Origin of the sequence: Arthrobacter sp. M2012083 (genome assembly GCF_000281065.1) — a bacterium.
In the GTDB taxonomy this organism is placed as follows: Bacteria; Actinomycetota; Actinomycetes; order Actinomycetales; family Micrococcaceae; genus Arthrobacter.
Genome location: NZ_AKKK01000015.1, coordinates 1 through 57,671 on the forward strand (window position 1 = coordinate 1; position 57,671 = coordinate 57,671).

The window sequence follows — 57,671 nt, forward strand, 5'->3', positions numbered from 1 at the left end:
GGGCCCGGCCCCGGAACTTGTGGTTCCGGGGCCGGGCCCCTTCGTGAGTCAACCGTTCTTGTTGCGAGAGCGGTGGACCGGATCCTGCGCCTAGTCGGCGTAAGGGTCCGCGATACCTACGTACTGGGTGTAGAGGTACTCTTCGATGCCTTCGGAACCGCCCTCGCGGCCCAGGCCGGACTGCTTGACGCCACCAAACGGGGCAGCAGCGTTGGAGATGACACCTGCGTTGAGGCCAAGCATGCCGGTCTCAAGACGCTCGCTGATGCGAAGCCCGCGGTTGAGGTCCTTGGTGAAGACGTAGGCAACCAGGCCGTACTCGGTGTTGTTGGCCAGGCGAACGGCGTCGTCTTCGGTGGAGAAGGTGATGATCGGCGCAACGGGCCCGAAGATCTCTTCCCGCAGGATGCGGGCATCCGCTGCAACGTTCTTCAGCACGGTGGGCTGGTAGAAGTAGCCGGGACCGTCGACGGCGGCACCACCGGTGACGGCTGTGGCACCTCCCGCTACGGCTTCGGAAACCAGTGCGTGCACGCCATCGCGGGCCTTGCCATCGATCAGCGGGCCAACCTTGGACTCCGGCTCGGTGCCACGGGCAGTGGTCAGTGCACCGATCTTGGCGGCGAACTTCTCCGCGAAGGAATCAGCGATGGACTCGTGCACAATGAAGCGGTTCGCTGCGGTGCAGGCCTCGCCCATGTTGCGCATCTTGGCGGCGATGGCACCTTCAACAGCCTTGTCCAGGTCGGCGTCTTCGAAGACCACGAACGGGGCGTTGCCACCCAGTTCCATGGAGGTGCGCAGGACCTTGTCCGCGGCTTCGCGGATCAGCGCCTGGCCCACCGGGGTGGAGCCGGTGAAGGAGATCTTGCGGAGACGGTCGTCCTTGATCAGCGGGCCGGTGACGGCGCCCGCAGTGGAGGTCTGGATGACGTTGAGGACACCGGCAGGCAGGCCGGCTTCCTGCATGACCTGGGCGAACAGGAGGCTGGTCAGCGGGGTCAGGTTTGCGGGCTTGAGCACCATGGTGCAACCAGCGGCGACGGCGGGGGCTACCTTACGGGTGGCCATGGCCAGCGGGAAGTTCCACGGGGTGATCAGCAGGCAGGGACCCACCGGCTTCTTCTGCACGAGGAGGCGGTTCTTGCCATCCGGTGCTGCGGAATAGCGGCCGGACACGCGGACGGCTTCCTCGGAGAACCAGCGCAGGAACTCGGCACCGTAGGTGACTTCACCGCGGGCTTCGGCCAGGGGCTTGCCCATTTCCAGGGTCATCAGCAGTGCGAAGTCTTCGGCACGCTCGGTGACAAGTTCGAACGCACGGCGCAGGATTTCGCCGCGTTCGCGCGGTGCGGTGCGGGCCCAATCAGCCTGGGCGGCAGCGGCGGCGTCGAGCGCGGCAGCGCCGTCCTCAGCACCGGCGTCGGAGATGCTGAGCAGGACCTTGCCCGTTGCCGGGTCCTCAACATCAAAGGTTTTTCCGGATCCGGCCGGGCGCCACTGACCGTTGATCAGCAGGCCGGTAGGGACGGAAGCCAGCAGTTCGCTTTCGCGTTCAACCGTGACAGTCATGGCGACTCCTTCGTCTTGGGTGCTTTGGAGAATTGCACCACTGGGGTTCGTTGCCGGAAGTGGCTTGAATTACTGCCACGGTACTGCCCCGCGAGAAGCAGTGTCTACGCCTTCACGCACTGCCACATACACGCTGTTTTGTGCAGCTGCACAGCTCCGTCAGCGCGCCGCGAGGACCGCCGAATAGAGCTCCCGCTTGCTGACCCGGGCATCATCGGCCACGGCGGCCACAGCTTCCTTCAAGCGAATGCCTTGGGAAATGAGTTCGTTCACGGCGGCGACGTGGTCCTCGGGCTTGCCGGGTTCCTGCTCAGGCGCACCGCCCACCACCACGGCGATTTCGCCGCGGACCTCGTTGTTTTCCGCCCACTCCAGCAGTTCACGCAAGGTGCCGCGGATGACTTCCTCATAGGTCTTGGTCAGTTCGCGGCACACAGCAACACGGCGATCGGCCCCGAATCGCTCGTGCAGTGCGCGCAACATGACCTCAAGCCTGTGCGGGGCCTCAAAGAAGACCATGGTGCGGCGTTCGTTTGCGAGGTCGGCCAGGCGTGAGTTCCGATCCCCGGACTTCCGGGGAAGAAATCCTTCAAAGCAGAAGCGGTCGGTGGGCAAACCGGACAGCGCCAAGGCCGTCAGTACCGCAGAAGGGCCGGGAACGGCTGTGACCGTAAGTCCGGCGGCAACTGCGCCCTCCACCAGGCGGAAACCCGGGTCGGAGACCGCCGGCATTCCAGCGTCGCTGACCATCAGGATGGTTTTGCCGGCGCGCACGTAGTCCAGGAGTTCACCAGTCTTGGCCACTTCATTGTGCTCGTGGTAGCTGATGACGCGTCCGGTGACCTCGACGCCCAACGCAGTTACCAGCCGGTGCAAACGCCGGGTGTCTTCTGCAGCCACAATGTCTGAAGTGCCAAGAAGTTCAACCAGGCGCGCAGATGCGTCGCCCACGTTGCCGATGGGTGTTGCGGCAAGCACGATCCTGCCCACGCCGGGAGTTGCGCCGGAGTCGGCAGGGACCGACCCATCCAGGTCGTCGTTGTAGGGAGTCTCGTCCGGGGTGCTGCGCTGTTCGTCCACCTGCCAAGCCTAATGCCGCGTGCGCTTCAAGGATGCAGCCGCGGGGTTCAGGGATACAGCAAGGATGGAAAGGTAGCATGGGCGGGTGAACCAGTCGCCCGTTCCTGCTACCGCTTCCGGATCCCCGGTGGCGTCCCCGGCGACCCCGGAACCCGAAGACACAACCGTGGAGTTAAGCGGCGGTCAGCCGGATGCGCCGACACGCGCAGTCGCGTCAGTGCCCCGGCAGGCGGCGGCGTTGAACGAGAGCCCCGGCGGAACTTTGCCCGGCCGTGGGCTGGAAGGCCACCGTTGGATCGCCCGACCGACCGAGGCCTATACAGCCCAAGCGTTGAAGGAACGCCTGATCGGTGGTGTCCAAAGCTGGCGCGACTACCCCGCCTCGTTGCGCTTGTGGTTTTGGCTGATCCCCACCATCACGGCACTCCTGGGCGGCATTCTCCGCTTCTTCCGGCTTGATGCTCCGCACAGCCTGGTCTTCGACGAAACGTACTACGTCAAGGATGCCTACTCCTACGTCGTGAGCGGCTACGAACGCAGCTGGCCGGCCAACGCCAACGAATCCTTCAATGCCGGCAACCCGGACATCCTCCTTAACACTCCGGAGTACGTGGTCCACCCGCCGGTGGGCAAATGGATGATCGCCTTAGGCATGTGGCTGTTCGGCGGAGACAACCCCTTCGGCTGGAGATTCAGTGCGGCTTTGGCAGGCACTCTGACGGTCTTCCTCGTTTCGCTCATCGCACTGAAGCTGTTCCGCTCGCACACCCTCGGCGCCGTTGCCGGACTCCTGCTGGCCATTGATGGCCACCATCTGGTGCTCTCCCGCACGTCGCTGTTGGACGTCTTCCTGGCCCTTTGGATACTGGCCGCCTTCGGCGCCCTGTTGATGGACCGCGACGACGGCCGCCGTCGTCTGGCTTCCCGGCTCGCCGCGCAAGCGGCTGCTTCGCCAGGAGGCCGCCCCACACCCACCCAACTGGTTGCAGGCCCCTGGCTTGGCATGCGGTGGTGGCGCCTGGTTGCAGGCCTCTGCCTTGGCCTGGCGGTAGGGACCAAATGGTCGGCGCTGTTCTTCGTGGCCGCCTTCGGGCTAATGACAGTTCTGTGGGACCTGAGCGCCCGGCGTATCGCAGGCATCCGGAGCTGGTTCAGCGCCGGCATCATCAAGGACGGCCTCCCCGCCTTCCTGACCATCATCCCGATTGCCGCCGTCACCTATGTGGTGAGTTGGACAGGCTGGTTCCTCTCAAAGGATGCCTACTACCGACAATGGGCTGCCACCAACCCGGCCCCGGGCTGGGATTGGCTACCCAACTCCGTGCGATCCCTGGCTCACTATCACCTTGAAGCCTACAAATTCCACCAGGGCCTCAGCTCTGACCACCCCTATGAGTCGAGTCCATGGACGTGGCTCATCATGGGCCGTCCCACCTCGTTCTTCTACCAAACCCCCAAACCGGGCACCCCGGGCTGTGTTGTTGAGACCTGCTCCTCGGCCATCTTGCCGGTGGGCAATCCGGTGGTGTGGTGGGGTGGAACCATCGCCTTGGTCATCCTGCTGTTCTGGTGGGCCGGCCGCCGCGACTGGCGTGCCGGCGCCATCCTCGCTGGAGTTGCCGCCGGCTACCTTCCGTGGTTCATGTACCCGGAACGCACCATGTTCATCTTCTACGCCGTGTCCTTTGAACCGTTCCTGGTTTTGGGCCTGACGTATGTGCTGGGGTTGGTCTTGGGACGCAGCGGCGACCCCATCTGGCGGCGACGATCCGGACTGTACATTGTGGCCCTGGTCCTGGTGTTGGCAGTGCTGGCCACAGCATTCTTTTATCCCGTGCTCACAGCGGAAGTCATCACCTACCAGGAGTGGCGGATGAGAATGTGGATGCCATCGTGGATCTAGGAGGAGGGAAGCAGTGAGGGAAGCAAGCACGGAGCTTCTGGTCGAGGCGGACCCGAACACCAACGTGACGGACCTCCTCCTGGAACGCTGCCACAAGGATCCGTTCGGCAACTTGTACGCGCATAAAACCGCGAACGGTTGGCTTAACATTTCGGCAGCCAGGTTCCTTGCCGACGTCACGGCCTTGGCCAAAGGCCTCATCGCGGGTGGGCTCAACCCCGGCGATCCGGTTGCCGTGCTTTCCCGCTCAAGCTTTGAATGGACGCTGGTGGACTTCGCCATCTGGATGGCCGGCGGAGTCACTGTCCCCATTTATGAGACGTCATCGGCGAGCCAGATCGAGTGGATCCTTACGGATTCCGGAGCCCGGCGCATCTTTGTGGAGGACACTGCCAAAGAGAGCCTCGTCCGTGCCTTGGTGGAACAGTCCCAGGCCCTGGGCGAGGACCCCGTGACCATCATCCGGATGGAGCACGACGGCGACGCACCCAACCTGACCAGCGTCTCCGCCGTCGGAATCGGGATCATGGACGCCGAACTGGAGCGCCAGCGCAGCGCGGCAAACCTGGCGAGCGTCGCGTCCATCGTTTACACCTCCGGAACCACGGGCAAGCCCAAGGGCTGCGAAATCACCCATGGCAACTTTGTCCTCGTGGCACGTAACGTCATCCCGTTCCTCCCCGAGTTGCTCATGCAGCGAGGCGCCCGGACGCTGATGTTCCTGCCCCTGGCGCACGTTCTCGCCAGGGCTGTCCAGGTTGTTTGCCTCACGGCAGGCATCACGTTGGGGCACAGTGCAGGCGCCAGCGGACTCATGGCGGATCTTGGATCCTTCAAGCCCACTTTCCTTCTCGCTGTGCCCCGCATTTTCGAGAAGGTCTACGCTGGTGCCAGCCACAAAGCGGCCATGAGCGGTAAGTCCGCTCTCTTCTCGGCAGCTTCGGCAACCGCGGTGCAATATTCGACGGCGGTGTCCCTCGCCAGCCGTGGCGAGGGTCCGGGACCGGGTTGGCTTCTGGGCCTGAAGCACTCCACTTTCAACAAGCTCCTTTATCCCAAGGTGCGGGACGTTTTCGGCGGCGAGGTCGGCTACACGGTTTCCGGAGCCAGTCCCCTTAGCCTCCGGGACAACCATTTCTTCCACGGCGCCGGAGTTCCTGTTCTTGAGGGCTACGGGCTGACAGAGACCACGGCACCCTGCACCGTCAATACCCCCAGCATGTCCCGCATAGGTACAGTGGGCATTCCCCTCCCTGGAACCACCATCAGGGTGGCGCAGGACGGCGAGGTGCTGGTCAAGGGCATTGGGGTCTTCAAGGGCTACCACAACAACGAAAAGGCAACCCATGCTGCCTTCGTTGACGGCTTCTTCCGGACCGGCGACCTCGGCGAGCTCGACGCCGACGGCTTCCTGACCATCACCGGCCGAAAGAAGGACCTTCTGGTCACGGCCGCTGGAAAGAACGTGGCGCCGGCTCCTTTGGAGGAGAAACTGCGCGAGCACCCCTTGGTGGGTCAGGCAGTCGTCGTCGGCGACGGCCGGCCCTTCGTCGCTGCACTGGTCGGGTTGGACCCCGAAGGGCTTGCGGACTGGTGCGCAGAGAACAAGGCCGGGCCCATGACCCCCGATGAAGCCGCTTCCGATGCCCGGATCAGGGCGGCCGTTCAGACGGCAGTGGACGAGGCCAACAAGCTCGTCTCGGCCGCGGAGTCGATCAAGAAGTTCGCTTTCATCACGGCGGAACTAAGCGTCGAGTCAGGGCACTTGACGCCCTCGCTGAAGCTGAAGCGCGCCGTGGTGCTCAACGACTTCTCAGCGGCTGTGGAAAAGCTGTACGAGAAGTAGTTTTCTCCACCTGGCTAAGCCACCGCAGGCGCGGCCCGCTGCGGGACGTACCTGGTATCCCTGTTAGCGCGTAACGCCTGTCGGTTCGTTGCGGAGGCTGTCGACATTGTCCGTGGCAGCTGACTCGTCAGATTCCCCGCCAGCGTCGTCCGCTTGTGCTGTCGCAAGGCCGCGACGCCGTTTGGTAGGCCACGTGAGGATGAACGTCACCGTCGCCGCGAGGAATACCAGGGCCCCGATGACAATACCCGCGTCCATCCAGAACTGTCCCGGGAAGAGCCGGATCAGGGTGTCTTCCAGCGAGAACGTCCACGTTCCATTGGCAAAGAAGATGCGGTGGAACTCCGTAAAGAACTGCTGCCAGCTCAAGACTGCCAATACTGCGAGCCCAATGATGATGACCAGCGTGACGATCGAACCGGCGAAAAGACCGCGGCGGATCCCGCCCGTGCTTCGCTTTCGCAGATACAGGATGGCGATGATGCTAAGGATGATGAGCAAAAGCCCGGCCCCGAAGGAGGACAGAATGACCAACTTCACGTCGGCCATGTGCGAAACTTCGCTGTCGGTGAAGAGCTTGTCGCCGTCCTGGTTGACCAAGCCCCCCAGGTAACGCGGGCCGGCCCAGTTACTGAGGTAATCAACGGCGTATGAGCCATACGTCATGCGGTCGTCAGTGCTGAAACCGTAGCCGTCGCCGGGGAAACCCGGGCGGTTGTACTCCACCCACAGGAACAGCGGGCTGGTGACTGCCCGGACGGCAAGCACCAGGAGGATCACCGGGTAGAAGACCGCCAAAAGCACTTGGAAGATCCTGGGGCCTACGGGCTTCACTTTTGCTGCTTGCTCTCGTTCGGCATTTCGTCGCGCCACTTCGTCTTCCGGCGGCCGGATCTGAAGAGCCGACGTCGGCAGGGGTTCCGAATAGTGCGCCGGCCGCTTGGTGGTGGAAGCGTCCGCCACGGTGTCGGCGAACAGCGGCGGTTCAACCTCGACGTCGGCCGCTTCTGCAGCTTTCCGGTCCGCGCGGCTCTCGGGCTGGCCGTGGGCAGGCGTCGCGGTAGTCGGAGTCGCCGACGGTGTGGGCCCGGTCTTGGATGCGGCTCCGACGCTGGCTGCAGGAGAGGCCGGAGAAGCACCACTGGACGTTTTCGGCTTCATCCAGTCGAAGGCCGGTTCGTTGGGGTCCTCGTGGACGTCCGTGTCCGGTTCTTGTGGTTTTGGGCTTTTGTCGCTCACAGCGGGTTCACTTCCGTAGGCATCCACCGGCGATTGCTTGCTGCCGGCTCTCTTGTCTGCATTCGAGCCTACCGCCCGGCATTACAGAGACACGCGGTGCCACCCCGGCTGCGACCAGATTGAAACGCAACTGTAAGGTCTATGCAGCAATGCTGCGATAACCGGCGTCGTTGGCGTCCATATCTCCTGTGACGCCTGCACGGACTGCCTTCCCACCCAGCACCAACGCGTAGACCCAGTACCCGGCCAAAACCAGGGCACCGATGGTGATCTTGGCCCACACGGGAAGCGGGCTCGGCGTCACAAAGCCCTCAACAATGCCCGAAACCAGCAGGACGAGCACCAATCCCAAGGCAATGGTGATCAGCGAACGGCCTTCATCAGCCACAGCCTGCAGCCTTGTGCGTGGGCCCGGCCGCACCATGGCCCAGAAAATCTTGAGCCCCGCCGCGCAGGCAATGAAGACAGCAGTGAGTTCCATGAGTCCGTGCGGAAGGATGTAGCTGAAAAAGATGTCCATCTTCCCGGTGGCCAGGAAAAGTCCCGCCGCGATTCCCAGCCCCTGCGCGTTCATGAACAAGATGAAGGGCACCCAGAATCCGGTAATGCCAAAGGCCACGGCTTGAGCGGAAATCCAGGCGTTGTTCGTCCACACCAACCCGGCGAACGAAGCCGCAGGATTCTCGGAATAGTAGTCAATGAAGTCTTCCTCCACATACTGCTGCACCTTGGCATCACTGGACGCTACGGCCCTCAGGGCTTCCGGCGAAGTGCCAATCCACAAAGCATAAGCACCCGCCACCAGGACAAAAGCAAACCCGCACCAAAGCGTCAACCACCGGATTCGGTAGAAGGCCGCAGGGAGGGAAATGACAAAGAACCGTGCCAGGTCCTCCATGAAATTGGAGCGGGCGCCCGTGAACCTCGTCCGGGCCTGAGCCAACGCTGCAGACAAGGATGCCGACAACCCCGTCTCCGGCGCCACGGACCGGATCAGCGACAGGTGCCCGGACACCGTTTGATACAGGCGCAGAAGTTCATCGGCCTCAGCACCCGTAAGCCTTCGCTTATGGGCCAGGAAATGAAGCCGCGACCATTTGTCCCCATGTACGGCCGAGAAGGCATCTATGTCCACGCCACCACCCTAGCGCCTGTATCCACCGGCAGCTCAGCCCGCCGCTAGACTCGTTGAAAAGGGCAGTCGTGTGGCCCAAAGCGTAGGCGAAACATGGGGGCAGGCATGAGTTCAATCATCACAGGCGAGGCTGTGGTCCTCGAGCTCCGCCCGGCGTCCTTCGCCGCACGTGCACTGGGGCTCATCATTGACGTCATCTCCCAAATTGTCCTCGCGATCATCCTGATCATCCTGATCACCAGCGCATCCCGGGATCTCGACGACGCCGCCATACAGGCAATGGTCCTCAGCAGCGTCGTATTCTCGGTGGTCATCGTCCCCGTCACCGTGGAAACCCTGACGCGCGGGCGATCCTTGGGAAAGCTGGCAACAGGGCTCCGCATAGTGCGCGACGACGGCGGCTCCATTCGCTTCCGGCACGCGCTCATCCGCGGGCTCCTCGGATTCCTGGAGATCTACCTGACCTTCGGCGGCCTCGCAATCGGAGTGGCACTGTTCAACGACAAATCCAAGCGCCTCGGCGACATCGTTGCGGGCACCTACTCCCTGCGGCAACGCGTACCCTCAACGCCCCGAATCATGCCCATGGCACCGCACCACCTGCAAGCATGGGTGGCCATGGCAGATATCGGCAGGGTACCGGACGCCACGGCCCGCCGGGCCGGAACCTTCGTGCAACAGGCCTACCTCATGGCGCCCGCCTCACGCGTCAACATGGCCGCCTCGCTCGCATCGGAACTGGCAAGGTACGTCGCCCCGCCCCCGCCCGCCGGCACCATCCCCGAAGACTACATAGGCGCAGTCCTCGGGGAACGGCGCAACCGCGAACTCACGCGGCTCCGCCAAGCGGAGCAGCGGAACGCGACCGTAGGGGAACGACTCCGAAAGCTGCCGTTCACTGATGAGTCTTAGGTCTGGTGCGGCTGAAGCCAACTAACGCCGGTCGGCCGCCGTCCTCTGCCTGCTCGCTCGTACCTCGCTTAGACGCAGGCTGCCGGACGCCGGCCGACCGTCTTCGTCAGATCTGCGCTACCACCAGTGAGCCGGTCTTGTGAGTCGTGGGGGTAGGAGGGTGTTGGGGTCCCCTTCGGCGGCGTTGATCTGCGGTTGGGTCAGGTAGAGCGCCCTGGAGAGATCGGCTCCGTGGAGTTGCGCTCCACGCAGATCTGCTCCCAGGAGGTCGACGGCCGTGAGGTCGGACTTCCTCAGATTGGCTTCGATCAGGTATGCACCACGGAGGTCTGATCCGCAGAGGCTTTGGTTCGCGAGGTTGGCGCCCATCAGATCAGCGCCGCCCGGCTTGGCGTCGGCACCCGGTTGGCGTCCGGCGTCGGGCGTTGGCCTGTCCTCCGCCCCGTAGGAGGCGCGTAGTTCTTCGCTAACCTCCATCAGGAGCGAGCGGACTTCTCCATGGAGGATTTCGACGTCGGTGGCCAGGACCGTGGAGGCATCGCCTTGCGCGGCGGTTGTTATGCGCTCGGAAAGGTGGTCCGACGTGAAAGCGAGGTCCGGATCGAACGTCCGTTGCCGGGCTTCGGCCAGGTACCAGAGCATCTCGTGGAGTTGCCTGACTACTTTGAACACGGCGAACATTGAGGACTTGGACGAAGGGTCCTGCGTCCAACTGGTGCCGGAGAAGGTCTGTTGGGACACCACTTGGCCGGCGCCGAAACAATCAAATACCGTGCAACCGCGGAAGCCCCGCGGCCGTAAGCGTTGGTGGATGGTGCAGGAAAAGTCGTCCGCCATGTTCGGGCACGGCGAAGCAGCAGGTTTGTCGATGGCGAAGTCAGCTGATCGGGCGAATCCGAGCGCGGTGCAGCAAAGGGCAAAGCAGTTGCCGCAGTCTGGGCTGAGCGTAAGTGAAATGGTCATGTGTGCTCCAGATGATGGGAAAGGGGCCGGTGGAAGGAGCCGGGGAACCCGAAAGCGGGTTCCCCTGAGGGACACCCGGAATCATCTTGGAGGGCAGCACAAATAGCAGGGCCAACAACGTGTCAGCGCTGGAGCAATGGGTCAAAGCGCGCAGGAAATAATCACTACGACGATCTTAACAGCAGGATTACCGCTGGGCGTAGCTCGCCCACGGAATGTTCCAGTCGCCGAAGCCTTCCAGTGGTTCCACTGCCGGTGCGCCTGTGTTCAGGATCTGGACAACGTCGCCGGTCTTCATGTTGTTGAAGAACCACTCAGCATCCGCTGGCAGCAAGCCCACGCAGCCATGCGAGACGTTAGCCACCCCAATGGAGCTCCAGGCGGCTTCAAGGGCCTGGTGAACGTACACACCGGACCACGTGAGCCGGTTGGCGTATTCCACTACAAGGGGCGGGTAATAGCCTTTGTCGCCGGGCTTCAGGCCAATTGTTCCGGCGTTGAAGTTCGAGTGGCGTTCCTGTTCCATAATCACCGCGTACCCGGTGGGCGAAAGCCAGTCTTCCCCGCCCAAGGACACGGGAGCCGTGTGAACCAACTGGCCGTCGGAGTAAACGTTCATGGTCTTGGTTTTGTCGTCAACCACGGCCACACGCTGCGGGCCGGTGGTGAACGTTGAGACCACGTCAGCGTTGCCGATCATGTTGTTTCCGAAGTCCACGCCCAAAAGCTTCATATCCACGGTGACGGTGGTGCCGGACGCCCAGAAAGCCTCCGGACGGATCCTGACCTTCTTGTCCGAATACCAATGCCATGCCACGGGCTGGCCGGAGGAAACCGTGATGGCCACGCGCTTCTCCATTGCCGCCTTGTCTACAACGGGCTCACTGAAGTTGATTTCGATGGGCTGCCCGGAGCCGGCCGTGGTGCCGTGGCGGGGGTAGATGGAAGCGTCGGCCTCGTAGGCGGCGGAAACCGTGGTGAAGGTTTGGGACTTCTTAGTCTCTTTCCCCGCCGTATCCACAACGGTGAAGGAGTAGCTGTATTGGGTCTTGAACTTCAGGACTTCCAGAGTTGTCCAGGTGCTGCCGTCAGGGCTGGTCTTGCCTTGCACAGGTGTCCCGCCGCCCACCGGAGCCAGCACTACGTCCTTCAGTTTGCCGTTGACTGCTTTGATCTGGGGACCCACAACAGGGTTCCACTCCACGGCGCCATCCAGCGGCGTAATGCCCAGCTCAACGGGTTTGGCTTCCACGGTGGGAGTCGGCGACGGCGCTACGGCCGCATCCTGCGTAGAACCTGCCAGCAGGCCCGGCACCGTGACCACGCCAATTCCACCCACGACAATAGCTGCGCAGACTCCAATGATGGCAAGGATCTTGCCCTTTTTACGTTTGGCGACTTCCGTCATGGTTCCCGTCATCCTGTCCCCCGCAAGCATTACCGAACACCCAATTCTACCGGAAAGGCCGGCCACGCTGGTTGCGTGTCCGGCCTTTCGCCATCGATTTGGGTACCGCCAGGGACGGACCGTGGAGGCTAGTAGCGGTAGTGCTCAGGCTTGTAGGGTCCCGCAACATCGAGGTCGAGGTAATCCGCCTGGTCCTTGCTCAGTTCCGTCAGCTCCACGCCCAATGCATCCAAGTGGAGGCGCGCAACCTTCTCATCCAGGATCTTGGGAAGGACGTAAACCTGGTTCTGGTACTCGCGCTCACCGGCCGGCTGGTCCTTCTTGGTCCAGAGTTCGATCTGCGCAATGGTCTGGTTGGCGAACGAGTTGCTCATCACGAACGACGGGTGTCCCGTGGCGTTGCCCAGGTTGAGCAGCCTGCCCTCGGACAGGACGATGATGGACCGTTCGGAATCCGTCCCGGCCTCGAAGACCCACTCGTGGACCTGCGGCTTGATCTCAACCTTCTTGACGCCTGGGATTTTGGCAAGCCCGGCTATGTCGATTTCGTTGTCGAAGTGGCCGATGTTGCCAACGATAGCCTTGTTCTTCATACCCAGCATGTGCTCGGCCATGATGACGTCCTTGTTGCCTGTGGTGGTGATGAAGATGTCGCCCTGGGCGAGCACCGTCTCCAGCCTGGCAACCTGGTAGCCGTCCATAGCTGCCTGAAGGGCACAGATGGGATCAATTTCAGTGACGATGACACGCGAGCCCTGGCCGCGCAGCGCCTCAGCGGCGCCCTTCCCGACGTCGCCATAGCCACACACAACCGCCACCTTGCCGCCCATCAGGACGTCAGTGGCCCTGTTGATGCCGTCCGGCAAGGAGTGGCGGATGCCGTACTTGTTGTCGAACTTGCTCTTGGTCACGGAGTCGTTGACGTTGATGGCCGGGAACAACAGCTTGCCCTGTTCGGCGAGCTGGTAGAGGCGGTGCACACCGGTGGTGGTTTCCTCGGTGACGCCTTCAATGCGCGCGGCCAAGCGGGTCCATTTCTGCGGATCAGCGGCAAGGGTCCTGCGCAGGAGATCCAGGATGAGGACGTATTCCTCCGGATCATCTTCGGTGGCAGTCGGCACGGCACCTGCAGCTTCGAACTCCACGCCCTTGTGCAGCAGCAGCGTGGCGTCGCCGCCGTCGTCGAGAATCATGTTGGGGCCCAACTCCGGGTTGGTGTCAGCGCCAGGCCAGGTGAGGATCTGCTCCGCAGTCCACCAGTACTCCTCAAGGGTTTCGCCCTTCCAAGCGAAAACCGGAACACCCTGAGGGTTTTCCGGGGTGCCCTTGCCGACAACGACGGCGGCAGCGGCTTCGTCCTGGGTTGAGAAGATGTTGCAGGAAGCCCAGCGAACTTCCGCGCCCAAGGCAGTGAGGGTTTCGATGAGTACTGCGGTTTGGACCGTCATGTGCAGGGAACCGGCGATTCGTGCACCCTTGAGGGGCTGCTCCGCACCGAACTCTGCGCGAAGAGACATGAGGCCCGGCATTTCATGCTCGGCGAGACGGATTTGGTGGCGGCCAGCCTCCGCAAGGGTGATATCGGCCACTTTGAAGTCAAAAGTCATGGAAGTCCTTAGGGGTACCGTGCGGATTTGATGGAAGAAAGCGCGTCAGGCTTTGGAATCGTGCTGGCCCGAGGTTGCCGCATTGGCCGCGGCCAGCAGTTCGGGAGGCAGGAGCAGCGGGATGCCGTCTTCAATGGTGTAGCGGAGCTTTTCGCCGTCCGCAGCGGCATCTGTGGAAACCAACTCGTCGCCCTCCTGGACCAGCGGTGAACCCGTCACGGGGCAGCGCAGGATGGACAACAGTTCAGGACTGACCTTTGGCATGAATGATGCTCCCTGGGTGGCGCCGGCATGGCGCCGCTGGCGGATATCTGCAGATTCCAGACTACCGCGCAGGGAGATCCTGTTTTGATCCCGACGACGAATTGCGTCCGGAAGCCGAAACCCAGCAGCTAAAACGGGTCCCGTCCGGCTAAGACGGCTCGCGGAGGATCCGTAAGTGCCCTCGACGAGTACCTTCGGTGCCGACGGGCGGCTCCATCTGGGGGTGGCTGTGCCGGGCTGGGGTTTCGGTGGTGGCCGAAGCCGCCTCCCGGACCGCGTTGGCCAGTGCCAGCAGGTCATCCGGGCCCGGCTCTTGCGGCGTCGTGGGCATGGCAAGGCGCAGGACCTCCCAGCCACGCGGAACCGTGAGTGACTCAGCGTGCTGCGAACAAAGATCGTACGCATGCGGTTCTGCGTACGTGGCCAGAGGACCGAGGACTGCGGTTGACTCTGCGTACACGTACGTCAAAGTAGCCACCGCGGACTGGCGGCAGGCTGATCTGGAACACTGACGAATGGCACCCACAACATCCCAGATTAGCGCCATTGGCCACATACATTGCGCATTGCCCGCCCGTGCCCCGCGAACTCGAAGCGAGTATCCCCCGATGCGGCGCGCTGCGGGCCTTGATGTCGCGCTGGCGGTTCCTCAGGACTAAAGTCGATATATGCAGTCACAGCCACATGTTCCCGGGTTCAACATCCGGTGGACTGACGCCGATGGCGATCAGGCCCAGGAACACGCCGGTTCGGAAGCGCGGGGCTTCCGGCGACGCCGGCGAAACCGGCACGGACGGGGACTGCGCGGAGAGTTGATGCTCCCCAATCTCCCTGGCTTCCGCACGCGCTCGGAACGCTTTGATGACATGGTGCTGGACTCCGCCGAGCGACTCCAGGACATGTGGGGCAAACAGCTCGACGGCGTTCTCTTTGCAGTCGATGAAATTCCACCCAACCTTGAGCACTTGGTTGCTACAGGAAACACTGCCCCCATGGGCTCCTACACCCCTGGTGGCCGCGGCGACGCACCCATGATTACGGTGTACCGCCGGGTGGTTGAGCAGGGCGCTGCCACTCGCGAAGAACTGCAGGACCTTGTCCACGATGTCGTAGTGGAGTACACCGCCGAGATGCTCGGGGTGCCTCCGGAAACCTTGGACCCGGTCTACCGCCGCCGCTACCAATAACTTCGCTAGTAGCCCACGGAGACCGGGACCTTCTCAAGTCCCGCTGCGGCGTCCTGAATTGCCACGACGGAAACGTCTGACCGTCCTTGCTTTCCAAGCACCAGCGCGCCGAACACCGGGTCGCCTGAAGCGGACACCACGTAGCCCACCACAGCCGAACCACCGGACTTGTCCGGTAGCCCGATCACCGATGTGGTCCCGCCGGACATGTCCACGTCAACGGCCTTGCCGACTTTTCCATCAGCGGTCACCGGAGCGTAACTGACCGTGCCGCGCCCCTCGGGAACACCGAAGCTCAAAGACCTCTGGCCGTCCCGAGGTACGGCCACCAAGTGCTGGCTGCCAAGACGGGCCGACGACGGCGACCACGCAAAGTCGGTTGGCTCCTCGGCCTTGGAACCCCGGGTGACCCTCGCCGATGCCAGGAACGAGACATCCGAGCTGGCTCTGACGGTGTAGCTACCGGCCGGAACGCCCTCAAGGTTGAGGGTAGTAACTGTCCCGCCCTTGACCGTCACCACTCCCCCATTGGGAATCTTTCGTTCACCGTTGGCACCATAAAGGCTTACTTGCACAACGGCGTCAGTGGATCCTGGTACTGCGATCCGGAGTGCCGGTACGGCGTCAGCGAAACCTGACTTACCGGCCAGCGCCTTGACGGCCGCCGGGTCCTGGATATCGACGCCGGACATCACCTGCACGTTGGACGGCGCCGCACCCGGCGAGAGGTACTCCACACCACCTGGGGCGATTCCGCGCAACACGCTCTGCTGGATAGTGGAGGCAACAGGACCGCCCGTGCTGCGCACGTGCACGGCGAGCTGCGATTCGCCGGGCGCGAGTCCAGCCAGGTTCACCGAGCGGGTGCTGCCAGGAGCCACCAGGAGACCACGGGCCCCGGGAGCTTGGATCTGTCCCTCGGATCCATAGAGGTCAAGGCTCACTGTGGCCGGGGTCTCGGAGGCATTGCTCACGTTCAGGACGGCAGTACGGCCCACGGCAGTGTTGGCCCCCAGGAGCCAAGCGTCGTTGCCCGGCGGCTGGCATTGGGTGGATGCAAGGCCTCGGAGATCGCCGTCCGTCGCTGAATAGCTAAGGTTGGCAGCCAAGGACGCCTGTTCGTTTCCAAGAGCCTCGGCTCCCACAACGGTGGGAGACGCCACGGGGCTGATGTTCGCCACTCCGGCAGCGAGTACGGGCGGACCAACCGTGGGCGTGGGCGTGCTGGTAGGAGCCTTGGCGATCTCCTCCACCGTCTCACCACCCAGCGATGTCACATTGCTCTCGGGCACCGTACCGGCGGGGTTGCTCAGCACCACAGCGTTCAGGGCACTGGTGGCGGTGGTGGAGACCGGGCTGAAGTCAGCATCCGTGCCCACAACGGTTCCGCTCACAAGCCTCGCGGGTTCCGGACAAACACCCAAGGAACGGCCCGCGGGAACGTCGGCCTGGCGGATTTCCATGGTGGTCCCCCCGGAAGGTTCCGGGACCATCGACGTCGCGGCCACGGCGCCTCCGCCAGCCGCAAGGATGACCACTGCCGACAGGACGCCAGTGATCATTCCCTTATTGGAGCTGCGGGACTTCGTGTTTCGGGAACTGGAGCCGCGGGAGCCCGAACTCCGGGAATCCTTGTCCGGCCTGCTTGTTTCTCCGTTGTTCCCCGCACGGGACTTCGGGGCTTCCGAGGTTCCAGTGCTTTCGCCGGACGCGTTCTTTTGGTCCTCAGACACTGCTGTACTCCTTACGGAGGGAGACTTCATCCCTCGACATGCCGGTTCGGCTGCGGCGAGCGGGCATTGGAACGGCCAACAGGACCGTCAATCCAATCACCACAGCCTGCAGGATTCCGATCCACAAAGCCCAAGGGTTGGTGTAGCGGATGTCAAGGTCGCCGCCGCTGGCAGGCAATTCGAACGCCTGGGACCATCCGGATGTGGTGGCTTTCAGTTGGCGGCCATCCAACCAAGCGCTCCAGCCCGGATCGGACCGTTCGGCCAGGACAATCTTTCGGCCCTCAATGCCCGATTCAACAGTGGCATCCACATCCACTTCTTCGGATGGCAGCGTACTCAGCAGAGCGCCTTGGGGGTCCACTATCCGTACCCGGTGCGCAGTGTCCGCGGCAGTAGCCGCGGGCTGGTTCCGGGGCGTCACCCGCCACAACCACCCGGCGTCGGTCTGGCCAACAGCCACGAGTCCGGGGACGGCGTCGATCCTGCTGGCTGTCAACTGGGCGGCGTTGTCTGCTGCCTTGAGGACCACGAATCCGGCCCCAAGTTGTTCAAGGTCGGCGCGGGGATCCACGCCGGTTCCCGCCACGATGGTGGCCACGGCCCTGCGGAGGGATGTGGTGGCAGCGTCATCGGCCGCGATTTCCTCGCGTCCCGGTGCACCAATGATGGTTCGTGCAGAGGCAATGGTGGACAAACTGTCCAACGTGGTTCCTGCTCCCCGCATCAGGGAAGAGGAGAAGGCGCCCTGCTCACCGCTGGTGATGACCAACGTTCGGGTTCGCTCGGGTCCCTGGCCACGGTCGACGGCGGTGGCGGGCAATGTGCCCGTATCCACCGGCCAAATTTGTCGGCTTACGCCAAGGGACGACGTCTGTTCGGCAGTATCCGGTGCCGCAATGGGTACGGAAGTCGGCGTAGGCTGCAGGACATTCTGAGCAGTCCAGGCGGCCATGCCGGTAAGAGGGCCGGCAACCAGAAGCGCCATGGTCGTGGCAGAGGCTATGCGCCGCAGCGGGAGGTGGTGCCGGGAAGCCTTGGGCGTTTTTCGCGGTGCCGTGAAGAGCCTCTCAGCACCGAGAACGGCAGCACCAAGAAGCAACATTCCCGCCGCCGATACGGCTGGGCCGGTGAACGGCCCCACAATCACGTTGTTATTGACCCCGGTGGCTACGTGGCCTACCAGCCAAGCGCTCAAGAGTGTAGCCAAAGCGACCAGCCAGAACACCCGGGCCAGCGCAGCGCGTTTACCGGGCACGAACAAGGCAGCCACAGCCAGGATCAGGACTGGTGCGATGACCAGCAGAGCCAGCAACAGGGCCCAGGGCACAGCACCAGGACCAAAGGCCGTCAAACCGGTTAAACCGCCGTCGATGTCGAAGGCAAGCGGCTGGCCAAGTAGCTGCTGCCACAGCGGAGCAGCCTCGAACGTCAGCGGCAATCCAGGGTCGGCGAGCAGCGAGCGAGGCCTGTCCAACACGGATACGGCGTAGGGAAGGAACAAAGCGAGAGTCGGCAGGAGTGACCACCACAGCGTTTTGCCCCGATGCCCGAGGACCACTGCGGCAAGAATCACCACAACGGCAATGGGCCCCAACAACGACGGGGCAGAGGCCGTGACAACGGCCATGGCAAGGCCTGCAGCGGCTGCAGCAGTCCATGAGGGTGTTCCGTTGATGCCGGGCTTACCGGCTATCGGGGCCGGGCGGCGGCTGAGTTGGGTCCCCGCCAAAGCGGACCCTTGGGCGACCGCCGATCCCGAGGCACGCAAGAGCGCGAGGAGCAACAGCGGCATCATGACGTGCGCCACCAAAGCGCCGACACGGCCCTCGTTGATCGCGACCAGTAGTGCGGGAGCACCGGACCACGCAAGGGCCGCCGCAACCCGGAAGCGACGCTTGGTAGTCAGAGCACCCGCCGCGAACCATGCGCCCAATGCGGACAACGGCATGGCAAGGATCAGCAGCCACACCATGGCTGCGTTGCCGTCCCCGCTTCCAAAGAGGGAGAGCAGCCACAGCACATAGCCGAACGGATCGCCGTGTCCGGGCAGGCCTGCACCCAATGAGATCCACCAGGTGGACGCATTCGCCCAGATGTCGCCTGGCGAATCCGAAAGAGGGAGGAGCCCTCCACCGGCAACGGTGCCTGAGCGGAGCAGCCCAAGCAGTCCCACGAGTGCTGCGGCAAGGGCAATCAGTGCAGCTGCGACGGCACCTGTGCCCACCCAGCCGCGTTCGTTGGTGGCCAGTGCGGAGAAGTCGTCAGCCGCATCGCCGCTGGGTTCAGGGGCCAGAAGGTCAGAGACAGCGGGAGTTTCTTCGGCGGGGCGGATTGCTTCCAATAAAGAGCGCCTGTTGGCACGCACGTCCCGCGTGGGTGTCTGAAGCCCCCGGACCACGGACCTGTGTACCCGACGTGTCCTGGCCGCAACGCGGCGGCCCTTGGCTATGGCCACCGGACGGACAAGGGCGGAGATGGTTGCGGTGAACTGGGAGAAGCCATAACCCGGTTCCTTAACCAGGATGCTCAGCATCAGTCGGATGATGGCACCGAACAAGGCGCCCACGGCTTGGAACGGCACTTTCCACCAGGGCGCATGCTTGAGCCGCAGATGGATCTGGGCTTTACGTGCCGCGGAGGATGTGCCCAGGCCGTGCGGGCGGTGCTCCACGTGGAACATGCGGGCACTGGGCACTACGACGACGCGATTGCCCGCAAGCCAGTTACGCCAGCAGAAATCCACGTCATCGCCACTCCCGGGCAGGGCCGGGTCAAAGCCTTCCAGCAGTTCCCAGACGTCGCGGCGGATCAACATACCTGCGGAGTTCACCGCGAAAGTGTCAGTGCGGGCGTCGTATTGCCCTTGGTCCACTTCGTCGGCGTCAATCAGGGTGAGGCGTTCAGCCCAGCGGCTGGTTGAAAGTCCCACATCGACCAGGTGCCTCTTGTTGTCCCAGCCGAGCTGCTTACAGCCCGCTACGGTAACCGAGGGGGCGCGTTCAACCGCATGGAGCAACTCCGCCAACGCATCCGGCGCAGGCGCGGCGTCGTCATGCAACAGCCAGATCCATTGCACGGAATCACCCTGCGTGGCACCGTCGCCCGGAGCGAGCTCGTGAAGGCCAGCGCGCACAGCCGCGCCAAAACCGGACCTAGCATGCTGGTACGAGGTGACGCTGTTCTGGCCGAGGGCCCCGCGGAGCAAGTCCAGCGAGTTATCGGTGGAACCTGTATCAATGCCAATGGCGGCATCTGCCGAACGCGTCTGGTCCGACAATGCCGCCAATGTCCTGGGCAGATAGTTGCCGCCGTCGTGGGAAACCACGACGGCGGTAACATGCACTTCCTTGAGAATTAGACCGCTCGCTTCCTTAGCCGACGACGCTCCCGCTCGGAGAGTCCGCCCCAAATACCGAACCGCTCATCGTTTGCCAGAGCGTACTCCAAGCACTGCGAGCGGACGTTGCACGCGCCGCAGACCTTCTTGGCGTCCCTCGTTGACCCACCCTTTTCGGGGAAGAAAGCTTCAGGATCGGTCTGTGCACAGAGCGCGTCCGTCTGCCAGCCAAGTTCGCCCTCGTCATCGAAGTCCCCTTGGGGCAAGCCGATCCACACGGGCTGCCCCGGCGTTTCAACCGGACGGCGCAGCTCCATGGGAGGGTCGTCCATATCGTCATCCGGCCCAGCGGGCAGGTCCCCCACCAACGCCTCATGAGCGGCCAGGAGGGCAGTTGCCTGATCCTCCAAGGACTGCTGCACGTTCTGGTTGTATCGGTCTGCCGCTTCCGGGTCCGCCGGGTCCACGTACCAATCCCCCGGCACTTCCCTCGAACGGTATTTCACCGACGCATGTTCTGCGACGACTGCATCTTCCTGGATACGCAACGCTTGCCCCATGGCGTCCCTCCTGATTTTGCAGCTGCTGCTTGGATGTGTTTCCGATTCCCGGTGGCGTTTCGGGAACCTTGTGCAGCGGCGTTGATTACTAATTACACGCGTGTAACTACCCACCAGTCAAGCCGCGCCGGGATAATAATCAAGAATCTGTAGAAACGTGGGATGCGCCACGCCCAACATTTAAGGCCGTGCCGCCGGTGTGTTGCGGCTTAAATGGAAGCGTTTGATCGGTTCAGGTGAACTTTCACTGAATTTCCGCGGAAAACCGTGCCCGCCCCTCAAGATGACCATCGTCTGGAGAAACTGCAGTGTGTCGCAATTCACATTGGAGGCCCCATGCCCACGGACGTCGCGGAAGCCTCGTGGCAAGATTGACGCATGAGCATCCCGGCAGCGAACCTGATGACCGCCCTGCGATCCGGTCATTCAACGTCACCACGACTCACCTGGTATGGCCCCGACTCCGAACGGGTGGAACTTTCAGGGCGTGTGCTGGATAACTGGGTAGCCAAGACCAGCAACCTGTTGCAGGACGAGTTGGATGCCGAACCCGGAATGTCCATCAGGCTGGACCTCCCCGCGCATTGGAAATCCTTCGTCTGGGCGCTGGCGGCGTGGCAACTGGGAATGGAAGTGGTCTTCGACGACACCTCAGCGGATCTGCTGGCGACCGACAAGCCCGACGACGGCGCCGGGTCCGGGTTCGAAGCTGTGGTCGCCGTGCCGCTCGCTGCACTTGCCATGCGCTGGCCGGGTGATCTGCCGTCCGGCGTCGTGGATTATGCGGCGGAAGTCCGTTCCCACGGCGATGTCTTCATGGCGCACAACGAACCAGCGGCAACCCTGCCGGCCGTACGCGGAACATCAGGACTTCCCCACGAGGACCTCATCGAAGGCTTTGCCACCGCCCAGGAACCAGGTGTCCGACTATTGGTACGCGCGGCGGACGGTCTGGAGTTATGCCTGGCAGCGTCTCTGGGGGCATGGAAAGAGGACGGCTCCGTTGTACTGGTACACCCCGACCTCGAGGTGACCGAGCACCTTTTGGAGAACGAGCGCGTCAGCCGTTCTTGACCGACGGGAATTCGCCGGTTGCCGGGTTGGCGCCGGACTCGGAAGTGGTCTTGGGTTTGTGGTGCAGTTCAATGATCTCGTGGTCATGCGAGAACTCGGGTTCGGCATCCAGTTCTTCGTTGAACACCCAGAAGCGGTAGGCGAAGAAACGGAAGATGGTGCCCAGGATGAGGCCCACCACGCTGCCGGCGATGAAGAGCGAAGGCTTGTCGTTGAGGTCCAGGATGTACTTCGCGAACCACACACATCCGGACGCAATCAGGAGCCCTACGAGGTTCATGATGGCAAACAGCACAGCTTCACGGACCACATTGGCCTGTTTACGGTGCCTGAACGTCCAGAAACGGTTCGCAACCCACGAGAAAATACTCGCAACAATGGTTGCAATGGCCTTGGCCCACACTTCGCTGCCGTGCATCGGACCCGAGAAGAGCCAGATGAAGACCGCCGAGTCGATGACGAAAGCAACACCGCCGACGGCGCCGAACTTTGCTACCTCACGCCAAAAAAGTGAGGCAAGTCCGCGGATGCGATCTGCAAGTGTGGTGATCATGACCCTCCATGGCCGTTGAAAAAGTGGGCCGATGGGCCTCACCCATTTTAGCGCCGATTTCCATGCGCTGCCTTTGAGGGGGCTGTGAGAACGCCGATACTGGCCCCTCACACCGCAGAAAACCATCCCAAAGCACGGCAGAATCAGTGATCCTCCCGGTGGTTCGGTAGGCTGAACCTTGTGACTTTTCCAGTAATTGGCGTTGTTGGCGGCGGCCAGCTCGCACGAATGATGGCTCCGCCCGCTACCGCCTTGGGCTTCGAACTCCGTGTTTTGGCCGAGGGTGAGGACGTTTCCGCCGTGGCCGCTGTGGCCACGGCGCCTATTGGCGACTACAAGGACCTGGACGCTCTTCTTGAGTTCTCCAAGGGCCTGGACGTGCTCACGTTTGATCACGAACACGTCCCCACGGAACACCTGCAAGCCCTCTTGGACGCAGGCGTCAACGTCCAGCCCGGCCCTGACGCGTTGGTTAATGCCCAGGACAAGCTGGTGATGCGGGCTGCAATCGATCGCTTGGGCCTGCCGAACCCCGAATGGTCAGCAGTCAACAGTGTTGAAGACCTGGTGTCCTTTGGCGACAGGATCGGCTGGCCCGTGGTCCTGAAGACCCCCCGCGGTGGCTATGACGGCAAGGGAGTCAGAATCGTTGACTCCGCGGACGATGCCGCGGAAACTGCCGACTGGTTCCAGGCCATGAGCCCCCTGCTGGCAGAAGCCAAGGTTGATTTCAGCCGCGAACTCTCGGCCCTTGTTGCCCGCAGCCCCAGTGGCGAGTCCCGGGCTTGGCCGGTTGTCCACACCATCCAGGTGGATGGTGTTTGCGACGAAGTGATCGCACCCGCCCAGAACATTTCCGTCGAAGTGGCTGCCGCCGCTGAGGAGGCCGCCCTCCGCATTGCCAACGAACTCGGAGTCACCGGGGTCATGGCCGCAGAACTGTTCGAAACTCCAGGGGTCGGAGCAGGCTTCCTCATCAACGAACTCGCCATGCGTCCGCACAACACCGGCCACTGGACGCAGGACGGTTCCATCACCAGCCAATTTGAGCAGCACCTGCGGGCCGTATTGGACCTTCCGTTGGGCGCAACGGATGCCCTGGCACCAGTGGTGGTCATGAAGAACTTCCTGGGCGGCGACAACCAGGACCTCTTTAAGGCCTTCCCCATGGCGTTGGCCTTCGAGCCTGCGGCAAAAGTGCATTCCTACGGCAAGTCTGTCCGCCCGGGACGCAAGATCGGCCATGTAAACCTCGTTGGCAGCTCGGTTTCCGACGTCGACTCCGTCCGCCAACGCGCCACCGCCGTGGCCAACATCATCCGTGACGGCCGCAAGCCGGAGCAGACCACCCTTGAGGAGACCGCATGACTTCGGAAACAACAGCCCCGCTGGTCGGGCTCGTGATGGGCTCGGACTCCGATTGGCCGGTCATGGAGGCCGCTGCGGATGCCCTTGCCGAGTTCGGCATCCCCTTTGAGGCGGATGTGGTGTCAGCCCACCGCATGCCTACCGAGATGATTCGCTACGGCCAAACTGCCCACGAACGCGGCCTGCGCGTCATTATTGCAGGGGCCGGCGGGGCAGCCCACCTTCCCGGCATGCTGGCTTCGGTCACGCCCCTTCCCGTCATCGGCGTCCCTGTCCCCCTGAAAACCTTGGACGGCATGGACTCCTTGCTGTCCATCGTCCAGATGCCTGCCGGCGTTCCCGTGGCCACCGTGTCCATCGCCGGTGCACGGAATGCTGGTCTCCTCGCCGTTCGCATGTTGGCATCAGGGACTGACGAACTTGCATCGAAGCTGCGCGGGGATCTCCTCACCTTCGCCCAGGAGCTGAACGATGTTGCCACCAAGAAGGGCGAAAAGCTGCGCCACAAAGTAGAAGAGGTCTTTTCCCCCGCCAACGCTTCCGCCCGGAGCTCCCGCTAGGAAGGCAGCGGTTGATGACCATGCACAAGACCCCGAGTCAGCCCGGTTCCGCCCTGACTGATCCCGTCCGCTATCCGTCCGGCGCCAGCGCTCCGGTGCGGACCAAACGCGCCTTCGTGCTGGTCCTCCTCACTCTCCTTGTTCCCGGCAGCGCCCAAATTGTTGCCGGGGACCGCAAATTGGGGCGCATCGCTTTGCGCATCACCATCACGGTGTGGGCCCTTGCCGTTCTCACCTTGTTCATTGCCCTGGTGAACAGGACGATGCTGCTCAGCGTCGTCACGCATCCAGTGGGCTCGTTGTTCATTATCGTGATCCTCGTGGCGTTGGCTTTGGGGTGGGCCTTCCTGTTTCTCAATACCCTGCGGATCATCAGGCCCGCGCTCCTGGCACCGGGAATGCGCCCCATCATCGCCGTAGTCCTGGCCGTAACCACCGTCCTCGCCAGCGGATCGCTGGGCTATCTTGCCTACGTCCTGAACGTGAGCCGCAATGCGATCGGCAGCATTTTCAATGCAGGCCCCGCCATCGATCCGGTGGACGGACGGTACAACTTCCTCATGATGGGTGGCGACGCCGGGGACGATAGGACCGGCCGCCGCCCGGACAGCCTCTCCGTCATCAGCGTCGACGCGAAAACCGGCGAGAGTGCCATCATCTCTGTCCCCCGGAACCTTCAGAATGCCCAATTCAGCGAGGGCTCGCCGATGCGCGGGATCTACCCCGATGGCTACAACTGCGGTGACGAATGCCTCATCAACGCCGTCAACACCGAGGTCACCAACAACCACCAGGATCTCTATCCTGGTGTCGCAGATCCCGGAGCCCAAGCCACGCTCGAAGCCGTATCCGGCACTTTGGGCATTACCGTCCAGGCGTATGTCCTGGTGGACATGGACGGTTTCGCCAAACTCATCGACGCCATGGGCGGCATACGTATCAAAGCCGGTGGCTGGGTGCCCATCAGTGGTCCCGTCACTGACGAGGCCAACGGAATTCACGGCATGCCTGACGGCTGGATCCCTGCCGGCGACCAACACTTGAATGGCTTCCAGGCCCTTTGGTACGGACGGTCCCGCGAATTCGTGGATGACTACGCCCGCATCGCGCGCCAGCAGTGCGTACAGCAAGCCATGCTCAAGCAGTTGGACCCTGCCACCCTCCTCACCAAGTTCGAGGACATTGCCAACGCCGGCACCAAAGTGGTCGACTCCAACATTTCTTCGAACCAGCTGGGCAGCTTTGTGGACCTCGCCTTGAAGTCCAAGAACCAGCCCGTCAAGCGCCTCACCATCGGCCCCCCGGACTTTGACGCGTCCTTCTCCACTGTGCCTGACTTTGACCTGATCCATTCCAAGGTCCAGGAAGTGCTGGCTTCGTCCAACACCCCCAAGGCAAGCGACGCCGTCGTTTCCTACAATGGAGCCGGTGCGGGAGCCGTCATGGCCGCTGGTCCGGTCGCCGGTTCCGTTCCAGCAGGCCAGCTGCCGTCGCCGTCGGCCGATTTCACGCCGGTGACCACCACGCCTGACGGGACCCCGATCACCATTGAGTTGCTGAACGGCCTCAAGGCCCAAGGCGACGAGCAAGGCATCCGTGACCTGGTGGCAACCAATGGACAGTGCGCACCGCTGTAAGCCGCCTTCCGCCCCCACGTTCAGCGCAACGATAAGGACTTTCTTTCGTGTACCAGATTGAAAATGTTTTGCGACCCTATGCGTGGGGTTCGACGACGGCGATCGCCGGCTTGCTTGGTCGGCCGGCATCAGGTGGTCCCGAAGCCGAAATGTGGATCGGAGCCCACCCGGACTCCCCCTCCACAGCCGTCCACCCCAACGGAGTCACCCAGCCCTTGGACGCGTTGATCGCCTCGGATCCCCTGCGAAGCCTGGGCTCGGAAAGCCTCGCCGAGTTCGGCCCACGGCTGCCGTTCCTCACCAAGCTCCTGGCCGCAGAGCAACCGCTGTCCTTGCAGGTGCACCCCAGCCTCGACCAGGCCCGGGAAGGATTCGCACGGGAGAATGCGGCCGGCATTCCCGCCGATGCAGCAGGCCGCAACTACCGGGACGACAACCACAAACCGGAGATGATCTTCGCCCTCACACCGTTCCAAGCACTGTGTGGTTTCCGTTCACCCGCGGAATCCAAGGACATCTTTGGACACCTGGCCCACGTCCTTGATTCCGCGGCAGTGGACGTTCCGGATGTCATCAACGGCGTCATCGCAGATCTCGGCCAGCCCGATGAGCCTGCAGCGCTGAAAGCAGCCTTCAGTCGACTCATCCAGGGTGGCTCCGGCGTCTCCGACGCCATCAACGAGGTTGTCGCCGTCCTGTCCGCCGGCGCACCGCTGGAGCCGCACCGCCAGGCGTTGACTGCCATGGTGGACATCAACGAAGCCTTCCCCGGAGATCCCGGCGTCCTCATTTCCCTTCTTCTCAACCATCTGTCCTTGCAGCCCGGTGACGTGGTGTACCTGCCGGCCGGCAACGTCCACGCTTACCTCCACGGGTTGGGCGTGGAGGTCATGGCGTCCTCGGACAATGTCCTCCGTGGCGGACTCACGCCCAAGCACGTGGATGTCCCGGAGTTGCTGAAGACCGTGCGCTTCGAAGCACTCGGGGTGCCCCGCATCGAGGCAAGCGGGACCGAGTTCGGGCAGGAACTGTACCGGCCGCCCTTCAAGGAATTCCAGCTGCAGCGCATTGAGCTCGGCCCGGGCGCCGAGCCGGTGCCCCTGGCACAAACCGGGCCCGCCGTCGTCGTGGTGGTGTCCGGTTCGGTGTTGCTCGACTCCCCCAAGAGCGATCTCAAGTTGCAGCGCGGCGCTGCCGCGTTCATCCCCGACATCGAGGCCCCCGTGAACGTCCACCCCGTGCAGGGAGCGACGGACACCAGTGTTGCCTTTGCGGTGACCACGGGGCTGGGGAACTGATTCATGGAGTTTTTCCTGCAAACGCCCGCCTGGGCGGCTGTCCAGCGTTCCCTCGGACGCCGTGTCCATGAGCAGTCCGGGCCGGGCTGGAGTTTCCTCGCCATCGAGGAGAAGAACCCGGCCGGCAAGGTCATTTACGCCCCCTACGGCCCTGTGGCGGAGTCCGTGGAAGCTTTCGACGCCGCCACTGGTGCCTTGGTGGCCCTGGCAAAGGCGGAGGGTGCTGCGTTCGTGCGGATGGAGCCCGCTGCCGCTGGATTTGCAGCGTCCGACGCCGATGCTCTCCTTCGCGCCCGCGGAATGACGCCGGCCCCGGTCAACCAACAGCCTGAGCTCAGCTGGATCGTGGATCTTGAGGGCGACTTCAAAGACGTCCTGGCTGGTATGAAACCAACCAACAGGAACCTCTACAGGAACATCCACAAGAAGGGTGTGACCTTCCGCGCTTCCCAGGATCCCGCCGATATCTCGGTGCTCCTGCACTTCCTCCACCTGACAGCTGCCCGAAATGGCTTCAAGCCCCAAAGCGACGAGTACCTCACGCAAGTAGCCGCTTCCCTGCTGCCCAATGGTGCGGGAACGTTGTTCATAGCGGAGCTTGAGGGCGAGCCGATCGCCGCTGCCTTTGCCTATGACTCTGCTGATACCCGTGTGTACGCCCACGCTGCCTTGGACGATACCCACCGTAAGCTCAGCGCGGGCATCCCCCTCCTGGTGACTTTGATGGCCGACGCCAGGGAGAAGGGCCTCAAACACGTCGACCTTTGGGGTGTGGCACCGGAGGACCAACCGGACCACAAATGGGCGGGCTTCACGGCGTTCAAAAAGTCATTCGGAGGCCGTGAAGTCTCCTACCCTGGCACGTGGGACCTCCCAGTCAACAAGCTCCGTTACGGCGCCTACCAGTTGGCCAGGAAGCTCCGCGACAAACTCCGCTAAGCCAAGGCCCGGAGTCAGCACAGGGAATCTGTTCCTCCACCACCTACATTGAGGGCACCTGCATCACGACACGCCCAGACACTCGGCGTGTCCTCAGGTTTCCCTACCCAAAGTAGGTGGTGACGGCACACCCGGAGCACTGCCCCACCCTTTATCAGCACGCAGCCGGAAGCCGCGGCACCATCGCATCCGGACAGCGAAAAGCGCCCTATCGCGTCAGCGGCATCAAATCGACGAGGTACGAGGAGATAGCCGCAGAGCGATAGGGCGCTTTTCGCGTCAAAGACGCGACAGCAACGGGGTGGTTACGGCTTGCGCGCGTACGTCTCCCACTTGGATGCGTGGTGCTCAGCCTCTACGAAGCGGACCGTCCCGGACTTGGAGCGCATCACGATGGACTGCGTCATGACGCGGTCCTTCTGGTAACGCACGCCGTGGAGAAGGTCGCCATCGGTGATGCCGGTTGCTGCGAAGTAGCAGTTGTCCGAGGTCACGAGGTCGTTGGTGGACAGGACGCGGTCGAGGTCGTGTCCGGCGTCGATGGCCTTCTGCTTCTCTTCGTCCGACGTCGGCCACAGGCGGCCTTGGATGACACCGCCGAGCGACTTGATGGCACAGGCGGCAACGATGCCTTCCGGGGTGCCACCGATGCCCATGAGGGCGTCAACGCCGGTGCCGGAGCGTGCTGCTGCGATGGCGCCGGCGACGTCACCGTCCATGATGAACTTGGTGCGGGCACCGGCTTCGCGGATTTCTTCCACGAGGGGGCGGTGGCGGTCGCGGTCCAGGATCATGACGTTGAGCTGGTTGACCTTGACGCCCTTGGCTTTGGCGATAAGGTGCAGGTTCTGCTTGACGGGGAGGCGGAGGTCCACCATGTCGGCGGCTTCGGGGCCGGTGACGAGCTTCTCCATGTAGAACACAGCGGAGGGGTCGAACATGGATCCGCGCTCAGCAACTGCCAGCACTGCGAGAGCGTTGTTGATGCCCAGGGCGGTCAGGCGCGTTCCGTCAATAGGGTCCACGGCGACGTCGCACTCGGGACCGGTGCCGTCACCAACCTGCTCGCCATTGAACAGCATGGGCGCTTCATCTTTTTCGCCTTCACCGATGACCACGACGCCGTTGAAGTGGACGGTGTGAAGGAACGAACGCATGGCATCGACGGCGGCACCGTCTGCCTTGTTCTTGTCGCCGAAACCTACCCAGTGGCCACCGGCAATTGCCGCGGCTTCGGTGACACGGACGAGTTCAAGCGCAAGGTTGCGGTCGGGTTCGTCGAGGCCGACGGCGAGCGACGGCGAAATCGTGGAATACTGCTGGGTCATTGGTGCAGGAGACACTTGAACCTCTTCTTCGAGTGACGATTCACGGGACCGGACATGGTTGCACGGGGCAACCCGGGGTTCCTCTATCAACGATCATAGTCGCCACGTGGTCCGGGAGTCGTTGGATGACCACGGTCTGCAATACCGGTGGTGAGGTTGCCGGATGTGTGTTCCCTGCCGCGATAAGCGATCATGGAGGGGTGAGTGAAACGCAGGACAAGCCCGCTGCCGGCAATGAGCCCGAAGCCGCGGAGGCTAACCAAACAAGCGCCCAGGCAACCCCGGATGCCCCCTTTAAACCCGTCATCGCGGCGAAAGCTGCCAAGCGGGCCAACGCTTCGGTCATCGGCATGGTCATAGCGCTGCTTGTCTGTGTACTGGCTTTCCTCCCCATCGTTTTGATGAACCCGGCTCCCAAGGGCGAAGGTTTCAGGCCGGATGTTGACGTAGCGGCGATCGCTCGCAACGCCACGGGTGTGGCGGGATTCACACCGGTTACTCCGGATACGGGCGACACATTCAAGCCCAACTACGCCCGGTGGGAGTCGGGCAGTGGAAGCGGCGTTCCTACCTGGGAGATCGGCTTCCTGACTCCCAAGGAAAATTTCATCGGCCTCACCCAGAGCAACCAGGCAAACCCCACGTGGGTTCTGCAGCAAACGGAGAACCTTCCTGTCACCGGCACGCGTAGTGCAGGCGGCCAGGAATGGGAGCTGCGGGACTCCGGCAAGGAAAAGCGCAGCATGGTCCTGGAGTACCGCGGCACCACCATCGTCCTGAACGGCACAGCAAACCTGGATGAGTTCGCAACGTTGGCGGCCGCCGTCGTGAAGTCTGCAGAACAGGCCCCGCCTGCAAGCGCACCGGCAACTGCAACTGCTTCCGCGGGGCCCTCCGCCTAACTCCGTATCTGCCTAACCCGGCGCAACAGTTTCACGGACTGCCCCGTCCGCGTCGTAAAGTAAGGCTCGTGCCTACTTACCTGACTCCAGCCCTGGCGTGGCGCCGTCTCCGCGAGGGCAACGAACGTTTTGTTTCCGGCGAATCCCTGCACCCCAACCAGGATGCTTCGCGACGATCTTCCCTCATTGAGAACCAGAACCCCTTCGCCGTGATCTTCGGCTGCTCGGATTCGCGGCTCGCTGCAGAGATTATTTTTGACCTGGGGCTCGGTGACGCCTTCGTGGTGCGCACTGCCGGCCAGGTCATTGACGATGCGGTCCTGGGTTCCCTCGAGTACAGCATCAGCGAACTCCGGGTTCCGCTGATCGTCATCCTCGGCCATGACAGCTGCGGTGCCGTGAAGGCCACCAAGGCGGCCGTTGAAACGGGCGAGATGCCCCCGGGCTTCATCCGCGACCTCGTAGAGCGCATCACCCCCTCCGTCCTGACAGCCAAGCGCAATAGCCAGGAAGACGTCAACGACATGGTGGTGGAGCACGTCAAGCAGACTGCTGCCCGCCTGGCTGATAGCTCACGTGTGATTTCCGACGCCATCGACGACGGCCGGGTTGCCGTCATCGGCTTGTCGTACAAGCTCGACGAAGGCCGTGCGGCCCTCGTTTCCGGGATCGGCAAGCTCTAGGACGACGTGCTCCGGCCGCAGCGCCGGAGCACGTAGCACTCCCCTCCGGGTTTTCTGTGGAGCGTCCGATCGCCCTAAGCTAGCCCCATGACTTCCACCACTGAGTTCCGTATTGAACATGACACGATGGGCGAAGTTCGCGTCCCCGTGAACGCCCTGTACCGCGCCCAGACGCAGCGTGCTGTGGAGAACTTCCCGATCTCCGGCAAGACGCTTGAGCGCACACACATCGAGGCTCTTGCCCGCGTGAAGAAGGCAGCCGCACTGGCGAATGCCGAGCTGGGGGTGCTCGATGGTGAGCTCGCCGAGGCAATTGCCGCCGCTGCCGATGAGGTTGCCACCGGTAAGTACGACGGCGACTTCCCGATTGACGTTTTCCAAACCGGCTCGGGCACTTCCTCCAACATGAACACCAACGAGGTCATCGCCGAACTGGCATCGCGCGCCCTCGCGGCCGCAGGGAGCGACAAAGTTGTCCACCCGAACGACCACGTGAACGCATCGCAGTCCTCCAACGATGTCTTCCCGACGTCCGTGCACGTTGCCGCCACCTCGGCCCTGATCAACGACCTGATCCCGGCACTGGAGTACCTGGCTGCTTCGCTGGACCGCAAGGCCGCGGAATTCAAGGACGTCGTCAAATCCGGCCGTACCCACCTCATGGACGCTACGCCGGTCATGCTCGGCCAGGAATTCGGCGGCTACGCGGCCCAGGTCCGGTACGGCATCGAGCGCATCAACGCCGCACTCCCCCGCGTTGCCGAAGTTCCCCTGGGTGGCACCGCTGTTGGTACCGGAATCAACACTCCAGCCGGCTTCCCGGAGCGCGTCATCGAACTCCTTGCCGCAGACACCGGCCTGCCGCTGACGGAGGCCCGCGACCACTTCGAAGCACAGGCAAACCGTGACGGCTTGATCGAGGGCTCCAGCCAGCTCCGCAACATCGCGATCTCCTTCATGAAGATCAACAACGACCTCCGCTGGATGGGTTCCGGCCCCAACACGGGCCTCGGCGAAATCGCCATTCCGGACCTTCAGCCGGGCTCCTCGATCATGCCGGGCAAGGTCAACCCGGTCATCTGCGAAGCGTCCATCATGGTCTGCGCCCAGGTCATCGGCAACGACACCGCCATCGCCTGGTCCGGCACCAACGGCGCCTTCGAACTCAACGTGGGCATCCCTGTTATGGCCGCCAACCTGCTTGAGTCCATCCGCCTGCTGGCCAACACCAGCCGTGTCATGGCCGACAAGATGATCGACGGCATCACCGCCAACGTTGAGCGTGCACGCTTCCTTGCGGAGGCTTCCCCGTCCATCGTGACCCCGCTGAACAAGTTCATTGGTTACGAGAACGCCGCGAAGATCGCAAAGATTGCCGTCAAGGAGGGCCTGACCATCCGCCAGGCTACCGAGAAGCTTGGTTTCGTCGGCGAGGGCGAAGGCAAGGTTACCGAGGCAGAGCTCGACAAGGCCCTTGACGTCACCACCATGACCTCCCCCGCTCACAAGAACTAATACTCAAAGCACGACGACGGCCGGTACCTTTCGCACGGAAGGTGCCGGCCGTCGTCGTACTCGGAAGTATGAGTAAAGCCACACTGCAACTTTTTGCACTTTTTATTCTAGAGTGCAAAACTTTACTTTGTGAGCAATAGTGCAAATACTGATGGTGGCCTCCGCGAGCGCAAGCGCGCTGCCACGAGGACGGCGATCACCGCCGTCGCGCGTTCCATGACTGCGGCGCATGGCCTGAGTGGTTTTACCGTTGAAGAAGTCTGCGAAGAGGCGGGGATTTCACGCCGCACCTTTTTCAACTACTTCCACTCCAAGGAAGACGCCGTGATCGGTTCTTTTTCGGATGAGTTGCCCGAGGACGCCTTGGAAGCGTTCAACCAGAACCCGTCCCGCACACCGGACAGCATCTCCGGGACTCTCTTGGCAGCCCTGCACGTGCTCACCGTGACCCTGATGGAGCGTTCATCCATCAGCCGGACCGAGGTCCAACAGTTCATCGCTGCCATTACGGCCGAACCGCAGCTCCTGGCGCGGCTCACCCTCGAAGGGGAGGCCCGCGAACGACAATTCGCCGCGCTGGTGGCCGCCCGCGAAGGGCTGGACGCCGAGCACCCCGAAGTTGCGACGGCAACGGTGGTGTTCGGGGCGGTCTCGAAGAAGACAGCGCAGCAGTTCTTCTCAGAGGATAACGCGCGCCCCTACCGCGGGATCCTGGAACAGAACCTCAACGCCGCACGGAAACTTTTTGCGCAACCACTGGCCACGAACCACGAGTTGGGCGCCAACCCCCTTGAAACCACGAAGGACCCCGCATGAGTACTCCCTCCAAAGCAGCGGAACCGCTGCTGCTGACCCAGAAACGAATCTGGATCATCTTCTCGGCGCTGATCGCAGGCATGCTGTTGTCCAGCCTCGACCAAACGATCGTCTCCACCGCCATGCCCACCATTGTGGGCAAGCTGGGCGGCGTGGAGCACCAGGCCTGGATCACCACCGCATACCTCCTTGCCACCACCATCGTGATGCCCATCTACGGCAAGTTCGGTGACATTCTGGGGCGTCGCAACCTGTTCCTCGTGGCAATCGCCCTGTTTACCCTCGCATCCGTGGGTTGCGCGTTTGCCACGGATTTCTGGGGCTTCGTCATCTTCCGCGCCATTCAGGGCCTGGGCGGCGGCGGCCTCATGATCCTCTCGCAGGCGATCATTGCCGACATCGTTCCCGCAAAGGAGCGCGGCAAGTACATGGGCCCTCTGGGCGCAATCTTCGGCCTGTCCGCTGTTGCCGGCCCCCTGCTCGGCGGCTTCTTTGTTGACCACCTGACCTGGGAGTGGGCTTTCTACATCAACATCCCCATCGGCATCGCTGCGTTCATCACCGCTTGGTTCACGTTGACCCTGCCGAACAAGAAAGCGGAAAAGAAGATCGACATCCTGGGTGTCGTCTTCCTCTCCGCTGCCACCACCTGCCTCATCTTCTTCACGGACTTTGGCGGCAAGAAGGATGAATGGGATTCGCCCCTTACGTGGGCGTTCGGCGCCGGCATGGTCCTGGCCGCCTTTGCCTTCGTAGTGGTTGAACGTCGCGCCGAGGACCCCATCATTCCGTTGAGCCTGTTCAAGAACCCCATCTTCATCAACGCCACGGCCATCGGCTTTACGTTGGGACTGGGTATGTTCGCTGCCATTGCTTTCGTTCCCACCTTCCTGCAGATGTCCTCCGGAACGTCGGCCGCTGAGTCCGGCCTGCTGATGCTGCCCATGATGGTGGGCCTGATGGGCACGTCCATCTACTCCGGTATCCGTATTTCCAAGACCGGCAAGTACAAGATGTACCCCATCCTGGGTGCAGCGCTCACCATCGCTGCAATGCTGTGGCTGACCACGCTCACGGCGGCGACCCCCATCTGGGTCATCTGCGTGCAGCTCTTCATCTTCGGTGCGGGCTTGGGCCTGATCATGCAGGTCATTGTCCTGGTTGTGCAGAACTCGGTTCCCGCTGACCAGATTGGTACGGCAACCAGTACCAACAACTACTTCCGCGAGGTAGGCGCATCGCTGGGTGTCGCCGTCTTTGGAGCGATCTTCACCAACCGTTTGGCCGAATCACTCACCGAGGCCTTTACAGGTGCCGGCGCCTCCGCAGAGCAGGCTTCACAATCCACCAGCACACTGGATCCCCAGGCTTTGGCGCAGATGCCTGACCAGTTGCGTGATGCGATCGTCAACGCCTACGCCAACTCGCTGGCGCCGGTCTTCTGGTATTTGGTGCCGTTCATCGCCATCGCACTGATCCTTGCGATCACCTTGAAGCAGATCCCGCTCTCAGACACCGCCGGCATGGTGGCACGCGGCGAGGCTGTGGGTGGCGAGGAGGCGGACCGGCTTGAGGCCGAGCGCCTCGGGACTGCACGACGGGAAGCGGAGTCGGCTGCCTCGGACGGCGTCGAAAAGGACCGCCCAACGGCCGATGCGGGCAGACGGTAACGCTAGTCCTCCACCTGGTACGCCACGGGGCCTTCGGGCTCTGTGGCAAGCCTGATGGCCTCAAGGTTTCCGGCACTCATCTCCGGAAGCTCGTCCAGCGCAAACCACCCGACGGCCAGTGATTCGTCGTCGTTGACCCTGGCTTCTCCCGAGACGTATCGGCAGCGGAACGTGATGTCCAGGAAATCGCACACATCGCCGTTGGGGAAGGTGACAGGCCCCACAACTCCGACGCCGATGATGCGCTCAGTCTCGGCCACCACCGCTGTTTCCTCGAAGATCTCACGGATCAAGCCGGGTGCTGGGTGCTCCCCCGGCTCAAGCATTCCGGTGATGAGTGCCCAATGACCGTTGTCGGCACGCTGGCCCAAAAGCACCCTGCCTTCGTCGTCGAACACCACTCCCCGCACGGCCGGCAGCCAGAGGGGGTCGTTACCGATCTTTTCCCGCAATTTGAGCACGAATTCGGGTGCACCCATGGTGTCAGCTTCCCTTCAATTCGATGGTCGCGTGGGAGTTCTTCAAGGTGAGGGTGTCGCCGTCGATTTTCCACTGGACAGGCTGTTCAAAGAGCTCCTCTGTCCACGCCTGGTAGTTGCCCGTTGGCTCCACGCAGCCCCTATCGGAGACCATCATCCAAAGCTGCGTAAAGACATCATCCTGGACTGAAACTGCCACCTGGAGATAATTGCACGGTGTGTGGACGAAGAGGGTCCACTCTCCGTTGGCATGCCTCGAGCTCACCCTCAGCGGGTCAGTTCCGAGCCATGCCACCTCTCCCCCGGCATCGGCTCCCCGCACGGACGTGAACTCGGAACAGCCCAGCGGACCACCTTCGCAGGGGGTCTCCGGTCTCTGCGTGGGATCCGGCTGTTGACTAATGCCCGGCTGCTGCGTCATCCCTGACTGAATACCAGTCCCCGGGTGGATGCCGGATCCCGTGGATACAGGAGGTTCGTTGACTGTCTGCCCGCATCCGGTCAGCAGTACTGCGCAGGCAATGGACGCGCCCAGCAGGAACCTCAACCTGATTCGCCGCACTACAGCCCTCCTGCCGCCCTCACACACGTCCGAACACTCGCTGGGCTAAGCATGACCCAGCCCGGTGAACGCCGAGAATACGGGGAGCGTTGCAATTTGGCCGCAGTTGGCACGGGACGAGTGGTTTGCGGCTTCACGAGGGCAGGACCACCATGGCAACCGTCGCCCCGGCCAGCATAAAGGGGCCAAACGGAATAGCCGAACGCAGCGTGCCTCTCCGGGCCACCAAGATACCCAGGCTCCACAGCCCGCCCAAGAGGAAGGCAGCGAACGTCCCGGCAAAGATGTGGCTCCATCCCAAGTAGCCCAGATACAAGCCCAGCACCCCGGCCAGCTTGACGTCCCCAAAGCCCATTCCGGGTGGATGGACGAGCCGGAGTATGAAGTAGAACAGCCAGAGCAAGGCACCGCCGGCAACAACACCCAGACCCGGCACACCAAAGACCACAGCCGCCGGTGCGCCCTCCGGGGTTGAATCAGCGAAGTACACCACCAGTGCCGCAGCCAACAGCAGCACCCCAGCCACGGCGTAGGACGGAAACACGATCCGGTTTGGCAACAGGTGGCTCCGGATGTCTATCACTGTGAGCCGGACGGCCATCACCACGAAGTACAGGCATGCCGCCATCACGAGCCAGAAGCCCAGCGGATTGGCATCCCAGAGGTCGGAGAGTCGTCGGATCACCCTCGGATGCTATCCCGGTGGCCGCCATTCCCGCTTGAACCCGTAGGTAAACTGTGGATATGGGGCGCTACAGTGCAGCTGGACCGGGTTTTGACTTGTCCTCCACATTCCGCAATCTTTGCCGTTCGTCGCCGTGGAAGTGGACCAGCCTCCGCTTTGAGTACCTTGAACGGCCCGCCTCCGGCGCCGCCATGGTCCGGGCGTGGCTTAGGCGTCCGGGCGCACTCCGCCTTGAGACCCCGGACGGCCAGCTTCTGCACAGCACCACCGGCATCAACGACTCCCGGGATGATCTTTACGTCAGTTCCACGCGCCGTTCGTGGCTGCTTCCGGCTCACCTTGTGACGCCGGTATATGACGACGCCGGCCTTGTCCGCCGGCGCCCTGAGGCCGCCTACGGTGAGCCCTCCTTTGGTAACGGTCGCCTGGCCGCCGCCCTCGACCCCGTAGAGCTTGCCGGCAACGCCCCAGTCCCCCTGGAGTTCCCGGACACCAACCGGGTCTTCCTGGAGCAACCCCGCGAGGTGGACCATGAGGGCCGCCTTGCCTTGGAAACCGTCGTTACCCCCAGCCGGACGTACGTCCCTTCCGACCCCAGTGAACCCTTGGCGCACCCCGGCAGAACACTGATCAGGATCGACATCGGCACAGGCGTTTGCGTGGCCAGCCAGAGCTTGGACGGCGACACTGCGGGCAAAGGGCACTGGCTCAAGATCCTGGCAGTGGACGAGTACATGCTTGACGACCTTTTCCTGGCAGAATCGATGAACCTCACGGACGTCCGGCGCCATATCCCGTGGGACATCGGCCCTGCCGCCTGAGCGGCGGCTCTCTTCCGGGCTAAGCTACGGCGATGACATCGCTGGCAGAAATATGGCCCCCGTTCGGACTCGTCCTCACCACTCCGAGGTTGACCATCCGTCCCGTCCTCGACGAAGACATCCCTTCCGCCGTGGCCGCGGCCCGTTCCGGTGTCCACGAGCCCGGCAAGAGCCCCTTCAGCATGCCGTGGACAGAACTTCCCGATGACGAGCTCGCTCCCAACATGGCCCAGTGGTACTGGCGCTGCCGCGCCAACTTCACCAAGGACTCCTGGACCCTCCTCCTCGGAGTCTGGAATGACGACGAGCTCCTCGGAGTCCAGGACGTCGGCGCCAAGAGCTTCAACACCCTCAAAACAGTGAGCACCGGCTCGTGGCTCAAGCAATCCGCGCAGGGCCAGGGTTTCGGCAAGGAGATGCGTGCCGCCGTCGTGAGCTTCGCCTTTGACCATCTGGGCGCCGAAGTAGCCGAGTCCGAGGCGGCGATGTGGAACCAGCAATCCCTGGGCGTCTCAACCAGCCTCGGCTACGAACTGAACGGCACCTTCCGCGACGGCTGGGGCGAAAAAGTCGAGGAAGTCCAAAGAGTCCGCCTCACCCCCGCCACGTTCACCCGCCCCCACTGGACCCTCAAAGTCCAAGGCCACGAAGAGCTGAAAACCTATCTGAAGCTCTGACCGCACTGATCGCCAGCCGAGCTGCGGTCCTTCGCAGAGGAGCGCATCGCGACGCATCGGACCCCGGAGGTCGCTCAGCGACCGCAGGGGTCCCTATGCGTTGTGTCTAAGCGACGGCGAAGGGCCGTGGCCCGGCGAACCGAACCACGGCCCAGCCCAGGATGACCTAGATCTCAGCCCCTTCGAGCAACTCCGTCACCAGTGCCGCGATCGGCGACCGCTCGGAGCGGGTCAGCGTGATGTGTCCGAACAGCGGATGGCCCTTGAGCGTCTCCACTACGGCGGCCACCCCGTCGTGCCGCCCCACGCGGAGGTTGTCGCGCTGGGCGACGTCGTGGGTGAGGACGATTTTGGAGTTTTGTCCGATACGGCTCATGACGGTGAGGAGCACGTTTTTCTCGAGTGACTGTGCTTCGTCCACGATCACGAAGGCGTCGTGCAGGGAGCGCCCGCGGATGTGGGTCAGCGGCAGGACTTCGAGCATGCCCCGGTCCATGACTTCTTCCACGACTTCCTGGCTGACGAGCGCCCCGAGAGTGTCGAACACTGCCTGCGCCCAAGGGTTCATTTTTTCGGATTCGGAGCCGGGGAGGTAGCCGAGTTCCTGGCCGCCCACCGCGTAGAGGGGGCGGAACACCACTACTTTGCGGTGTTCCCGGCGTTCCAGGACGGCTTCCAGGCCCGCGCAGAGGGCGAGTGCGGATTTGCCTGTGCCTGCGCGGCCACCTATGGAGACGATCCCGACGGCGGGGTCCATGAGGAGGTCGATGGCGAGCCGTTGCTCTGCTGAGCGTCCGTGGAGTCCGAAGACGTCGCGGTCGCCTTTGACGAGCCTGACTTGTTTGTCTGCTCCTACGCGGCCGAGGGCGGAGCCACGGTTGGACAGGAGAACCAGTCCCGTGTTGACGGGAAGTTCTGCGGCTGCCGGGATGAACGCGGGTTCGTGGCCGTAGAGGGTGGTGATCTCTTCTTCGGTTGCGTCCACTTCGGCCATGCCGGTCCAGCCGGAGTCTTTGACGAGTTCGTTGCGGTATTCGTCGGCGTGAAGGCCCATGGCAGAGGCTTTGACGCGCATGGGGAGGTCTTTGGAAACGACGGTGACGTTGTGGCCTTCGTTGGAGAGGTTCTTGGCGACGGCCAGGATGCGGCTGTCGTTGTCCCCTCCGCGGAATCCTGCGGGCAGCACTTCCGTGGAGATGTGGTTCATTTCCACCCTGAGGAGGCCCCCGTCTTTCCCGATGGGGATGGCGTGGTCCAAGCCGCCGTGCTCGATCCTGAGGTCGTCCAGGAGCCTTAGGGCTTTTCGGGCGAAGTAGCCCAGTTCGGGATCGTGGCGTTTTCCTTCCAATTCACTGATGACCACGATGGGGACGATGACTTCGTGTTCAGCGAAGCGCAACAGTGCGTGTGGATCGGATAGCAGGACGGACGTATCGATCACGTAGCTGCGGCCTGTGGCGGACGGTGCGGTCCGCGCTTTTTGTGAGACCCGCTTGGTGCGAGAGGTAGCTGCACTTTCCCCGTCGGAAACCATTGCGGGCAGTTGCTCAGAAATAGCCACATCGACTCCAGCCCCGGGCAGTTCGCCCGGCCTAATGGTGAAGCGGCTCGGCCGGAAGGCCGGGCGTGGCCTCCCATGTAACTGGTGCGATAGTCCGCTCCATATACTGGCCTCCCCGATCAGCGGGCGGTTTTGCCTGCTGATGGGATTAACGTAATCCCACTCACAGAAAATTCCGCAACCTGCGTCGGCAAGTCGCATTGCCAGATGATTAATTCCTGATTAACGGCAGCAAGGTTAGGTCCCGAATCGCCGCTGGCGCCCGGCATAATCCCTGAGCGCACGTAGGAAATCGACCTTGCGGAAGGCAGGCCAGAGGGCTTCACAGAAGTAGAACTCGCTGTAGGCGCTTTGCCACATGAGGAACCCTGAGAGCCGCTGCTCGCCGGAGGTGCGAATGACGAGGTCCGGATCGGGTTGACCACGGGTGTAGAGGAACCTGGAGATGTCGTCCACCGAAAGTTCATCTGCGACGTCGGACATCTTGCGTCCTTTTGCGTCGGCATCGTGGAGGAGTTCCCGCACGGCGTCGACGATTTCGCGGCGCCCGCCGTAGCCCACGGCCACGTTCACGTGGATCTTTTCGTGGACCGGAGTGCGGGCGGTCAGTTTGTTGAGGCGTTCGGCCAGGTAGTCCGGGAGGAGTTCCGGGGCGCCCATTGCGTGGACGGAGACGTCCTCGTCTTCATCCAGCCGGTCCATGGTGTTCGCGATGATGCCCATGAGCAGGTCCAGTTCCTCACCGGAGCGGCTCATGTTGTCAGTGGAGAGCATGTAGAGGGTTACTACTTTGACGCCGAGTTCCTGGCACCAGCCGAGGAATTCGTGGATCTTGTCCGCGCCCGCTTGGTGCCCTTGGCTGGTGGGTGCGTTGAACTGCCGTGCCCACCGCCTGTTTCCATCCACCATCACACCGATGTGCCGCGGGATTCTGTCTTGCTTGAGGGAACGCAGCAGTTTGCGCTCGTAGAAGCCATAGAGGAAACCGGGCAGCTCCACCGGACTCTCACCTGACTTCCTTGCTTGTACGACGACGGCGCACATCCAAGGCTACCGCCCCGAGCTGCCGGGCCGGTGCAGTAGCCGGTCAAATTCGTCTTCAGGACTTGTTACCAATCGGTAACTTACCGAAACGTAAGTTATTCTTGACCCATGGCTGAGCTCCTCGAAACCAAGCCCCTATGGCGTGGGTGGATCCACGCTGTCGCCGCCCCCTTTGCACTAGCGGCAGGCATCGTCCTGGTGACCGTCGCCCCCACCCCCGATCGCAGGATCACCTCCGCTATCTATGCATTGACAGGTTTCCTGCTGTTTGGCGTCAGCGCCGTTTACCATCGCGGAAATTGGTCACCCAAGGTCCGAATGCTGCTCAAACGGCTGGACCACACCAACATCATGCTGGTGATCGCCGGTAGTTACACGCCCTTGGCGTGGTCCTTGCTGGAGCGATCACAGGCCGTAACGTTGCTCTGGCTAGTGTGGTCGGGAGCAATAGTCGGGGTGCTCTTCCGAATTCTGTGGACCCACGCCCCACGCTGGTTGTACGTGCCGGTCTACATCGCGTTGGGCTGCGGAGCGCTGTTCTACCTGCCCCAGTTCTTCGCCGCCAATGCCCCGGCAGCAATACTCATCTGCGTCGGTGGAGCGCTGTACATCGCCGGCGCGGTGTTCTACGCCATCAAAAAACCGAACTTCAGCGTCCAGCACTTCGGCTTCCACGAACTCTTCCACGCCTTCACGGTGCTGGCGTTCGCGGCGCATTTTGCTGCCATCATGATGGCAGTGCTCAGCTAGGCCAGAGCAGGAAAGACCGTGTCAGTCGCCTGCGGCCATCGACGCCAGCCGGGATTGAACCGCTGCCACATCACTCAGCGGCCTCTCGCACACCATGTCGCGGCACAAGTAGACCTGCGCCGATCCGTCCGGCGCGCCTGACCTGTGGAGCAGCAGCGGAACTTCTGCCTCCCCCGCCGGGGACGCGCCGTCGTCTTGTTGCCAGTCGTCCAATTTCGCGGCGACAACCAGGCCGGGGCTAGGAGACTTCAGCAGCGCACTGTGCAACTCGCGAAGCAGCGGCGAGTCCGGACCTGCGACGGCGGCCTCTACCGGGCCGGCTAGTGCAGCCTGGGCGGTAGCCAGCAGCCAACCGGCAACACGGGGGGCCCGCGTGGCGAGGGGAGGTAACAGGCCCAGGATATTGCCGGCCATCAGGCGATGCTCGTGGGAACCGGAGTACGCGGCGTAAGACAACAGTGCGCCCGCAAAACCGGCCGCACCGCTGGGCGTTGCGTTGTCGAACGGGTCCAGCGCAGCTTTCTGTCCTTGGGCGTTGAAAACCTGCGCGGACTCCCCCGCAGAGTCGGCCAATTGCCCGTTTTCCACAAAACGTGAACCTGCGGCAAGAATGAGCTCCTTCGCGAAGCGGTACCAGCGTGTGGTGCCCGTGACAGCGTAAAGCGCCAGGAGGCCATCGGCGCAGAAGGCGTAGTCCTCAAGCAGACCACCAATGCCCCGCGCCCGCGAGTCATGTGAAACCCGGACCAGCACCTGTGACGCGCTGTTCCAGTGAACGTCCGCGAGGTACTCCGCCACGGCTTCGGCCGCGGCAACCAAGTCAGCGCGGTCCAGGATAGCCCCTGCTTCCGCGAGGGCGGCCACGGCGAGGCCATTCCACCCGGCCACCACTTTGTGGTCCCTGGCCGGCTGGTTCCGAAGGTTACGGGAGGCCAACAGCACCGGTCGGACCCGCTCCCAAAGCCGGCTCTCCGCGTCCGTCAATGCCCGCGCAGGATGAAGCGGCGAACCAAGCTCGGAGACAGTCCCCTCGGCACCGATGTTCATCATGGTCGCCACAGCCTCAGCATCAGCCGGGCCAAGGGCGTCCACCAGAGATCCAGGAGTCCACACATAAGTTGCGCCCTCATGATGCAGGCCGCCAACCACGGTGTCAGCGTCCAAGGATGAGGCCAACGCGCCGTTGGGCAGCTTGAGGGACCCCAACAGCCAATCGGCACACCTCGAGGCCACGGATGCTGCTTCGCCCGCCGGGAAGACCTCATTGCCGCCAAGCCGGACCCAGTGTGCATAGACCCGCAGCAGCTGCGCATTGTCGTACAGCATTTTCTCGAAGTGCGGCACGGACCAGTCCGCCGTCACCGAGTAGCGGGCAAATCCGCCGTCGAGCTGGTCGCGCAATGCCGATCGGGCCATGCCGGCAAGGGCGCGCGCTGCCATGTCGCGGGCTGCAAGGGCAGTATCCGACGGGGCGGCTGCGTGCCGGATGAGGAACTCAAGAACCGCCGACGGCGGGAACTTGGGAGCGCTGCCGAACCCACCGGCGTCGGGATCTTCAGAACGGGCAAGCAGCGCTACGGCCTCCGGGAGGAGGCTTGCCTCCAGCATTTCCGGCGGGCCGTCGAGGCGGACCACACCGGCAAGATGAGCATTGGCCATGTTCGCTGCCAGTCCCCTGGCATTCTGCTCCACGGCATCGCGTCGCTCCATCCACGCCTCATGGACCGCCTCCAGGACATTGCGGAACGAGGGGCGGCCGGGCAAGGGAATGGGCGGGAAGTACGTTCCCGCATGGAAGGCGAGCCCGTCCGGGGTGAGGAAGACGGACATCGGCCACCCGCCTTCACCGCTGATCGCCTGCGTAGCCGCCATGTATACGGAGTCGACGTCGGGCCGCTCTTCCCGGTCAACTTTCACCGGGACAAAATTGGCGTTCAGGTAATCCGCAGTTTTTTGGTCTTCGAAGGACTCGTGGGCCATGACGTGGCACCAGTGGCACGCTGCGTAGCCGATGGAGAGGAACACGGGGACATTACGCTCGGCAGCAAAGGCAAAAGCCTCATCGCCGAAGGGGCGCCAGAACACGGGATTGTCCGCGTGCTGCCGCAAATAAGCAGAAGGTTCCGAGCCCAGGGCGTTATTTGCCCCGGGCCAGTTGGGTCCGCCGGTTTCGGCGGGTTGACCCGACTCAGCGGGTCTTGGGGCCGCCATCGCCATTCTCGTCAGTGGAGCGGAGTGCTTCGGCCGCGCTTTCGCTTCCGCCGTCCGTGTTCCCCGCCTCTGCCGCCAAGCGCGCTTCCTCCACCTGGGCGCGGTAGCGGACGCGGCGAATCCTCCGAACCATGTCCACAATCAGGAAGGTCGTGAGGATCACGATGAAGGCCGTGAGGACGAAGCCCCAAGTACCTGGCGTCACCTGATCCTCGGACAGGCCGGGCCGCAGCGTGCCCGTGGGATCGGGCGACGGAGTGACGGTCAGGGCAAGAATCAAGTGATGCACTTTCAAACCTTCTATGGGAGCCGGTGCGTGCCGACTGGCAGCGCGTAGCCGGGAAACTGGCTGGCCACACGGTAATTTCTACGAGCGATAGAAACTACCGGCGTTCCTATCTTATCCCCGCGAACAGGTCCTTCTCCGGCAGCTCGGAAGGGACCCTGGACTTGATCAGGGTGTAGTCCTCCCACGGCCAAGCGGTCCTTTGCAGGTCCGGCGAGACCGCGAAGAAGAAGCCGAGGGGATCGATCTGGGTCCGGTGGGCCCGCAGGGCGTCATCCCTGGCCTCGAAGAAGTCGCCACAATCAACCTGCGTGGTGGTCTGGTGCCCCGCCGGCGGCGCAGTGTGGCCTTCCGCGTCGGCTTCAAGCCAGGCCGCCAGCCGCTCGGCATACGGGGATTGGAGCCCGGCTTCTTCCAAGGCGAAGTGCAGTGCGCGGAATCGTTCGGGGCTGAAAGCGCGGTCGTAGTAGAGCTTGCTGGGCGTCCATGGCTCACCCATGCCGGGGTAGCGCTCTGGATCGCCCGCGGCTTCAAAAGCTTCCACCGCAACCTTGTGGGCCATGATGTGGTCCGGGTGGGGGTAGCCACCGTTCTCGTCATAGCTGAGGATGACGTGCGGCTTGAAGTTGCGGACCAGCCGGACCAAGGGCGCCGTGGCGCGCTCCAACGGCTGCAGGGCGAAGCAACCCGGAGGCAAGGGCGGGAGCGGATCCCCTTCGGGAAGGCCCGAATCCACAAATCCGAGCCAGCGCTGCTGGATTCCCAGGACCTCTGCCGCGTTGGCCATTTCGAGGCGACGGGCGCCCGCCATGTCCCGCTTCGGATGAGGGGCTTCCTCCATGGCGGGGTTCTGAATGTCGCCTCGCGAACCGTCCGTGCACGTGGCAACCATGACGTCCACTCCCGCAGCGGCGTACATCGCCATGGTTGCTGCACCCTTGCTGGACTCGTCATCCGGATGGGCATGGACGGCGAGCAGACGCAGCTGCTGCTCGGAACTGCTGGACGCTGTCACGTGACGGCTCCTCTTTCGTGGATCATGCTTGTGTGGGCGGTGATGGGGCGCCGGGATCGGCACTAAACTGGATGGGTGACTTCAGAGGACCTATCGGCCACCCACGTACCGGCAAGCACCAGCCTAGCCAATCGTTACGGCGGTCAAAAGCGCGCCATGACCCGCAAAACCAAGCGGAACATTGTCATCGCTGCCTTGGTCCTGGGAATTGCGTTCGCCGCCTACGTGGCAACGGGCTCAGCCCAGGCCCCGGTCACCTTCAAGGACATCGGCTACAGCACCGTGGACGACACCCAGGCCGAGGTGGACTTCCAGGTCACAAAATACCCCGGAGCCACGGCCAAATGTGCCATCAAGGCCTTGGATTCGAAGTTCGCAGTGGTCGGCTGGAAAGTGGTGGAGATCGGGCCCAACGATCCCCAGGATGATCCCGATGGCGGCAGTACCACCATGCAGCGAACAGTCCTGAGGACCGAGTCCCCGGCAGTCTCCGGAGTGGTGGATAACTGCTGGATCGTGGACAGCGGGAAATAACAATCGTGTGACCCACGACTCAACCGGTTTGGGTTCGTCCAGAGGATTTACTACAATGGATGAAACCTTCACCCCGTTAAGTTGGTTACTGAGATTCACGAGTGGCCAACTCGGCGGGGTCTTTTGCATTGTCAGATCTAGAGGAGAAATCCGTGTCTACCACCAATAGCGCCACAGCGGCTTGGCTTACCCAGGAAGCTTTCGACCGCTTGCAGGCTGAGCTGGAACACCTTTCCGGCGCTGGCCGGGCGGAAATCGTCCAGAAGATCGAAGCTGCACGCCAGGAAGGCGACCTCAAGGAAAACGGCGGTTACCACGCTGCCAAGGAGGAGCAGGGCAAGATTGAAGCCCGCATCCGCCAGCTCACCGCCCTCCTGCGCGATGCCCAGGTGGGCGAAGCGCCGGCAGACGACGGAATCGTCGAACCCGGCATGCTGGTTGTTGCCCGCATCGCCGGCGACGAAGAGACGTTCCTCCTGGGCTCCCGCGAAATCGCCGGTGACTCCGACCTTGATGTCTTCAGCGAAAAGTCCCCCTTGGGTGCCGCCATCATCGGCCACAAGGAAGGCGACAGCCTCAGCTACGTCGCCCCCAACGGTAAGGAAATCCCGGTGGAAATCGTTTCCGCCAAGCCCTACGTCGCCTAAGCAGCGGCTCACCCGGCCTGAATGATACGACGCCGGCCCACCCCTTCGCGGGGCGGGCCGGCGTTTTTCGTGTGTGGGTCAGGCTGTGAGCTTGGCCTTGGGACGCAGCAGGACGGCCGCTACGACGCCCCCTACGGCCCCGCCGAGGTGCGCCTGCCAGGAGATGTAGCCCAGCACCGTGGGTAGAACGCCGAAGAGGATGCTGCCGTAGGCCATGAACAGGACCACGGAGAGCAGGATCTGCCACCAGCTGCGGTTGAAGAATCCCCGCACCAACAGGAATGCAAAGAAACCGAACACCAAGCCGGAGGCTCCAACCGTTACGCCTCCCCCGCCGATCAGCCACACCGCAAGCCCTGATCCGAGCCAGCTGAAGGCCAACGCTGTGAGGAACACCCGGATTCCGGACAGGAACACCAGGAAACCGAAGATGATCAGCGGCAGCGTGTTGGACAGCAGGTGGTTCAGGTTCGCGTGCAGCAACGGAAATGTCAGGATGTCCAGCACGCCGTCCATGGAACGGGGTCGCAAACCAAAGGTTGGGTTGAGCCCGTGGCGCATCAAGGTGTTGAGGATCTCAATCACATAGAGCAGAATGACGAATCCGCCCATGAAGAGCAGCCCGCCCTTCGCCCGACCAGCGAGCGACTCCCTGGCCGCTTCCTTTGAGCCCTCAGGCATTCCAAGCACCATGGGCGCCCCTCCTGTCAGTGCACCACGATTGGCTGGAAGCCCTCGGCCCGGAGGGCACCGAGTACCTGTTCGCCGTGTTCGTGGCCCTTGGTTTCCAGGTTGATAGTGATGGAGACGTCACCCATGCTGATGGAACCACCAAGGCGGGTGTGGTCCAGGCCGGTGACGTTGGCATCGTTTTCAGCGATGATGCGGGCGATCGTGGCCAATGAACCCGGACGGTCGTCCAGCATCATCCGAACCGTCATGAAACGGCCAGCGGCCGACAGACCGCGCTGGATGACTTTGAGCATCAGCATGGGATCGATGTTGCCGCCGGAAAGCACGACGGCGGTGTTGCCCGGGTTTTCGATTTTGCCGTCCATCAGCGCGGCTACTCCTACGGCCCCGGCAGGTTCAACAACCATCTTGGCGCGCTCGAGCAGGAAGATCAGGGCCCGCGCAAGGGAATCCTCGCTCACGGTCACGACGTCGTCCACCAGCTCCCGGATGATGCTGAAGGGAAGCTGCCCGGGACGCCCAACCGCGATGCCGTCGGCCATGGTGGTGACCTTCTTCAGCGGCACCAGCGCGTCAGCGGCCAGTGAGGGCGGGTATGCGGCAGCGTTCTCTGCCTGCACTCCAATGACCCTGATCTCGCGGCCGAGTTCCTTGGCCCTGGCCTTGATAGCGACAGCTACACCGGCCAACAGCCCACCGCCGCCAACTCCCATGAGAATGGTGTCCACGTTGGGGATCTGTTCCAGGATTTCAAGGCCGATGGTGCCCTGCCCGGCAACAACGTCCACGTTGTCGAAGGGATGGACAAAAACCGCCCCCGTCTCGTTGGCGTAACGCTGCGCTTCCGCCAGGGCTTCATCCACGTTGTGGCCGTGCAGGACCACCTCAGCACCGTGGCTGCGGGTGGCCGCCAGCTTGGGAAGGGCTACGCCGAGGGGCATATAGATGCGGGCGTTGATGCCCAGGCTCTTGGCAGCCACTGCCACGCCCTGGGCGTGGTTGCCGGCCGAAGCCGCCACCACTCCGCGCTTCTTTTCGTCCTCTGTCAGCCGGGCCATCCGCACGTAGGCGCCGCGGACCTTGAAGGAGCCTGCACGCTGCAGGTTCTCGCACTTGAAAAAGACGTTGCCGCCCACGAGGCTGCCCAGCGCACGGGACGACTCCACAGGAGTCTTGGTAATAATGCCCTCGAGCAGCTCCTGCGCCTTGAGGACATCGTCCAGCGTGACGGGCAGGGTTTCGAGGGTATTCACTGACTATTCTCCTTTGTTGGTGTCGGCTTGGGGATCCTCAACAGAGGTGCTCCCCGAAGCCTTGGTCTTGCCGGCGACGCCTTTGCCGAGGCGGGATTCGGGCCGCGGGAGGTGGACCTCCTTGAAGTTGGCGTCGCCGCGTGGCCCCGCCGAAGCGGCTGCCGGCTGGAGTTCCACACCGCCCAATCCTTCATCATGTTCCCACGTCCGGCCCGCAATGTAGCGAACTGCCGTGTTTACTACGGCGAGCAGCGGGACAGCGAACAGCGCCCCGGGGATGCCTGCAAGGTAGGAACCTGCGGCAACCGAGAGGATCACGGCCACGGGATGCAGCGCAACGGCCTTGCCCATAACCAGTGGCTGCAGGATGTGGCTTTCCAATTGCTGCACTACCAGAACGATCGCCAGCATGATCAACGCGTTGATGGGCCCGTTGGCAACGAGGGCGAGCAACACAGCGATGGCCCCCGTAACCAAGGCACCGACCACCGGAATGAACGAGCCGATGAACACCAGCACCGCCAAGGGGAGAGCCAAGGGGACCTGGATGATGGCTGCGCCGACGCCAATGCCAACAGCATCTACGAATGCAACGAACATTTGGATCCGCACATAGCTGACCATGGACGTCCAGCCCCGACGCCCTGCGCCATCGGTGGCCCTCCGCGCGCTCCTGGGCAGGAGACGGACCATGAAGGCCCAAATCCGGGGCCCCTCGAGAAGGAAGAAGATGAGGATGAACAGCGCCAACACAAGACCTGCCGCAAAGTGTCCGGCGGTGCTGCCGAAGGACAATGCACCACTGAGGATGCTGCTGCTGTTGTTCTGGAGCGCATCGGCGCCGTCGGAAATGTACTGGTCAATCTGGTCCGCAGTCAGATGCAGCGGACCATCGGCCAGCCAGGTTTGGATCTGCTGGATGCCCGCCAGTGCTTCGTGCCAGAGCGCCCCAAAGCCCGTAACGAGTTGCCTGCCCACCAGCGCCAAGGCACCACCGATCACGCCAATGAAACCAAGCACGGTAATGGCGACTGCTCCCCCGTTGGGAATCTTGCGATTGCGCAGCCAAGCCACAACCGGGTGCAGAAGACCGGCCAGCAGCGCGGCAACCATCACCGGAATAATGAGGAAGCTGACTTTGCCCAACAACCAGACGAGCGCGCCGATCATGAGAAGGATCAGGCCTGCCCGCCAGGACCAGGCTGCAGCGATGCGCACCCCATAAGGGATGTCCTCGGCAATTTGGCGGTCAGAACGTGTTTTGGCGTCCGGTGTTGGCGTCATGAACCCATAATTCCGTAGCCCGGCCCGTATGGGAAACCGGCTCTCACTTCCGGGACGATCCGAGGCATCCGGAGGTATCTGCCAGACGAAGGTCCTAGAGGGACGCTGTGATTCCCCACCGCATGGTGAACTCCTCGCCAGGCCCCAACCAGCGAAGGCCGTCGCCGCTATTGAACGCATTGGCCGGGCCGGTCATGGGTTCGATAGCCACTGCTTTGGAGCGGCCAGGGAATGTGTCAGTGACGAAAACGTGGGCGTATTGGCAGTTCTCGTCCTGCTCAAGGCTTACGCTGCGACCATCGGGCGCGGTGAGCGTGTGGCGCGCCGCCCCGCCGTCGAACGCCAGGTCCGTCAACGCAACATCCACCAACAAGGTGCCCACAGCGGCACCGCCGGAGAAGTCATACTCTCCGTCCACAGGAGCGGTGCTCCGTGGGATGAGACGCTCGTCCGCCACCAGTCGGGTGCCTGCATGCACCGTCAGGACCAGGTTCTCGGGGGCAACATCTCCGACGCGCAGGTAAGGGTGCGCGCCCAGGACAAAGGGCGCCGTGGCTTGGGAGTCGTTGATCAGGGTCTGCGCGACCCGGAGGTCCAGGTTCTGGTCGAGCTCATAGCACACCCGATGCCGCAGCAGGAACGGGTAGCCGTGTTGCGGAAAGACCGTGGCTTCGAGCGTCACGGAAAATTCGGATTCGTCCACCAGTGTGTACCCGGTATTGCGCAGCAGGCCGTGGCTGGCGTTGTTGCGTGAGGCTTCGGTGATATCGAGCTGCTGCTTCTTGCCGTCCAGGTACCAGACCCCGTCTTCTATCCGGTTGGCCCACGGCGCCAGGGTGATGCCGGTAGCTCCGGGCGAAATTTCGTCGTCACCGTAACTTTCGGTCAACTGGACTCCATCCCGTGAGTAGAGTCGCAAGCCCGCGGCGAGCTCGGTGACGACGGCGAGCGCATCGTCCCTGCGGAGCTCGAACTGACGACCCGTAGCAAAGCGGCGGGACGCGGATTGGTGGGTGCTGTCGGCAGGCGACGCGGAGGCAGGCATGGCAATACCGTACTGCATGAGTGGTTGGCTCCCCATCCCACAATGTTTGCTTTTGTTAGAAACTATGCGTTTTTGGTCACTTGTGGAATGATGGATGCATGAGCCGCATCACCAGCACCCGCCTCGCAGACAGCCGAGAGCTGATCTACTTCGACGACCCCGGGACTCCTGAACGAGCACCGGACTCGATGGTGGACCACCGCGAGCTTCCCGCCCGCGGTGAGCCCGGCGAGGTCCGCTACGACGCATTGTCGGGTGACTGGGTGGCAGTGGCTGCCCACCGACAGACACGGACCCACCTTCCCCCTGCGGATCAGTGCCCCATCTGCCCCACCACAGCTGCGAACCCCTCCGAAATTCCGGCATCGGATTACGACGTCGTGGTGTTCGAGAACCGCTTCCCCTCCCTCGGCCCGGCGTTGGGCGACATTCCCCCGGTTCCTGCCCCGGGGCACTCCGGCCACAACGTCAAGGGAGCGGCCTACGGCCGCTGCGAGGTGGTTGCCTTCACGCCACAGCACACCGGCTCCTTCGCCGAACTGGGCGAAACGCGTTCCCGCACGGTCATCGAGGCGTGGGCCCAGCGGACCGAGGCGTTGAGTGCCCTGCCGGGCATCAAGCAGGTGTTTCCGTTCGAGAACCGCGGTGCGGACATCGGGGTCACCCTGCACCATCCCCACGGCCAGATCTACGCGTACCCGTATGTAACTCCCCGCGCCGCCCAGCTCGGCGCAGTAGCACGGAAGTACTACGACGACGTCGATGCGAAGGAAACACTCGCCGCCTCACTCCTCAAGGCAGAACGCGAGGACGGCAGCCGCATGGTCCTGGAGGCAAAGCACTTCAGCGCCTATGTCCCCTTCGCGGCCCGCTGGCCCCTGGAAGTCCACCTGGTACCTCATCGCAGCGTGCCTGATCTTGCCGCACTCACGGGCGAAGAGCGCGACGAACTCTCGCACGTCTACTTGGACCTTCTCAAGCGGCTCGACTCGCTGTACCCCACGCCCATGCCGTACATCTCGGCCTGGCACCAGGCCCCGCTGGACCCTGTTCTTCGGACTGCGGGCCAGTTGCACCTGCAACTGACCTCACCTCGCCGCGCTGCCGATAAGCTCAAGTATCTGGCCGGTTCCGAGGCCGCCATGGGAGCGTTCATCAACGACACCACCCCCGAAGCGGTGGCGGAGCGGCTGCGCAGCGTCGCCGCATCACCTTCACACAAGACCCTGGAAGGCACCCGAGCATGACCACCACCACCGAGACCGGCGTCCTCGCCGCCCGCTTCCAGGAAACTTTCGGTGCAGCTGCCGACGGCGTGTGGCAGGCACCGGGACGCGTCAACCTGATCGGCGAGCACACGGACTACAACGAGGGCTTTGTGCTCCCCTTCGCCATCAATAAGACGGCAAAGGTGGCCCTGCGGGTCCGCGACGACTCAAAGTTGCGTATGCTGTCCACCTTTGGCGGGCACGGCGTGGTGGAAGCTGACCTCGCGGACTCGGAACCCGGATCCGGTGAGGGATGGTCCCGCTACCCGCTCGGCGTCGCCTGGGCGCTCAAGGAGCGCGGCATCGAGGTGCCCGGCTTTGACCTCCTGCTTGATTCCGATGTTCCCTCCGGAGCTGGCCTCTCGTCATCACACGCGATTGAGTGCGCCGTCATCTCGGCCCTGAACGAATTGACCGGCGCGGGCCTTGCCGCCGAAGACCTTGTGCTCGCTACCCAGCGCGCCGAGAACGTGTTCGTTGGCGCACCCACCGGAATCATGGACCAGTCAGCGTCCCTGCGTGGCGCCAAAGGACACGCTGTGTTCCTGGACTGCCGTGACCAACATGTGGAGCTGGTCCCGTTTGACGCAGAAGCTTCGGGCCTGGTCCTGTTGGTGATCGACACCAAGGTGTCGCATTCTCATGCCGACGGCGGATATGCCTCGCGTCGTGCGTCCTGCGAGTTGGGTGCGGAGATACTTGGAGTCAAGGCACTGCGCGACGTCGGCGTGGAGCGTTTGGAGGAAGCGTCAGGCCTGCTGGACGAGACCACCCTTCGGCGGGTCCGCCACGTGGTGACGGAAAACGATCGGGTCCTCCAAACGGTGGAAGTCCTGGGCACCCGTGGCCCTGCCGCCATCGGAGCATTGCTGGATGCCAGCCACGTTTCGATGCGGGACGACTTTGAGATCTCCTGCCCGGAACTGGACGTTGCCGTGGATACTTCCCGGGCCAACGGTGCCATCGGCGCCCGCATGACGGGCGGCGGTTTCGGCGGTTCCGCCATCGCCCTGACCCCGGTTGGCCAGGAGCAACAGGTGCGCGACGCCGTCGTCCATTCCTTCGCAGAGGCGGGCTTCGCCGCCCCGGACATCTTCACCGTTACCCCGGCCGCTGGAGCCCTTCGCCTGGCCTGACGCGCCCGGTTCCTCTTGCGGGCGCCCGCAAGAGGAACCGGATGCCGGGCGTAAGCTGGGGCCATGACTGAGGCTGTCATCGTAGCTACTGCAAGAAGCCCTATCGGCCGGGCCTTCAAGGGCTCCCTCAAGGACGAACGTCCGGATGACCTGGCCACCGCCATGGTGCACGCCGCCCTCGCCAAAGTTCCGGGCTTCGATCCCGGAGCGGAGGACGGTCAAGGCTTGGACGACCTCTTGCTGGGCTGCGCTGAGCCCAGTGGTGAGGCCGGATCCAACATGGCGAGGGTGGTGGCTGTCCTTGCCGGGCTGGACCGCGTGCCAGCGGCCACCATCAACCGGTTCTGTGCCTCAAGCCTGCAAACCTTGCGGATGGCCTTCCACGCCATCAAATCCGGGGAAGCCCACGCGATGGTTTCCGCCGGAGTGGAGAGCGTGTCCAGGTATCAGAACTGGGCAGGTGCCGGCGAAACGGACTCCTCCAACCACAACCCCCTCTTCGAGGCGGCAGCCCAGCGCACGGCGTCCCGCGCGGCGTCCAACATCCCTTGGACCGACCCCCGGCTCGGCGGCCGGCTTCCCGACATCTACATCTCCATGGGCCAGACGGCCGAAAACGTTGCCACCAGCTATGGCATCAGTCGGGCCGAACAGGACGAGTGGGGCGTCCTCAGCCAGAATCGTGCCGAAGCAGCCATCGCCTCAGGGTTTTACGCCCGGGACATCACGCCCTACACGCGCAAGGACGGAACCGTCGTGGAGCGGGACGACTCACCCCGCTCAGGTGTGACCCTCGAAGCGGTATCCGCCCTGCAACCCGTCTTCCGTCCTGAGGGGACCGTTACAGCCGGCAACGCATGCCCCCTCAACGATGGCGCCGCCGCGGTAGTGGTCATGAGTGACTCCCGCGCGCGCGAGCTGGGCCTGCAGCCGCTTGCACGGGTGGTTTCAACAGCCGTCAGCGCCCTCTCCCCTGAACTCATGGGCATGGGGCCTGTGGAATCAACGCGGCGGGCTCTCGCACTGGCCGGGCTCACCATCGATGACATCGATCTGGTGGAGCTCAACGAAGCCTTCGCTGTGCAGGTGGTGGCGAGTGCCCGTGAGTTGGGGATCGATCCTGCAAAGCTCAACGTCCATGGCGGGGCCATTGCCTTGGGGCACCCCTTCGGTATGACCGGCGCCCGGATGACAAGTACGCTCCTCAACGGCCTCAAGGAACGAGACGGAACTTTAGGGCTTGCCACCTTGTGTGTAGGTGGCGGGCAGGGCATGGCGGTGGTTTTCGAACGCTTGAGCTAGCGAGCACGCAAGCTGGCTCAACGCAAAAATGCCCCCGAAACTTCTTCGGGGGCATTTCGCGTTGGAGCTGTTGGTAACTAGTCGTCGCCTCGCAGGATCGCCAGGAGGCGGATGATTTCCACGTAGAGCCAAACCAGCGTGACCGTCAGGCCGAAGGCTGCAACCCAGGAGTAACGCTCCGGGGCGCCCGCGCGGACGCCCTCTTCGATGCTGGTGAAGTCCATGATCAGCGAGAACGCTGCCAGGCCGATGGCCAGGATGCCGATGAAGACACCCAGCGGAATGCCTGCAATTTCGAAGCTGGTGCGGAGGCCGAAGGGCTCCTGAACAGCGCCGGTCCACATCATCACCATGTTGATCAGGGCGAAGACTGCGTAGCCGATGGTGGCGATCATGAAGAAGCGCACCATCTTGGGAGTGGCGCGGACCTTGCCGCTCTTGAAGAGCACCAGGGTGACGCCGAAGACTGCCAGCGTTCCGATGACGGCCTGAAGACCGACGCCGGGGTACATGCCGTCCAGGATACGGGTGAGGCCACCGAGGAACAGGCCCTCGAGGCCGGCGTAGGCAAGGATCAGGGCCGGTGAAGGCTGCTTCTTGAACGTGTTGACCAGTGCCAGGACGAATCCGCCCAAGGCACCAACGATCATGAGCATGGTGGAGAGGGCGGGCGCCACGAAGAGCGTGACGCCGGCACCGATGATGAGAACCACGAGGCAGGCGACGGTCTTCATGATGACGTCGTCATAGGTCATGCGCCCGGTGTCGGCCGGGCCTGCAGCGGGCTGGTTGTACATCTGCTGCAGTTGCTCATTGGTCATGTTCTGCTGCTGGGCAGACCATGCTGCATGGCCGTCCATGACCTGGCTCGGTGCACGGCCGGGTGCCTGGTTGAACTGCTGGCCGTACGGGTTCTGCGGTACAGGCGGGGCCTGCTTTGCTCCACGGAAATTCTTTCCGTTGAAGACTGGGTTTCCGCCAAGTGCCATTGCGGGTGTCCTCCTGAAAAAGGGCTAGTGATAGTTCACGGTACCAATTACCACGCGCGCGCGGCAGGGAAAGTTCCCTTGTTCACGGAGACGAAACTCAACCGTGACAAGAAATTGGGAGACTGTCACCCTCAGAACGTTTAGTAGCACCCTTAAACAACAAAGGTTTACTTAAGGACTGCTACATCACTAGTTGCCTATAGCTTCACAGTTGTTATCCGATCGCGATCTTCGCACCCCCGAACTGGGCATTTATTAACTCCACCGGGCGGTAACATAGGCCACACATGGGTGACTTAGATCACAAACGAGGCAGCTAGGCAAGAACTGTTCACAAGCCCCATGACCGTTCGCACCGGCTGCAAAGGCGCAGCCGGGACCACCCCCACTGTGGAGGTTTCCATTTTGAGAAGCACACTGCGCGACCCGTCCATGAGACGGTCCAAAGGACTGCAGAGAGTTGTGGGGGCGCTGTTCGCAGCCCTCATCACCGCTCTGTTGATCGCCGCCCCTTCGGCACAGGCAACCACCCCCTCGCCTTCGCCGTCACCGACGACTTTCCAGAACAACATCAGCGGGTTCCTCCGCGATGATGCCCGGGCTCCCATACCCGGTGTCAAGATCAAAGCCACGGGCAACGGGTTTGAAGGTGAAGCCACCTCCGGAGCCAACGGAGCCTGGACCATCGGCGTTCCCGTCCAAGGCACCTACACCATTGAGCTGGACACCTCCACCTTGCCGGAGGGCATCGCACTGGCCGAGGGCCAGGACAATCCCCGCGATGTCACGTTCAGCCAGACGTCCAACCTGTCGGTGATCTTCGCCTTCGGCGAGGGCATCGTGGTCCAGCAACAGGACTTCGGCCAAAACCTCCTCAACCGCCTCGTGGCGGGACTGAGCTTTGGCCTTCTCCTCGCACTCGCCTCGGTTGGCCTTTCCCTGATCTTCGGAACCACCGGCCTGACCAACTTCGCCCACGGTGAGATGGTGACGCTGGGCGCAGTACTGGTGTTCATGTTCAACGCCTTTGGGCTCCCCTTCTGGCTGGCCATCCTGCTTGCCCTGGTAGGCGGCGGCCTCTTCGGCTACGTCCAGGACGCAGGGCTCTGGCGGCCGTTGAGGAAACGTGGCTCAGGCCTGGTCCCCATGATGATCGTCAGCATCGGTCTCGCGTTGGCCATCCGCTACGTCATCCAGTTCTTCTTCGGCGGTGCAACGCAGCAGCTGCCCGGCGCTCAGAGTGCCGAGATCCAGATCGGCCCTGTTTCGATCTCCCCGAACAACCTGTGGTCCCTGATCATCAGTGCGGTGGTCATCGCCCTGATCGGCATCGTCCTGCTGAAGACCCGCCTCGGCAAGGCAACCCGTGCAGTGGCCGACAACCCCGCACTGGCAGCAGCCTCCGGCATCGATGTCGACTCCGTGATCCGCATTGTGTGGATCGTCGGCGGCGTCCTCGCCTCCCTCGGCGGCATCCTGTGGGCGTACTACCGTCCTGGCGTGACCTTCGACATGGGCTCGCAGATCCTGCTGCTCATCTTCGCCGGTGTGACACTGGGTGGTTTGGGAACCGTCTTCGGCGCCCTGATCGGCTCGATCGTCGTCGGTATCTTCGTGGAACTGACCACAGTGTTCGGCCTCCCCGCCGACCTCAAGTACGTCGGTGCCCTGTTCATCATGATTGTTGTTCTTCTGTTCCGACCGCAGGGTATCCTCGGCCGGCGTGAGCGTGTGGGTTAGGAGCGGGCCATGGACTTCGGATTTATTTTCTCCAGCGCCCTTGGCGAATTGTTCAGCCCGACGACGGCGGCTTACGCACTTGCCGCTTTGGGCCTCGCGGTGCACTTCGGCTACTCAGGCCTGCTGAACTTCGGCCAGGCCGGCTTCATGGCGGTGGGTGCCTACGGTTTCGCAATCTCTACCCTGACTTTCGACGCCCCGTTCTTCCTTGCCCTGATCATCTCTGTTCTGTGCTCGGTGATCTTCGCGTTCATCCTGGGTATTCCTACGCTGCGGCTTCGTGCCGACTACCTGGCTATCGTCACCATCGCCGCCGCCGAAATTGTGCGGTACGTGGTGACCACCAACCAGCTCACCAGCGTCACAGGCTCCGCCAACGGCCTGGCAGCGTTCGAGAACACCTTCTATGCCATGAATCCCTTCCCTGAAGGGTCCTATATGGGCATGAACAACCGCGACTTCTTTATCCGCGTCGTCGGGTGGGGCCTGGTCATCGTGTGCTGCCTCCTGGTGTGGCTCCTGATGCGCAGCCCCTGGGGCCGCGTCTTGAAGGGCATCCGGGAAGACGAGAACGCTGTCCGCTCGCTCGGCAAGAAC

Annotated in this window: 52 protein-coding genes (1 of these 52 running past the window's edge); 25 read left to right on the plus strand and 27 right to left on the minus strand. The window is 62.9% G+C overall.

All coding sequences use genetic code 11. From position 1 onward, the window contains the following. Positions 1-90: 90 nt before the first annotated feature. Both A477_RS0108880 and rsmI read right to left on the minus strand, forming a co-directional pair. Positions 91-1,572 carry an NAD-dependent succinate-semialdehyde dehydrogenase gene (locus A477_RS0108880; protein ID WP_017198654.1) on the minus strand — a complete coding sequence of 494 codons (1,482 nt, stop codon included), beginning with the start codon at positions 1,570-1,572 and terminating at the stop codon, positions 91-93. Positions 1,573-1,731: 159 nt separating this feature from the next. Then, entirely contained in the window at positions 1,732-2,604 is an 873-nt protein-coding gene (gene rsmI, locus A477_RS0108885) for a 16S rRNA (cytidine(1402)-2'-O)-methyltransferase (protein ID WP_237715766.1), read from the minus strand. A 133-nt stretch (positions 2,605-2,737) separates the two neighbouring features. Here rsmI and A477_RS0108890 point away from each other — a divergent pair, with 133 nt between their 5' ends. Both A477_RS0108890 and A477_RS0108895 read left to right on the plus strand, forming a co-directional pair. Further along, entirely contained in the window at positions 2,738-4,555 is a 1,818-nt protein-coding gene (locus tag A477_RS0108890; RefSeq protein ID WP_017198656.1) for a dolichyl-phosphate-mannose--protein mannosyltransferase, read from the plus strand. Between the two features lie 13 nt (positions 4,556-4,568). Then, positions 4,569-6,401, plus strand: coding sequence for an AMP-dependent synthetase/ligase (locus A477_RS0108895; RefSeq protein ID WP_017198657.1), 1,833 nt, complete (start codon positions 4,569-4,571; stop codon positions 6,399-6,401). Between the two features lie 63 nt (positions 6,402-6,464). Here A477_RS0108895 and A477_RS0108900 read toward each other — a convergent pair whose 3' ends face one another. Then, positions 6,465-7,640 (minus strand): TIGR01906 family membrane protein, encoded by a 1,176-nt coding sequence (locus A477_RS0108900; protein ID WP_044568614.1) that lies wholly within the window; start codon positions 7,638-7,640, stop codon positions 6,465-6,467. A 139-nt stretch (positions 7,641-7,779) separates the two neighbouring features. After that, positions 7,780-8,775 carry a stage II sporulation protein M gene (locus tag A477_RS0108905; protein WP_017198659.1) on the minus strand — a complete coding sequence of 332 codons (996 nt, stop codon included), beginning with the start codon at positions 8,773-8,775 and terminating at the stop codon, positions 7,780-7,782. A 105-nt stretch (positions 8,776-8,880) separates the two neighbouring features. On the opposite strand from A477_RS0108905, the gene A477_RS0108910 reads away from it, so the two are divergent. After that, a complete protein-coding gene (locus tag A477_RS0108910; protein WP_017198660.1) occupies positions 8,881-9,687 on the plus strand; it encodes an RDD family protein in 807 nt (268 codons plus the stop codon). 117 nt (positions 9,688-9,804) lie between these two features. Here the strand turns inward: A477_RS0108910 and A477_RS0108915 are convergent, their stop codons facing one another. The 5 genes from A477_RS0108915 to A477_RS0108935 all read right to left on the minus strand — a co-directional run bounded on the left by A477_RS0108915 (position 9,805) and on the right by A477_RS0108935 (position 14,476). Then, complete coding sequence (locus A477_RS0108915) at positions 9,805-10,650, minus strand: pentapeptide repeat-containing protein (protein ID WP_017198661.1); 846 nt, start codon at positions 10,648-10,650, stop codon at positions 9,805-9,807. Between the two features lie 187 nt (positions 10,651-10,837). After that, positions 10,838-12,058: a L,D-transpeptidase gene (locus A477_RS0108920; protein ID WP_237715764.1), complete on the minus strand. Its 1,221-nt coding sequence runs from the start codon at positions 12,056-12,058 to the stop codon at positions 10,838-10,840. Positions 12,059-12,186: 128 nt separating this feature from the next. After that, positions 12,187-13,665 (minus strand): adenosylhomocysteinase, encoded by a 1,479-nt coding sequence (gene ahcY / locus A477_RS0108925; RefSeq protein WP_017198663.1) that lies wholly within the window; start codon positions 13,663-13,665, stop codon positions 12,187-12,189. Between the two features lie 45 nt (positions 13,666-13,710). After that, complete coding sequence (locus A477_RS0108930; RefSeq protein ID WP_017198664.1) at positions 13,711-13,929, minus strand: Trm112 family protein; 219 nt, start codon at positions 13,927-13,929, stop codon at positions 13,711-13,713. A gap of 148 nt (positions 13,930-14,077) precedes the next feature. Further along, the gene (locus tag A477_RS0108935) at positions 14,078-14,476 is read right to left on the minus strand and encodes a DUF3499 domain-containing protein (protein ID WP_044568603.1); all 399 of its coding nucleotides are present in this window, start codon (positions 14,474-14,476) and stop codon (positions 14,078-14,080) included. A 121-nt stretch (positions 14,477-14,597) separates the two neighbouring features. Here A477_RS0108935 and A477_RS0108940 point away from each other — a divergent pair, with 121 nt between their 5' ends. Further along, positions 14,598-15,116 carry a metallopeptidase family protein gene (locus A477_RS0108940; protein ID WP_017198666.1) on the plus strand — a complete coding sequence of 173 codons (519 nt, stop codon included), beginning with the start codon at positions 14,598-14,600 and terminating at the stop codon, positions 15,114-15,116. 5 nt (positions 15,117-15,121) lie between these two features. On the opposite strand, the gene A477_RS0108945 is transcribed toward A477_RS0108940, so the two are convergent. The 3 genes from A477_RS0108945 to A477_RS22980 are packed head-to-tail and all read right to left on the minus strand — an operon-like array spanning position 15,122 to position 20,749. Further along, positions 15,122-16,849 (minus strand): DUF5719 family protein, encoded by a 1,728-nt coding sequence (locus tag A477_RS0108945; protein ID WP_017198667.1) that lies wholly within the window; start codon positions 16,847-16,849, stop codon positions 15,122-15,124. Then, positions 16,842-20,195: a glycosyltransferase family 2 protein gene (locus tag A477_RS0108950; RefSeq protein WP_017198668.1), complete on the minus strand. Its 3,354-nt coding sequence runs from the start codon at positions 20,193-20,195 to the stop codon at positions 16,842-16,844. Before A477_RS0108950 ends, A477_RS0108945 begins: the two co-directional genes overlap by 8 nt. Before the next feature lie 11 nt (positions 20,196-20,206). Continuing rightward, positions 20,207-20,749: a WhiB family transcriptional regulator gene (locus A477_RS22980; RefSeq protein ID WP_017198669.1), complete on the minus strand. Its 543-nt coding sequence runs from the start codon at positions 20,747-20,749 to the stop codon at positions 20,207-20,209. Positions 20,750-21,127: 378 nt separating this feature from the next. Between A477_RS22980 and A477_RS0108960 the strand changes: the two genes are divergently transcribed. Further along, entirely contained in the window at positions 21,128-21,823 is a 696-nt protein-coding gene (locus tag A477_RS0108960; RefSeq protein WP_017198670.1) for a TIGR03089 family protein, read from the plus strand. Here the strand turns inward: A477_RS0108960 and A477_RS0108965 are convergent. Continuing rightward, a complete protein-coding gene (locus A477_RS0108965) occupies positions 21,810-22,376 on the minus strand; it encodes a GtrA family protein (protein WP_017198671.1) in 567 nt (188 codons plus the stop codon). The genes A477_RS0108960 and A477_RS0108965 overlap by 14 nt on opposite strands. A gap of 180 nt (positions 22,377-22,556) precedes the next feature. On the opposite strand from A477_RS0108965, the gene A477_RS0108970 reads away from it, so the two are divergent. The 5 genes from A477_RS0108970 to A477_RS0108990 are packed head-to-tail and all read left to right on the plus strand — an operon-like array spanning position 22,557 to position 28,178. Beyond that, positions 22,557-23,744 carry a 5-(carboxyamino)imidazole ribonucleotide synthase gene (locus tag A477_RS0108970; protein ID WP_017198672.1) on the plus strand — a complete coding sequence of 396 codons (1,188 nt, stop codon included), beginning with the start codon at positions 22,557-22,559 and terminating at the stop codon, positions 23,742-23,744. Beyond that, positions 23,741-24,304, plus strand: a complete 564-nt coding sequence (gene purE, locus A477_RS0108975) for a 5-(carboxyamino)imidazole ribonucleotide mutase (RefSeq protein ID WP_017198673.1) — start codon at positions 23,741-23,743, stop codon at positions 24,302-24,304. Before A477_RS0108970 ends, purE begins: the two co-directional genes overlap by 4 nt. A gap of 14 nt (positions 24,305-24,318) precedes the next feature. After that, entirely contained in the window at positions 24,319-25,941 is a 1,623-nt protein-coding gene (locus tag A477_RS0108980; protein ID WP_017198674.1) for an LCP family protein, read from the plus strand. A gap of 47 nt (positions 25,942-25,988) precedes the next feature. After that, complete coding sequence (gene manA / locus A477_RS0108985) at positions 25,989-27,239, plus strand: mannose-6-phosphate isomerase, class I (protein ID WP_017198675.1); 1,251 nt, start codon at positions 25,989-25,991, stop codon at positions 27,237-27,239. Between the two features lie 3 nt (positions 27,240-27,242). Then, positions 27,243-28,178 (plus strand): lipid II:glycine glycyltransferase FemX, encoded by a 936-nt coding sequence (locus tag A477_RS0108990; protein ID WP_017198676.1) that lies wholly within the window; start codon positions 27,243-27,245, stop codon positions 28,176-28,178. 305 nt (positions 28,179-28,483) lie between these two features. On the opposite strand, the gene glpX is transcribed toward A477_RS0108990, so the two are convergent. Beyond that, complete coding sequence (glpX, locus tag A477_RS0108995) at positions 28,484-29,506, minus strand: class II fructose-bisphosphatase (RefSeq protein WP_017198677.1); 1,023 nt, start codon at positions 29,504-29,506, stop codon at positions 28,484-28,486. Positions 29,507-29,706: 200 nt separating this feature from the next. On the opposite strand from glpX, the gene A477_RS0109000 reads away from it, so the two are divergent. From A477_RS0109000 to A477_RS0109020, 5 genes are all read left to right on the plus strand, one after another. Continuing rightward, on the plus strand, positions 29,707-30,408 hold the full coding sequence (locus tag A477_RS0109000) for a DUF4245 domain-containing protein (protein ID WP_237715765.1): 702 nt from the start codon (positions 29,707-29,709) through the stop codon (positions 30,406-30,408). Between the two features lie 68 nt (positions 30,409-30,476). Beyond that, positions 30,477-31,091, plus strand: coding sequence for a carbonic anhydrase (locus A477_RS0109005; protein ID WP_011774029.1), 615 nt, complete (start codon positions 30,477-30,479; stop codon positions 31,089-31,091). Between the two features lie 87 nt (positions 31,092-31,178). After that, positions 31,179-32,606, plus strand: coding sequence for a class II fumarate hydratase (locus tag A477_RS0109010; protein ID WP_017198679.1), 1,428 nt, complete (start codon positions 31,179-31,181; stop codon positions 32,604-32,606). Positions 32,607-32,735: 129 nt separating this feature from the next. Then, positions 32,736-33,422 carry a TetR/AcrR family transcriptional regulator gene (locus A477_RS0109015; protein ID WP_017198680.1) on the plus strand — a complete coding sequence of 229 codons (687 nt, stop codon included), beginning with the start codon at positions 32,736-32,738 and terminating at the stop codon, positions 33,420-33,422. Beyond that, complete coding sequence (locus tag A477_RS0109020; protein WP_017198681.1) at positions 33,419-35,092, plus strand: MDR family MFS transporter; 1,674 nt, start codon at positions 33,419-33,421, stop codon at positions 35,090-35,092. Before A477_RS0109015 ends, A477_RS0109020 begins: the two co-directional genes overlap by 4 nt. Positions 35,093-35,094: 2 nt before the next feature. Here A477_RS0109020 and A477_RS0109025 read toward each other — a convergent pair whose 3' ends face one another. The 3 genes from A477_RS0109025 to A477_RS0109035 form a co-directional block, all read right to left on the minus strand. Next, positions 35,095-35,571, minus strand: a complete 477-nt coding sequence (locus A477_RS0109025; RefSeq protein ID WP_017198682.1) for an NUDIX hydrolase — start codon at positions 35,569-35,571, stop codon at positions 35,095-35,097. A gap of 4 nt (positions 35,572-35,575) precedes the next feature. Then, positions 35,576-36,133, minus strand: a complete 558-nt coding sequence (locus A477_RS0109030) for an META domain-containing protein (RefSeq protein ID WP_017198683.1) — start codon at positions 36,131-36,133, stop codon at positions 35,576-35,578. A gap of 133 nt (positions 36,134-36,266) precedes the next feature. Next, on the minus strand, positions 36,267-36,818 hold the full coding sequence (locus A477_RS0109035) for a prepilin peptidase (protein WP_017198684.1): 552 nt from the start codon (positions 36,816-36,818) through the stop codon (positions 36,267-36,269). A gap of 59 nt (positions 36,819-36,877) precedes the next feature. Here A477_RS0109035 and A477_RS0109040 point away from each other — a divergent pair, with 59 nt between their 5' ends. After that, positions 36,878-37,639, plus strand: a complete 762-nt coding sequence (locus A477_RS0109040) for a hypothetical protein (RefSeq protein WP_017198685.1) — start codon at positions 36,878-36,880, stop codon at positions 37,637-37,639. A 32-nt stretch (positions 37,640-37,671) separates the two neighbouring features. Further along, positions 37,672-38,316 (plus strand): GNAT family N-acetyltransferase, encoded by a 645-nt coding sequence (locus tag A477_RS0109045; protein WP_017198686.1) that lies wholly within the window; start codon positions 37,672-37,674, stop codon positions 38,314-38,316. 166 nt (positions 38,317-38,482) lie between these two features. Here A477_RS0109045 and phoH2 read toward each other — a convergent pair whose 3' ends face one another. Then, positions 38,483-39,877, minus strand: coding sequence for an RNA 5'-3' helicase PhoH2 (phoH2, locus tag A477_RS0109050; RefSeq protein WP_026005477.1), 1,395 nt, complete (start codon positions 39,875-39,877; stop codon positions 38,483-38,485). A gap of 237 nt (positions 39,878-40,114) precedes the next feature. Then, the gene (locus tag A477_RS0109055) at positions 40,115-40,921 is read right to left on the minus strand and encodes an isoprenyl transferase (protein ID WP_017198688.1); all 807 of its coding nucleotides are present in this window, start codon (positions 40,919-40,921) and stop codon (positions 40,115-40,117) included. A 108-nt stretch (positions 40,922-41,029) separates the two neighbouring features. On the opposite strand from A477_RS0109055, the gene trhA reads away from it, so the two are divergent. After that, entirely contained in the window at positions 41,030-41,671 is a 642-nt protein-coding gene (gene trhA / locus A477_RS0109060; RefSeq protein WP_017198689.1) for a PAQR family membrane homeostasis protein TrhA, read from the plus strand. A 21-nt stretch (positions 41,672-41,692) separates the two neighbouring features. Here trhA and A477_RS0109065 read toward each other — a convergent pair whose 3' ends face one another. The 3 genes from A477_RS0109065 to mca form a co-directional block, all read right to left on the minus strand. Beyond that, positions 41,693-43,882 carry a thioredoxin domain-containing protein gene (locus A477_RS0109065; RefSeq protein WP_017198690.1) on the minus strand — a complete coding sequence of 730 codons (2,190 nt, stop codon included), beginning with the start codon at positions 43,880-43,882 and terminating at the stop codon, positions 41,693-41,695. Then, positions 43,860-44,171 carry a hypothetical protein gene (locus A477_RS0109070; RefSeq protein ID WP_017198691.1) on the minus strand — a complete coding sequence of 104 codons (312 nt, stop codon included), beginning with the start codon at positions 44,169-44,171 and terminating at the stop codon, positions 43,860-43,862. Before A477_RS0109070 ends, A477_RS0109065 begins: the two co-directional genes overlap by 23 nt. A 106-nt stretch (positions 44,172-44,277) precedes the next feature. After that, positions 44,278-45,183: a mycothiol conjugate amidase Mca gene (gene mca / locus A477_RS0109075; RefSeq protein ID WP_017198692.1), complete on the minus strand. Its 906-nt coding sequence runs from the start codon at positions 45,181-45,183 to the stop codon at positions 44,278-44,280. A 75-nt stretch (positions 45,184-45,258) separates the two neighbouring features. On the opposite strand from mca, the gene A477_RS0109080 reads away from it, so the two are divergent. Further along, complete coding sequence (locus tag A477_RS0109080) at positions 45,259-45,717, plus strand: DUF4307 domain-containing protein (protein WP_017198693.1); 459 nt, start codon at positions 45,259-45,261, stop codon at positions 45,715-45,717. A 152-nt stretch (positions 45,718-45,869) separates the two neighbouring features. Next, on the plus strand, positions 45,870-46,364 hold the full coding sequence (gene greA, locus A477_RS0109085; protein WP_017198694.1) for a transcription elongation factor GreA: 495 nt from the start codon (positions 45,870-45,872) through the stop codon (positions 46,362-46,364). A gap of 78 nt (positions 46,365-46,442) precedes the next feature. Here greA and A477_RS0109090 read toward each other — a convergent pair whose 3' ends face one another. The 4 genes from A477_RS0109090 to A477_RS0109105 all read right to left on the minus strand — a co-directional run bounded on the left by A477_RS0109090 (position 46,443) and on the right by A477_RS0109105 (position 50,657). Continuing rightward, complete coding sequence (locus A477_RS0109090) at positions 46,443-47,057, minus strand: rhomboid family intramembrane serine protease (protein ID WP_017198695.1); 615 nt, start codon at positions 47,055-47,057, stop codon at positions 46,443-46,445. A gap of 14 nt (positions 47,058-47,071) precedes the next feature. Then, on the minus strand, positions 47,072-48,310 hold the full coding sequence (gene ilvA, locus A477_RS0109095; protein ID WP_017198696.1) for a threonine ammonia-lyase: 1,239 nt from the start codon (positions 48,308-48,310) through the stop codon (positions 47,072-47,074). A 3-nt stretch (positions 48,311-48,313) separates the two neighbouring features. Next, positions 48,314-49,594, minus strand: coding sequence for an AI-2E family transporter (locus A477_RS0109100; RefSeq protein WP_017198697.1), 1,281 nt, complete (start codon positions 49,592-49,594; stop codon positions 48,314-48,316). Positions 49,595-49,688: 94 nt separating this feature from the next. Further along, positions 49,689-50,657: an aldose 1-epimerase family protein gene (locus A477_RS0109105; RefSeq protein WP_017198698.1), complete on the minus strand. Its 969-nt coding sequence runs from the start codon at positions 50,655-50,657 to the stop codon at positions 49,689-49,691. An 80-nt stretch (positions 50,658-50,737) separates the two neighbouring features. Here A477_RS0109105 and galT point away from each other — a divergent pair, with 80 nt between their 5' ends. From galT to A477_RS0109120, 3 genes are all read left to right on the plus strand, one after another. Next, positions 50,738-51,886: a galactose-1-phosphate uridylyltransferase gene (galT, locus tag A477_RS0109110; protein ID WP_017198699.1), complete on the plus strand. Its 1,149-nt coding sequence runs from the start codon at positions 50,738-50,740 to the stop codon at positions 51,884-51,886. Further along, entirely contained in the window at positions 51,883-53,043 is a 1,161-nt protein-coding gene (gene galK / locus A477_RS0109115; protein WP_017198700.1) for a galactokinase, read from the plus strand. The genes galT and galK overlap by 4 nt, the downstream gene beginning before the upstream one ends. A 63-nt stretch (positions 53,044-53,106) precedes the next feature. Then, positions 53,107-54,345, plus strand: a complete 1,239-nt coding sequence (locus A477_RS0109120; protein WP_017198701.1) for an acetyl-CoA C-acetyltransferase — start codon at positions 53,107-53,109, stop codon at positions 54,343-54,345. Positions 54,346-54,422: 77 nt separating this feature from the next. On the opposite strand, the gene A477_RS0109125 is transcribed toward A477_RS0109120, so the two are convergent. Continuing rightward, the gene (locus tag A477_RS0109125; protein WP_017198702.1) at positions 54,423-55,334 is read right to left on the minus strand and encodes a Bax inhibitor-1/YccA family protein; all 912 of its coding nucleotides are present in this window, start codon (positions 55,332-55,334) and stop codon (positions 54,423-54,425) included. Between the two features lie 342 nt (positions 55,335-55,676). Between A477_RS0109125 and A477_RS0109130 the strand changes: the two genes are divergently transcribed. After that, entirely contained in the window at positions 55,677-57,074 is a 1,398-nt protein-coding gene (locus A477_RS0109130; RefSeq protein ID WP_017198703.1) for a branched-chain amino acid ABC transporter permease, read from the plus strand. Between the two features lie 9 nt (positions 57,075-57,083). Continuing rightward, a protein-coding gene (locus tag A477_RS0109135) for a branched-chain amino acid ABC transporter permease (protein WP_017198704.1) crosses the window boundary here: on the plus strand, positions 57,084-57,671 show its 5' portion. Its footprint extends 381 nt past the window's final position; only the first 588 of its 969 coding nucleotides appear in the window; it begins with the start codon at positions 57,084-57,086; its stop codon lies beyond the right edge, outside the window.

What these genes read in the sequence shown, in the direction of transcription:
- glpX (WP_017198677.1), bottom strand. Translation starts at nt 29,506, where the DNA reads ATGACCCAGCAGTATTCCACGATTTCGCCGTCGCTCGCCGTCGGCCTC.
- A477_RS0108990 (WP_017198676.1), top strand. Translation starts at nt 27,243, where the DNA reads ATGGAGTTTTTCCTGCAAACGCCCGCCTGGGCGGCTGTCCAGCGTTCC.
- A477_RS0109120 (WP_017198701.1), top strand. Translation starts at nt 53,107, where the DNA reads ATGACTGAGGCTGTCATCGTAGCTACTGCAAGAAGCCCTATCGGCCGG.
- A477_RS0109040 (WP_017198685.1), top strand. Translation starts at nt 36,878, where the DNA reads ATGGGGCGCTACAGTGCAGCTGGACCGGGTTTTGACTTGTCCTCCACA.
- A477_RS0109090 (WP_017198695.1), bottom strand. Translation starts at nt 47,057, where the DNA reads ATGGTGCTTGGAATGCCTGAGGGCTCAAAGGAAGCGGCCAGGGAGTCG.
- A477_RS0108930 (WP_017198664.1), bottom strand. Translation starts at nt 13,929, where the DNA reads ATGCCAAAGGTCAGTCCTGAACTGTTGTCCATCCTGCGCTGCCCCGTG.
- galK (WP_017198700.1), top strand. Translation starts at nt 51,883, where the DNA reads ATGACCACCACCACCGAGACCGGCGTCCTCGCCGCCCGCTTCCAGGAA.
- A477_RS0109130 (WP_017198703.1), top strand. Translation starts at nt 55,677, where the DNA reads ATGACCGTTCGCACCGGCTGCAAAGGCGCAGCCGGGACCACCCCCACT.
- A477_RS0109125 (WP_017198702.1), bottom strand. Translation starts at nt 55,334, where the DNA reads ATGGCACTTGGCGGAAACCCAGTCTTCAACGGAAAGAATTTCCGTGGA.
- A477_RS0109100 (WP_017198697.1), bottom strand. Translation starts at nt 49,594, where the DNA reads ATGACGCCAACACCGGACGCCAAAACACGTTCTGACCGCCAAATTGCC.
- A477_RS0108880 (WP_017198654.1), bottom strand. Translation starts at nt 1,572, where the DNA reads ATGACTGTCACGGTTGAACGCGAAAGCGAACTGCTGGCTTCCGTCCCT.
- ahcY (WP_017198663.1), bottom strand. Translation starts at nt 13,665, where the DNA reads ATGACTTTTGACTTCAAAGTGGCCGATATCACCCTTGCGGAGGCTGGC.
- A477_RS0108915 (WP_017198661.1), bottom strand. Translation starts at nt 10,650, where the DNA reads ATGACCATTTCACTTACGCTCAGCCCAGACTGCGGCAACTGCTTTGCC.
- A477_RS0108920 (WP_237715764.1), bottom strand. Translation starts at nt 12,058, where the DNA reads ATGACGGAAGTCGCCAAACGTAAAAAGGGCAAGATCCTTGCCATCATT.
- A477_RS0108965 (WP_017198671.1), bottom strand. Translation starts at nt 22,376, where the DNA reads ATGATCACCACACTTGCAGATCGCATCCGCGGACTTGCCTCACTTTTT.
- A477_RS0108940 (WP_017198666.1), top strand. Translation starts at nt 14,598, where the DNA reads ATGCAGTCACAGCCACATGTTCCCGGGTTCAACATCCGGTGGACTGAC.
- A477_RS0108980 (WP_017198674.1), top strand. Translation starts at nt 24,319, where the DNA reads ATGACCATGCACAAGACCCCGAGTCAGCCCGGTTCCGCCCTGACTGAT.
- trhA (WP_017198689.1), top strand. Translation starts at nt 41,030, where the DNA reads ATGGCTGAGCTCCTCGAAACCAAGCCCCTATGGCGTGGGTGGATCCAC.
- A477_RS0109045 (WP_017198686.1), top strand. Translation starts at nt 37,672, where the DNA reads ATGACATCGCTGGCAGAAATATGGCCCCCGTTCGGACTCGTCCTCACC.
- A477_RS0109025 (WP_017198682.1), bottom strand. Translation starts at nt 35,571, where the DNA reads ATGGGTGCACCCGAATTCGTGCTCAAATTGCGGGAAAAGATCGGTAAC.
- A477_RS0109055 (WP_017198688.1), bottom strand. Translation starts at nt 40,921, where the DNA reads ATGTGCGCCGTCGTCGTACAAGCAAGGAAGTCAGGTGAGAGTCCGGTG.
- A477_RS22980 (WP_017198669.1), bottom strand. Translation starts at nt 20,749, where the DNA reads ATGGGGCAAGCGTTGCGTATCCAGGAAGATGCAGTCGTCGCAGAACAT.
- purE (WP_017198673.1), top strand. Translation starts at nt 23,741, where the DNA reads ATGACTTCGGAAACAACAGCCCCGCTGGTCGGGCTCGTGATGGGCTCG.
- galT (WP_017198699.1), top strand. Translation starts at nt 50,738, where the DNA reads ATGAGCCGCATCACCAGCACCCGCCTCGCAGACAGCCGAGAGCTGATC.
- A477_RS0109105 (WP_017198698.1), bottom strand. Translation starts at nt 50,657, where the DNA reads ATGCAGTACGGTATTGCCATGCCTGCCTCCGCGTCGCCTGCCGACAGC.
- A477_RS0108935 (WP_044568603.1), bottom strand. Translation starts at nt 14,476, where the DNA reads ATGGCGCTAATCTGGGATGTTGTGGGTGCCATTCGTCAGTGTTCCAGA.
- A477_RS0109020 (WP_017198681.1), top strand. Translation starts at nt 33,419, where the DNA reads ATGAGTACTCCCTCCAAAGCAGCGGAACCGCTGCTGCTGACCCAGAAA.
- A477_RS0108910 (WP_017198660.1), top strand. Translation starts at nt 8,881, where the DNA reads ATGAGTTCAATCATCACAGGCGAGGCTGTGGTCCTCGAGCTCCGCCCG.
- A477_RS0109010 (WP_017198679.1), top strand. Translation starts at nt 31,179, where the DNA reads ATGACTTCCACCACTGAGTTCCGTATTGAACATGACACGATGGGCGAA.
- A477_RS0109065 (WP_017198690.1), bottom strand. Translation starts at nt 43,882, where the DNA reads ATGGCGGCCCCAAGACCCGCTGAGTCGGGTCAACCCGCCGAAACCGGC.
- A477_RS0108960 (WP_017198670.1), top strand. Translation starts at nt 21,128, where the DNA reads ATGAGCATCCCGGCAGCGAACCTGATGACCGCCCTGCGATCCGGTCAT.